Origin of the sequence: Halopseudomonas sp., assembly GCF_047631575.1 — a bacterium.
Lineage (GTDB): Bacteria > Pseudomonadota > Gammaproteobacteria > Pseudomonadales > Pseudomonadaceae > Halopseudomonas.
On record NZ_JBLIAB010000010.1, the window covers coordinates 1 to 56268 of the forward strand.

At 55.0% G+C, this 56268-nt stretch carries 53 protein-coding genes, 5 tRNA genes and 2 pseudogenes (1 of these 60 only partly in view); 43 read left to right on the top strand and 17 right to left on the bottom strand.

Annotated features, from left to right (window positions below):
• Positions 1–248: pseudogene (locus ACJAXR_RS14155) on the top strand (hypothetical protein); the annotation flags it as partial.
• Between the two features lie 53 nt (positions 249–301).
• Here ACJAXR_RS14155 and ACJAXR_RS14160 read toward each other — a convergent pair.
• Positions 302–1777: an alpha/beta hydrolase gene (locus tag ACJAXR_RS14160; RefSeq protein ID WP_415058915.1), complete on the bottom strand. Its 1476-nt coding sequence runs from the start codon at positions 1775–1777 to the stop codon at positions 302–304.
• A 430-nt stretch (positions 1778–2207) separates the two neighbouring features.
• Here ACJAXR_RS14160 and ACJAXR_RS14165 point away from each other — a divergent pair, with 430 nt between their 5' ends.
• The 13 genes from ACJAXR_RS14165 to bamD are packed head-to-tail and all read left to right on the top strand — an operon-like array spanning position 2208 to position 13851.
• On the top strand, positions 2208–3071 hold the full coding sequence (locus tag ACJAXR_RS14165; protein WP_415058916.1) for a type II secretion system protein N: 864 nt from the start codon (positions 2208–2210) through the stop codon (positions 3069–3071).
• A gap of 6 nt (positions 3072–3077) precedes the next feature.
• The gene (gene gspD / locus ACJAXR_RS14170; RefSeq protein WP_415058917.1) at positions 3078–5135 is read left to right on the top strand and encodes a type II secretion system secretin GspD; all 2058 of its coding nucleotides are present in this window, start codon (positions 3078–3080) and stop codon (positions 5133–5135) included.
• Positions 5136–5145: 10 nt separating this feature from the next.
• Positions 5146–6657 (top strand): type II secretion system ATPase GspE, encoded by a 1512-nt coding sequence (gene gspE / locus ACJAXR_RS14175; protein ID WP_415058918.1) that lies wholly within the window; start codon positions 5146–5148, stop codon positions 6655–6657.
• A 2-nt stretch (positions 6658–6659) separates the two neighbouring features.
• Positions 6660–7871, top strand: coding sequence for a type II secretion system inner membrane protein GspF (gene gspF, locus ACJAXR_RS14180; protein ID WP_415058919.1), 1212 nt, complete (start codon positions 6660–6662; stop codon positions 7869–7871).
• Between the two features lie 2 nt (positions 7872–7873).
• Positions 7874–8341 (top strand): type II secretion system major pseudopilin GspG, encoded by a 468-nt coding sequence (gspG, locus tag ACJAXR_RS14185; RefSeq protein ID WP_415058920.1) that lies wholly within the window; start codon positions 7874–7876, stop codon positions 8339–8341.
• Between the two features lie 2 nt (positions 8342–8343).
• On the top strand, positions 8344–8886 hold the full coding sequence (locus ACJAXR_RS14190; protein ID WP_415058921.1) for a prepilin-type N-terminal cleavage/methylation domain-containing protein: 543 nt from the start codon (positions 8344–8346) through the stop codon (positions 8884–8886).
• On the top strand, positions 8870–9256 hold the full coding sequence (gspI, locus tag ACJAXR_RS14195) for a type II secretion system minor pseudopilin GspI (protein WP_415058922.1): 387 nt from the start codon (positions 8870–8872) through the stop codon (positions 9254–9256). Before ACJAXR_RS14190 ends, gspI begins: the two co-directional genes overlap by 17 nt.
• Positions 9253–9885: a type II secretion system minor pseudopilin GspJ gene (gene gspJ / locus ACJAXR_RS14200; protein WP_415058923.1), complete on the top strand. Its 633-nt coding sequence runs from the start codon at positions 9253–9255 to the stop codon at positions 9883–9885. Before gspI ends, gspJ begins: the two co-directional genes overlap by 4 nt.
• Entirely contained in the window at positions 9882–10703 is an 822-nt protein-coding gene (gene gspK / locus ACJAXR_RS14205) for a type II secretion system minor pseudopilin GspK (protein WP_415058924.1), read from the top strand. The genes gspJ and gspK overlap by 4 nt, the downstream gene beginning before the upstream one ends.
• 17 nt (positions 10704–10720) lie before the next feature.
• Positions 10721–11959 (top strand): type II secretion system protein GspL, encoded by a 1239-nt coding sequence (gspL, locus tag ACJAXR_RS14210; RefSeq protein ID WP_415058925.1) that lies wholly within the window; start codon positions 10721–10723, stop codon positions 11957–11959.
• Positions 11956–12444: a type II secretion system protein GspM gene (gspM, locus tag ACJAXR_RS14215; protein WP_415058926.1), complete on the top strand. Its 489-nt coding sequence runs from the start codon at positions 11956–11958 to the stop codon at positions 12442–12444. Before gspL ends, gspM begins: the two co-directional genes overlap by 4 nt.
• A complete protein-coding gene (gspN, locus tag ACJAXR_RS14220) occupies positions 12444–13199 on the top strand; it encodes a type II secretion system protein N (RefSeq protein WP_415058927.1) in 756 nt (251 codons plus the stop codon). Before gspM ends, gspN begins: the two co-directional genes overlap by 1 nt.
• Positions 13200–13233: 34 nt before the next feature.
• Positions 13234–13851 carry an outer membrane protein assembly factor BamD gene (gene bamD, locus ACJAXR_RS14225; RefSeq protein ID WP_415058928.1) on the top strand — a complete coding sequence of 206 codons (618 nt, stop codon included), beginning with the start codon at positions 13234–13236 and terminating at the stop codon, positions 13849–13851.
• A 273-nt stretch (positions 13852–14124) separates the two neighbouring features.
• Here the strand turns inward: bamD and rdgC are convergent, their stop codons facing one another.
• Positions 14125–15042 (bottom strand): recombination-associated protein RdgC, encoded by a 918-nt coding sequence (gene rdgC / locus ACJAXR_RS14230; protein ID WP_415058929.1) that lies wholly within the window; start codon positions 15040–15042, stop codon positions 14125–14127.
• Between the two features lie 176 nt (positions 15043–15218).
• Between rdgC and ACJAXR_RS14235 the strand changes: the two genes are divergently transcribed.
• Together ACJAXR_RS14235 and ACJAXR_RS14240 are read left to right on the top strand one after the other, a co-directional pair.
• A tRNA-Val gene (locus ACJAXR_RS14235) sits at positions 15219–15294 on the top strand.
• A 13-nt stretch (positions 15295–15307) separates the two neighbouring features.
• A tRNA-Asp gene (locus ACJAXR_RS14240) sits at positions 15308–15384 on the top strand.
• 79 nt (positions 15385–15463) lie between these two features.
• On the opposite strand, the gene ACJAXR_RS14245 is transcribed toward ACJAXR_RS14240, so the two are convergent.
• The 6 genes from ACJAXR_RS14245 to ACJAXR_RS14270 form a co-directional block, all read right to left on the bottom strand.
• Positions 15464–15679 (bottom strand): DUF4142 domain-containing protein, encoded by a 216-nt coding sequence (locus ACJAXR_RS14245; RefSeq protein ID WP_415058930.1) that lies wholly within the window; start codon positions 15677–15679, stop codon positions 15464–15466.
• Positions 15642–15893, bottom strand: a complete 252-nt coding sequence (locus ACJAXR_RS14250; protein WP_415058985.1) for a DUF4142 domain-containing protein — start codon at positions 15891–15893, stop codon at positions 15642–15644. Before ACJAXR_RS14250 ends, ACJAXR_RS14245 begins: the two co-directional genes overlap by 38 nt.
• 332 nt (positions 15894–16225) lie before the next feature.
• Positions 16226–16531, bottom strand: a complete 306-nt coding sequence (locus ACJAXR_RS14255) for a hypothetical protein (protein WP_415058931.1) — start codon at positions 16529–16531, stop codon at positions 16226–16228.
• Between the two features lie 207 nt (positions 16532–16738).
• Positions 16739–17038 (bottom strand): hypothetical protein, encoded by a 300-nt coding sequence (locus ACJAXR_RS14260; RefSeq protein ID WP_415058932.1) that lies wholly within the window; start codon positions 17036–17038, stop codon positions 16739–16741.
• Positions 17039–17592: 554 nt separating this feature from the next.
• Positions 17593–17835, bottom strand: coding sequence for a hypothetical protein (locus ACJAXR_RS14265; RefSeq protein ID WP_415058933.1), 243 nt, complete (start codon positions 17833–17835; stop codon positions 17593–17595).
• Between the two features lie 126 nt (positions 17836–17961).
• A complete protein-coding gene (locus tag ACJAXR_RS14270; protein ID WP_415058934.1) occupies positions 17962–18351 on the bottom strand; it encodes a hypothetical protein in 390 nt (129 codons plus the stop codon).
• A 187-nt stretch (positions 18352–18538) separates the two neighbouring features.
• On the opposite strand from ACJAXR_RS14270, the gene ACJAXR_RS14275 reads away from it, so the two are divergent.
• Positions 18539–19234 carry an FKBP-type peptidyl-prolyl cis-trans isomerase gene (locus ACJAXR_RS14275; RefSeq protein ID WP_415058935.1) on the top strand — a complete coding sequence of 232 codons (696 nt, stop codon included), beginning with the start codon at positions 18539–18541 and terminating at the stop codon, positions 19232–19234.
• A 352-nt stretch (positions 19235–19586) separates the two neighbouring features.
• Here the strand turns inward: ACJAXR_RS14275 and ACJAXR_RS14280 are convergent, their stop codons facing one another.
• Together ACJAXR_RS14280 and ACJAXR_RS14285 are read right to left on the bottom strand one after the other, a co-directional pair.
• A complete protein-coding gene (locus tag ACJAXR_RS14280) occupies positions 19587–21362 on the bottom strand; it encodes an EAL domain-containing protein (RefSeq protein WP_415058936.1) in 1776 nt (591 codons plus the stop codon).
• 184 nt (positions 21363–21546) lie between these two features.
• A complete protein-coding gene (locus ACJAXR_RS14285; RefSeq protein WP_415058937.1) occupies positions 21547–23649 on the bottom strand; it encodes a carboxy terminal-processing peptidase in 2103 nt (700 codons plus the stop codon).
• 112 nt (positions 23650–23761) lie between these two features.
• Between ACJAXR_RS14285 and ACJAXR_RS14290 the strand changes: the two genes are divergently transcribed.
• Positions 23762–24712: an NAD(P)H-quinone oxidoreductase gene (locus ACJAXR_RS14290; RefSeq protein ID WP_415058938.1), complete on the top strand. Its 951-nt coding sequence runs from the start codon at positions 23762–23764 to the stop codon at positions 24710–24712.
• A gap of 66 nt (positions 24713–24778) precedes the next feature.
• Here the strand turns inward: ACJAXR_RS14290 and ACJAXR_RS14295 are convergent, their stop codons facing one another.
• The 5 genes from ACJAXR_RS14295 to minC all read right to left on the bottom strand — a co-directional run bounded on the left by ACJAXR_RS14295 (position 24779) and on the right by minC (position 28738).
• Positions 24779–26065, bottom strand: a complete 1287-nt coding sequence (locus tag ACJAXR_RS14295) for a M18 family aminopeptidase (RefSeq protein WP_415058939.1) — start codon at positions 26063–26065, stop codon at positions 24779–24781.
• 27 nt (positions 26066–26092) lie between these two features.
• Entirely contained in the window at positions 26093–26728 is a 636-nt protein-coding gene (locus ACJAXR_RS14300; protein ID WP_415058940.1) for an RluA family pseudouridine synthase, read from the bottom strand.
• Positions 26729–26778: 50 nt separating this feature from the next.
• Positions 26779–27039: a cell division topological specificity factor MinE gene (gene minE / locus ACJAXR_RS14305; protein WP_415058941.1), complete on the bottom strand. Its 261-nt coding sequence runs from the start codon at positions 27037–27039 to the stop codon at positions 26779–26781.
• Entirely contained in the window at positions 27036–27848 is an 813-nt protein-coding gene (minD, locus tag ACJAXR_RS14310; protein ID WP_415058942.1) for a septum site-determining protein MinD, read from the bottom strand. Before minD ends, minE begins: the two co-directional genes overlap by 4 nt.
• A gap of 122 nt (positions 27849–27970) precedes the next feature.
• On the bottom strand, positions 27971–28738 hold the full coding sequence (gene minC, locus ACJAXR_RS14315) for a septum site-determining protein MinC (RefSeq protein ID WP_415058943.1): 768 nt from the start codon (positions 28736–28738) through the stop codon (positions 27971–27973).
• Between the two features lie 111 nt (positions 28739–28849).
• On the opposite strand from minC, the gene ACJAXR_RS14320 reads away from it, so the two are divergent.
• Positions 28850–29812 carry a lipid A biosynthesis lauroyl acyltransferase gene (locus tag ACJAXR_RS14320; RefSeq protein ID WP_415058944.1) on the top strand — a complete coding sequence of 321 codons (963 nt, stop codon included), beginning with the start codon at positions 28850–28852 and terminating at the stop codon, positions 29810–29812.
• Positions 29809–30996 (top strand): patatin-like phospholipase family protein, encoded by a 1188-nt coding sequence (locus tag ACJAXR_RS14325; protein WP_415058945.1) that lies wholly within the window; start codon positions 29809–29811, stop codon positions 30994–30996. Before ACJAXR_RS14320 ends, ACJAXR_RS14325 begins: the two co-directional genes overlap by 4 nt.
• Positions 30997–30999: 3 nt before the next feature.
• Here ACJAXR_RS14325 and rapA read toward each other — a convergent pair whose 3' ends face one another.
• Positions 31000–33840 (bottom strand): RNA polymerase-associated protein RapA, encoded by a 2841-nt coding sequence (rapA, locus tag ACJAXR_RS14330; RefSeq protein ID WP_415058946.1) that lies wholly within the window; start codon positions 33838–33840, stop codon positions 31000–31002.
• 308 nt (positions 33841–34148) lie between these two features.
• Here rapA and ACJAXR_RS14335 point away from each other — a divergent pair, with 308 nt between their 5' ends.
• From ACJAXR_RS14335 to ACJAXR_RS14430, 20 genes and pseudogenes are all read left to right on the top strand, one after another.
• Positions 34149–34397 carry a hypothetical protein gene (locus tag ACJAXR_RS14335; protein WP_415058947.1) on the top strand — a complete coding sequence of 83 codons (249 nt, stop codon included), beginning with the start codon at positions 34149–34151 and terminating at the stop codon, positions 34395–34397.
• A gap of 39 nt (positions 34398–34436) precedes the next feature.
• Positions 34437–34628, top strand: coding sequence for a hypothetical protein (locus ACJAXR_RS14340; protein ID WP_415058948.1), 192 nt, complete (start codon positions 34437–34439; stop codon positions 34626–34628).
• A 139-nt stretch (positions 34629–34767) separates the two neighbouring features.
• Positions 34768–34896 carry a cytochrome c oxidase subunit CcoM gene (gene ccoM / locus ACJAXR_RS14345; protein ID WP_415058949.1) on the top strand — a complete coding sequence of 43 codons (129 nt, stop codon included), beginning with the start codon at positions 34768–34770 and terminating at the stop codon, positions 34894–34896.
• A 191-nt stretch (positions 34897–35087) separates the two neighbouring features.
• Positions 35088–35741, top strand: a complete 654-nt coding sequence (locus ACJAXR_RS14350) for a tRNA-uridine aminocarboxypropyltransferase (protein WP_415058950.1) — start codon at positions 35088–35090, stop codon at positions 35739–35741.
• A 185-nt stretch (positions 35742–35926) separates the two neighbouring features.
• Positions 35927–36757, top strand: a complete 831-nt coding sequence (locus tag ACJAXR_RS14355; protein ID WP_415058951.1) for an SDR family oxidoreductase — start codon at positions 35927–35929, stop codon at positions 36755–36757.
• Between the two features lie 163 nt (positions 36758–36920).
• Positions 36921–38105, top strand: coding sequence for a thiolase family protein (locus ACJAXR_RS14360; RefSeq protein WP_415058986.1), 1185 nt, complete (start codon positions 36921–36923; stop codon positions 38103–38105).
• A 179-nt stretch (positions 38106–38284) separates the two neighbouring features.
• Positions 38285–39274, top strand: a complete 990-nt coding sequence (locus tag ACJAXR_RS14365; protein WP_415058987.1) for a GlxA family transcriptional regulator — start codon at positions 38285–38287, stop codon at positions 39272–39274.
• 65 nt (positions 39275–39339) lie between these two features.
• Positions 39340–40554, top strand: coding sequence for an aspartate aminotransferase family protein (locus ACJAXR_RS14370; protein WP_415058952.1), 1215 nt, complete (start codon positions 39340–39342; stop codon positions 40552–40554).
• Between the two features lie 14 nt (positions 40555–40568).
• Positions 40569–41588 carry an arginine N-succinyltransferase gene (locus tag ACJAXR_RS14375; protein ID WP_415058953.1) on the top strand — a complete coding sequence of 340 codons (1020 nt, stop codon included), beginning with the start codon at positions 40569–40571 and terminating at the stop codon, positions 41586–41588.
• A 1-nt stretch (position 41589) separates the two neighbouring features.
• Positions 41590–42633, top strand: coding sequence for an arginine N-succinyltransferase (gene astA / locus ACJAXR_RS14380; protein ID WP_415058954.1), 1044 nt, complete (start codon positions 41590–41592; stop codon positions 42631–42633).
• Positions 42634–42722: 89 nt separating this feature from the next.
• Positions 42723–43265 carry a glutathione peroxidase gene (locus tag ACJAXR_RS14385; RefSeq protein WP_415058955.1) on the top strand — a complete coding sequence of 181 codons (543 nt, stop codon included), beginning with the start codon at positions 42723–42725 and terminating at the stop codon, positions 43263–43265.
• Positions 43266–43390: 125 nt separating this feature from the next.
• Positions 43391–46024 (top strand): alanine--tRNA ligase, encoded by a 2634-nt coding sequence (gene alaS / locus ACJAXR_RS14390; protein WP_415058956.1) that lies wholly within the window; start codon positions 43391–43393, stop codon positions 46022–46024.
• 78 nt (positions 46025–46102) lie between these two features.
• Positions 46103–47344 carry an aspartate kinase gene (locus ACJAXR_RS14395; RefSeq protein ID WP_415058957.1) on the top strand — a complete coding sequence of 414 codons (1242 nt, stop codon included), beginning with the start codon at positions 46103–46105 and terminating at the stop codon, positions 47342–47344.
• Positions 47345–47557: 213 nt separating this feature from the next.
• Positions 47558–47743, top strand: a complete 186-nt coding sequence (csrA, locus tag ACJAXR_RS14400) for a carbon storage regulator CsrA (protein ID WP_092386879.1) — start codon at positions 47558–47560, stop codon at positions 47741–47743.
• 60 nt (positions 47744–47803) lie between these two features.
• Positions 47804–47895, top strand: a tRNA-Ser gene (locus ACJAXR_RS14405).
• Positions 47896–47991: 96 nt separating this feature from the next.
• A tRNA-Arg gene (locus ACJAXR_RS14410) sits at positions 47992–48068 on the top strand.
• 326 nt (positions 48069–48394) lie between these two features.
• Positions 48395–49684: pseudogene (mgtE, locus tag ACJAXR_RS14415) on the top strand (magnesium transporter); the annotation flags it as partial.
• 177 nt (positions 49685–49861) lie between these two features.
• Positions 49862–50116 carry an OadG family protein gene (locus ACJAXR_RS14420; RefSeq protein ID WP_415058958.1) on the top strand — a complete coding sequence of 85 codons (255 nt, stop codon included), beginning with the start codon at positions 49862–49864 and terminating at the stop codon, positions 50114–50116.
• A gap of 49 nt (positions 50117–50165) precedes the next feature.
• Positions 50166–51944 (top strand): sodium-extruding oxaloacetate decarboxylase subunit alpha, encoded by a 1779-nt coding sequence (gene oadA / locus ACJAXR_RS14425; protein ID WP_415058959.1) that lies wholly within the window; start codon positions 50166–50168, stop codon positions 51942–51944.
• Positions 51945–51954: 10 nt separating this feature from the next.
• Entirely contained in the window at positions 51955–53091 is a 1137-nt protein-coding gene (locus tag ACJAXR_RS14430; protein WP_415058960.1) for a sodium ion-translocating decarboxylase subunit beta, read from the top strand.
• A gap of 82 nt (positions 53092–53173) precedes the next feature.
• On the opposite strand, the gene ACJAXR_RS14435 is transcribed toward ACJAXR_RS14430, so the two are convergent.
• Entirely contained in the window at positions 53174–53497 is a 324-nt protein-coding gene (locus ACJAXR_RS14435; protein ID WP_415058961.1) for an Arc family DNA-binding protein, read from the bottom strand.
• A gap of 353 nt (positions 53498–53850) precedes the next feature.
• Here ACJAXR_RS14435 and ACJAXR_RS14440 point away from each other — a divergent pair.
• The 3 genes from ACJAXR_RS14440 to ACJAXR_RS14450 form a co-directional block, all read left to right on the top strand.
• Positions 53851–53927: transfer RNA gene (locus ACJAXR_RS14440), tRNA-Arg, on the top strand.
• A 636-nt stretch (positions 53928–54563) separates the two neighbouring features.
• Positions 54564–55592 carry an amino acid ABC transporter substrate-binding protein gene (locus ACJAXR_RS14445; protein ID WP_415058962.1) on the top strand — a complete coding sequence of 343 codons (1029 nt, stop codon included), beginning with the start codon at positions 54564–54566 and terminating at the stop codon, positions 55590–55592.
• Positions 55593–55686: 94 nt separating this feature from the next.
• Positions 55687–56268, top strand: the 5' end (the start) of a protein-coding gene (locus ACJAXR_RS14450; protein ID WP_415058963.1) for an amino acid ABC transporter permease. The gene runs 603 nt beyond the window's last position; the window shows 582 of its 1185 coding nt (coding positions 1–582); it begins with the start codon at positions 55687–55689; the stop codon falls past the right edge of the window.

The window sequence follows — 56268 nt, forward strand, 5'->3', positions numbered from 1 at the left end:
AATGGGTATTGGTGCTTGTGGTGGCTTTGCTGGTTCTGGGTCCCCAGCGCGCGCTGGTGATCATCAATATGGTCGGTCTGATGATGGGCAAGGCGAAAGTTGCTATGGCTCAGGTGCAGGAGCAGGTGCGCAGGGAGTTGCCTGGTGAAGAGTTTGAAGTCTTGCAACAGCAGGTCCAGGAATTGCGACGCAGTAATGTGAAGCGCAAGGTCAGCAAAGTGTTGGAGTTGGAGGAAAAAAAGGGCTGACAGATTATGTGTCAGCCCTTTCGGTTACCGCAACAACGTTAAGACCCTTCTGTTCAAGGTGCGCAAGGAGGCATGAATCCGCGAGGGGTTTGTCCCTGAGCGACTGGTCCGTTCACTGTGAACTGGCAACCGAATTGGGGGCTCGCAACAGTTGTGGGAGTGAGGAAATCATCGCCAGCTGGCTTCATACCGGTTTGTTCCCACGTGATCATTGCATCCAGTGTATTTGCAAACTCGGCTGCTGTGAAATCGCAATGCCCTGGAGCTCGAACTGCACGTTGTACAACTTGATCACCGAAACCGTTATCTATCATTCGACGCTTGTAGATCTGTTCCATGCTAATGGGCACGAACAAATCGCCCAGCGTATGCACTGTGACCACGGGTATGGCTTTGTAGAGATTACCATTCACTTTCGGGATGAAGCGCAGGCCATCATCGCGAAGCCCGTTGGCGCTAGCGTTGGGGGTGATCTGGAATATTGTATTGTTAAACGTCACTTCTGCCTGGGTCAGCGGCTGATCTGGCAGACTAGCGAAACGATAAACAGTATTCCGGGTGTCAACAACATTTCTATTAAGGATGCCTGTGACAGTGCCGTCGGTTGCCGCAAAGCTCTGAAGCAAGCCCTGGAATCCACCGAAGGAAATTTCATAAATTGGACGTTCGCCACCACTTAGATTCTGTAGCGAGTTATAGAAGTCAATACCAGTCTCTGTGAGGCCGCTCCGGCCTCTTCTAGCTGGATCTGAATAATCAACCCACAGCGCTTGCTGTGCTGCGGTCAGTTTGGCTGGTACATCTGTGATTGGGTAGCTGTTGGCCGGCACACCACCGAACTCAAACAGGGACAAGTTGTACGCGCCAAAGTAGTCAAACAATGCTGTATCGCCCAATACTCCGCACATCGGCGCGGCGCCATCGTAGGGAACGAAATTGTTTGCGGTTTGCTGTGTCTCTAGCTCGATTGCTGCGGCTGTTACGTGTCCGCCCATGGAAACGCCGGTGATATAGCGTTTGGTGGGTGTGGGCAGTGAGCGGCCGTTTTGGGTTGCAATATCGTTAAATGCTAGAGCCAGTGCGTTGGTATCTTCCACTCCAGCTCTAACATCGTAGAAGGTGGTGCTGTAGGACGAGGCAGCCCAAGCATAACCCTCATCCAAAAGGTATTGTCGCATCGGGGCGCTGTCTACGGTCAGTGCGCTGCCCTCACCGCGGAAACCATGGGCGTACATGACCAGCATGCCGTTCCAGTTGGCTGGTACTTCTATGCGATATCTCGCACCATCCAATACACCAAACCAACGGCTACTATCTTCAAAACCGGCCAGACCAGTAGTGCTGAAAGCTTGATCTGAGCTGATGGCTTGTGGATCCATCGAGTTAAAAAAACCAGCTGCGACTCGTTTCTGCTGGGGAGTCTGAGGTTCGATATCACTGCTACCACCACCACCGCCGCCCAAACACCCGGACAATGCAAGGGTACTGATGACCATGCCCAGATAGGCGGTTTTTTTCAACGTGTTCATTTTTTTATTCTCCTGACGAGCAAGGCCAAAAATTATTGTTGTGGAGTCGTGCTTTAGAACTGGCTTCGCTCGCTAGAGTAAAGCCTCAAACGGCGATGAGAGCAAGCCGTTTGCAGAAACGTGTCGGCTCGTTTGTTATTGTAGATGCCTAGGCATTACCCTCATTGATTAGCGTTTCAGAGGCCTCACCCGTATGGGTGTGCAGGCAGATAAGGCAAATTGCAATTCTGCATGTATTTATTTGGGGTTACGGTGAAAAATGGGGCATTAACCCGTTCAGGGGGTTGTCGCCGGATGGCAATTTCGTGACAATCGGGCTGCCTGTTTTGCTCGTTACAGACTAATAACAATAAATTTGCAAAGAAAGGTCGGTATATTAAGTGTCGGCCTTGGCTATTGATCAAGCCTACTGTCTTTGCCTGGAGACCGCATGCCCCTGTACGCCCGATTCCCCCTGGATGCTGCTTTTCGATTGGTCGTGATCGCACTGTTAGCCGTCACTGCAGTCTTGCTTGGGCGATTGACCTGGACTGTGGTCGAGCCGAACAGTATTTTGCCCGCCCCTGCGAGCGTCACCCTTTCTCTTGTTGACGGCTCTGATGTGGGGGCCGCCCGCGGATTTTCAGAGTTGGCAGCACTTTCGGTATTCGGCAGCGCCGCAGTGCAGCCCCGCAATGCGGCGATTAACGCACCTGACACTTCTTTGAAATGGGTGCTAAAAGGGGTGCTCACCGACCCTGATTCATCTCGCAGCTCTGCCATTTTGGCACCCCAGGGCCAGCCAGAAAAAGCGTATCGCGTAGGCGCGAGTTTGCCTGGCAACGTGAAGCTGGAACAGGTGCTAGCCGACCGGGTGATCCTGGCACGCGACGGCAAACTGGAAACGCTCAGATTGATCCGCTCCAGTCTCGGGTCTGTCGCTCCCCCTGCCAGGCGTATAGCGGCACTGCCGCAGGTCGACTCGAATCTATCGATAGCTGCCGACGGTGGCGTTGCGCGCATTGATCGCGAGGCATGGATGAGTGACCCGCAGCGTTTCATGGAAGTCGTCAGCGCGACCCCGGTCCTTATAGACGGTGCGATGTACGGACTGGAAGTCAGTCCCGCGCGCAATGCCAGAGAATTCGAAGCTGCAGGCCTGATGCCGGGGGACGTGGTGACCGCTGTAGAAGGCACCCCCGTCGCCGAGATCAACGATTACCGTGACATTCTTCAGGAGTTGACTGGCAGCACCGTCAGCCTGTCGCTTGATCGCAACGGTGAACCCATGACCATAACAATTACGATGGATTGAAACACGATGCCGATGTTGTCCCGTATTGCCCGTTTTGCTGTGCCTCTGGCACTGGGTTTGAGTCTGCTAAGTGCTGCAGTTCATGCGCAGACCGTCAATTTCTCCGGTGATCCCGATGAAGAGTTGGTGCTCAATCTGCGTGATGCAGAGATCAATGGCCTGATCGAAATCGTTAGCCAGGAGACCGGCATCAATTTTATCGTCGACCCGCGGGTGAGAGGGCAAGTTAATGTGGTTTCAGGTCAGCCGATCAAGCGCGGTGAGCTGTACAACCTGTTTCTTGGGGTGTTGAAGACCTACGGGTTTGCTGCAGTTACCGGCGCGGATGGCGTGGTGCGGATCCTGCCTGAAGTTCAGGCCAAGGAAAACGAAGTGTCCAACCTGCAGCCTGGGAGTAGAGGCGACGAGATCATTACCCACGTCATCAGTGTAAAGCACATCAATGCCGGCCAGCTGGTACGTATTTTGCGCCCGTTGGTACCCAAGGGTGGACATCTGGCAGCGGCTGCCGAGTCAAACAGTCTGGTTATTGCCGATACCGCAGCGAATGTGCGGCGGATTCAAGGGCTGATCGAACGGATCGACCTGGAGTCGATGGAAGATTTCGAGATAGTTGCGCTGGAACACGCTTCGGCTAGCGATGTTGTTCGCGTGCTGCAGACGCTGGATACGCCGACGCCGGGTGAAGACTTTACCAAGCGCCCCGGCATCATCGCCGATCAGCGTACCAATACGGTTATCCTGCGTGGCGATCCGGAAAGTCGCTCCTCGCTCCGCGATATCATCAAACGCCTGGATATGCCCGCCGAAGATGGCGCCACTCAGGTCCATTATCTGCGGTATGCCAAGGCCGAAGAGGTGGCCGAGGTGTTACGCGGTATCGTCGAGGGGCGGCTTGACTCAGGCGCGGGCTCAGCAGGCATACAGTCAAGCGCTGGCGCAGCCGGGGGTAGTTCGAGCAGTCAGCAATCGAGCATTCAAGTGCAAGCCCATGAGAGCACCAACTCGGTGGTGATTTACGGGCCTGCCGAGCTTTCGCGTGAAATGGCCTCTATTATTCGCCAACTTGATATACGACGTGCTCAGGTGTTGGTTGAGGCGGTTATTGCAGAGGTGTCCTACGATCGTGCCAAGGAACTTGGGGTGCAATGGGGCATCGGCAGTGAGAACGGTGGAATCGGGATCGTCAACTTCAATCGAGGGGCCAGCGGCGGCATTGTTAACGTGGCTAGCGCGGCCAGTGCCTTTGCTGACGGCAGCGTTACCGCGCCACCATCGTTGGGTAATGGTCTCAGTCTGGGTGGTTTCGGTAATATCGGCAGTGCGCAGATTGCATTGTTGGTCAGTGCGCTGCAGGGCGATAGCTCAAGCAATATACTCTCTACGCCTAGCTTGATGACGCTAGACAATGAAGAAGCTGAGATTGTCGTAGGCCAGAACGTTCCTTTCCTTGTTGGTCGCTCGATCGAGGAGTCCGGGCAGGCCTTTGACACTATCGAAAGACAGGATGTGGGTATAAAGCTGCGGATCACTCCGCAGATAAACGAAGGCAGCGCAGTGCGTCTTGAGATCGAGCAAGAAGTGTCGCAGATCGCCGAAGGCGCTACGAATGCGGCGGATATCATTACCAACAAGCGCAGTCTGAAAACCACTGTCATGGTCGATGACAACCAGTTGATTGTGCTGGGCGGTCTGATCGACGATCAGTTGGTCGAGACCCGGGACAAGGTACCAGGCCTCGGTGATATCCCTTTCCTCGGCGCGCTATTTCGTTACGATACGGCGCGTACGGAAAAACGCAATCTGATGGTTTTTCTGCGCCCGGTCATCATTCGTGACGCGGCAACGGCGGCCGATATGACCCAATCGAAATACACCTACATCCGCGACCGCCAGTTAGAGGCGCAAAATCGAGGTGACGGTTTGCTACCCGGGGGACGTCCGATTCTTCCCGATTGGAATTATCTGCTCAGCCTGCCGCCGCCGTTCGAGAACGCGATTAACGGCGCTGCGCCACCCCCGGTAAGCATGAGTATTCCCCAGCCACCTACAACCAGCCAATAGGGATGCAGCGATGAGCGATACTGACATTGCCGCGCTGGTTCCTGAGCCTGGCGTTCAAGCCGAGACCGGTTATCGATTCGCCCGGCGTTTTGGCGTGCTATCAGGTCAGGTGCAGGATGGTCAACTCGATGTGTTCGTGCGCGCCGATTGCGACCCCCAGGCGCTGCTGGAACTGCGCCGGCGAGTGGGTCATCCGCTCAAGCCTCAAGTGCTGGACGATGATGCCTTTGCCGCCCGTTTGCGTGATCGCTATGAGCGTTCGGCAAATGACGCCATGCAGTTCGTCGAAGGGCTGAGCGAGGACGCCGACCTTATGTCGGTTGCCCAGTCGTTGTCCGAGCCGGAAGATCTGCTTGAATCTCAGGATGAGGCGCCGATCATTCGGCTGATCAACGCGCTGCTTTCGGAGGCGGTAAAGGAAAACGCATCGGACATCCACATCGAACCCTTTGAAAACAGGCTTTCCATCCGCTTGCGCGTGGACGGCGTATTGCGTGAAATTCTCGAGCCGCCACGGGCATTAGCCCCGGTCATTGTTTCGCGAATCAAGGTCATGGCCAAGCTCGATATAGCTGAAAAACGTCTACCGCAGGACGGTCGTATTGGCTTGCGTCTGGTTGGACGTGCGGTGGACGTGCGTGTTTCAACGCTGCCTTCTGGGCATGGCGAGCGGGTTGTGTTGCGTCTTCTGGACAAGCAGGCTGGTCGTCTGGAGCTCCGGCAATTGGGTATGGGGGCCGATCACTACGATGCGATGGCGCGGATTATCGCCCGGCCGCACGGTATTGTTCTGGTGACTGGCCCTACCGGCTCGGGCAAGACCACTACTCTGTATTCGGCGCTGATGCAGCTCAATGACCGAAGTCGCAATATTTTGACCGTCGAGGACCCTATCGAGTACTACCTGGATGGCATCGGCCAGACCCAGATCAATACCAAGGTCGACATGACTTTTGCACGTGGTTTGCGCGCTATTTTGCGTCAGGATCCTGATGTAGTGATGGTGGGTGAAATCCGCGATGTGGAAACAGTGCAGATTGCCATTCAGGCCAGTCTTACAGGCCATCTGGTCTTTTCAACCTTGCACACTAATACCGCGGCGGGTGCGATAACGCGTCTGCGCGACATGGGTGTCGAACCTTTTTTGCTTTCTTCGACTCTCAACGGTGTGCTGGCACAGCGTCTGGTGCGCACGCTCTGTACTGGTTGCCGTAAGCCCCATCAGGCTAATGCCAGTGAGTGCCGACTGATGGGGATTGATGAAAGTGAGGCGCCCCTGCTTTACAGCGCAGTGGGCTGCGATGAATGTAATAACAACGGTTACCGTGGCCGAACCGGCATCTATGAGTTGATTGAGGTGGACGAGACGCTGCGCGGCTTGATCCACGATGGGGCGAGTGAGCAGGCGATGATTCGTCATGCGCGCCTGGCGCAATCGGGTATCCGTCACGACGGTCTGCGCCGCGTGCTCGCCGGGCAGACCACGCTCGAAGAAGTGCTTCGCGTCACCCGGGAGGATTGACCGTGCCTGCCTTCGAATATGCAGCGGTAGACCCGGCCGGGCGCACGCGCAAGGGCGTAGAGGAAGGTGATTCCGCACGCCAGGTACGCAGCAGGCTGCGTGAGCAGGGCTTGATGCCGCTATCGGTTGATCAGGTGGCTGAACGCAAGTCGGTCATGCGCACACCGATGTTTCAGCGCGGTATCAAGCCGCTGGAGCTGGCCCTGGCCACGCGTCAGATGGCAACACTGGCAAGGGCGGGTATGCCAATCGAGGAAGTTCTGGGGACGGTTGCCCGTCAAAGCGAGACCCAACGGGTCAAGTCGACGCTGGCGGCGGTGCGCACCCGGGTGATGGAGGGCCTGCCGCTGGCACATGCATTAGGTGAGTTTCCGTCAGTTTTTCCAGCGATTTATCGCACTACGTTGTCCGCCGGTGAACAGGCCGGGCGCCTGGATCTTGTCCTTGAGCGTCTGGCTGATAATGTTGAAGCGCAAAATGCGATGCGCCAGAAGATCCAGCTTGCGATGTTCTATCCGGCCATCCTGACCGTTATTGCCCTTTTGGTCACCATTGCGCTACTCACCTACGTGGTGCCGGAGGTCGTTCAGGTATTTGCCGGCATGAATCAAGAGCTGCCGTGGCTTACCCGCGCACTGATTGCCACCAGCGATACCCTGCGAAACTGGGGCTTGTTGATGCTGGTCGTGATGGTCGGCGCGACTGTTGGGTTTAAACAGTTACTCAAGCGACCGTTGGCACGCTACCGCTGGGACGCGTGGCTCCTGCGCGTGCCGCTTCTCGGACGTCTGATTCGTGGTCTGAATACGGCTCGCTTCGCCCGAACCTTGAACATTCTCGCGTCAAGCGGCGTGCCTTTGCTTGACGCACTCAATATGAGTGCAAGCGTAGTAACCAACGTTCCCATGCGTGATGCCGTCAGCGATGCTGCCAAGCGAGTCCGCGAAGGCTCTGGCGTGGGTCATGCGCTGGAGCGCAGTGGCTACTTTCCGCCGATGACCCTGAGCCTGATCAAAAGCGGGGAGAGCAGCGGTACCCTCGACCAGATGCTAGACCGGGCGGCTGAAACCCAGGAGCGTGAACTCGAGGCGCGTATCGCTATCGTGATGGGTGTATTTGAGCCGCTACTGATTCTGGCGATGGGGGCTGTGGTGTTGATTATCGTACTCGCGATCCTGTTACCGATATTTGAACTCAACCAACTGGTGAATTGATTATGACCATGAGAAAACAACAGGCTGTTGATAACCAACGGGGTTTTACTCTGATCGAAGTAATGGTGGTGGTGGTGATTCTCGGAATTCTCGCTGCGGTCGTCGTGCCAAGAGTCATGGATCGTCCGGACCAGGCGCGTATTACCAAAGTGGAGAGCGACGTTCGGGCGCTGGAGAGTGCGTTGAACTTGTACCGGCTGGATAACTTCAATTATCCCACTACCGAGCAGGGCTTGATCGCTCTGGTGATACAGCCTACGGGTACCGATGCACCGCGTAACTACCGCTCGGGTGGCTACATCGATCGCTTGCAGAAAGATCCTTGGGATACTGATTACCAGTACTTGCGGCCCGGTCGTGACGGGCGCGATTACGACCTGTATAGCCTAGGCTCTGACGGACGTCCTGGTGGCGAAGGCTCCGCTGCGGATATCGGTAACTGGAATGTGGTACAGGATGGGCAACGCTGAAGATGTCATTGCTCGGCAACACTCCCCGTCATCGAGCACTATCAGGTTTTACCCTGATCGAGCTGCTGGTCGTGTTGGTGTTAGTGGGTATTGTGGCCAGTCTTGCCACCCTGTCGATTGGTGATGGTGCCGAGAGGCAGTTGCGTACCGATGCTCAACGTTTGGCCGGTGTCCTGCGTCTGGCCCGTGACGAGCTGTTGATCACGGGTTCAGCTGAGCGCGCTTTGGGCCTGCGCTCGGATAGCTACAGCTTTCTTGAATTGGTCATTCTTGACGATGCTACCCGTGAATGGCAGCCGTTGGTCGACCACCAATTAGGTGTCTGGCAGTTCGAGCCTGGATCGATCGAGCTTGCATTGGAGCAGGATGGCGAGCGCAAGCCGTTGCCGCAGACCGGCGGATGGGCGCCTCAGGTTCGTCTTGGCAATACCGGTGAAATGACGCCGGGCATCATTACCTTGAAAGTCCCCGGTAAGCCGTTACAACGGCATATCCGTATTGGCTTGGAAGGCAGTATCGAGGTGCTCGATGCATTCCCGGAATAAAGGTTTCACGTTATTGGAAGTGTTAGTTGCGATGACTATTCTCGCGGTAGCACTGGCCGCGTTGGTCAAGGGCGGATCAGACCATTCGCGCAATACGCTGTATCTTCAGGAGCGCACCTTGGCGCACTGGGCCGGCCAGAACTTACTGACTGAATATGAAGCCGGCATGCGACCGGTGGCAGAGGGCAATCGCAGTGGTGACACTCAGATGGGTCCGTTTCGTTACGGTTACCGAGTGGAGATAAGTAATTACACGCCACAGTCACCCATCCCGTTGCCGTCAGTCAAACGTGTAGACATTCGGCTCTGGTTGCTGGAGCAGGGCGAACAGGATCAACGTGCCTTTGTCAGCGGATTTATGTTGCCATGATTTATCAGGGCGGCGTCCGCGAGCGGGGCTTTACATTACTGGAAATGCTGATCGCAATGGCTGTGTTCGCGATTATGAGCGTGGTGGCCTACGGCGGTTTGCGTGCGGTACTGACGGCCGACCAGGTCACTCAGGTACACGCGCAACGACTGGCCGATCTACAAGTGACGCTCAGCGTTCTGGAGCGCGACTTGGCTCAGGTCGTCTCCGTTGCGGTGCGCGACGAATATGCTGACCGCCTGCCGTCTTTGCGGTTGCGCGCCGGCGGTGATGCAAAATTGTTGGAACTGGTTCGCGCCGGCGCCGGGGGCGATCAGCGACTGCGTCGCACCGCATGGTTGATCACCGATCGCGGGCTGGAGCGTCAGCTGTGGCCAGGAGTCGATATCGTTGATGCGGACAGTGCAAGAGTCCAGCCGTTCGGTGAACTGGTGGCCGAGGATGAGTTGCTGGGAACCGAAAGTGGTTTCGCTCTGGTTGTGCGGACCCAGGCTGGACTTGAGCGAATTGATACCTGGCCGGCGGCTGATGCTGATCCCACGACAGCACAACTGCCCCTTGCTGTTGAGATTGTGTTAGATCTACCGGGATATGGAATTATCCGCCGGATGATGACGGTGGGCTTGTGATAAATAAATATCGCAAGGCTCCAGCCAGACGGCAGAAGGGCGTCGCACTGCTCACTGCGCTTCTCGTAGTGGCGTTGGCGGTGACGGCTGCAGTGGCAATGGCGCTTCGCAGCCAAGTGGACATTCGCCGCACCAGTGCCGTGTTTGAACGAGACCAGTCTCGGCATATCGCCATTGGCGGCGAGAAGATGGTGCTGCAATTTCTTGAGCGTATAGATGGTCCGGATGATCTGCTCTGGGATACCTGTCGCTCACCGCCGCTGTCATTCTCGGTGGATGGCGTGAAGCTACAAGCAACCGTGGACAGTATGCAATGCCGCTATAACCTCAATGCCCTTGCCAGTGCCGAGGAGGCCGAGCAGGGTTATTTTGCGCGTCTGGTAGACCAAGTAGGGGCCGAGACTGGAGCAGCAATGCCTTCAGGTGCCCAGCTGGCTCTGGCGGTAACGGACTGGATGGATCCTGAGACTGATGACCCGGCCTATCGCGGAGCGGAACCCGCCCGAGTATCAGGTAATCGCGACATGCTGGTCGCCTCCGAGCTTAATTCCGTGCTGGGAATGACCAGTGAAGCCTGGCAAGCCTTGGCTCCCTATGTCGTTGCGTACCCGGGACGGAGCAGTCCGATTGACCTGAAGCGCAGTTCAGATTTGATCAAAGATATCTTTGCTGATCGCCCAGCGGGCGAGCAGTCACCCTGGTACATGCGACTGGAATTGGTTGCCGAATTTGGCCCGCGACGCTTTTATCAATGCTCGTTGATTGATGCAGCAAACGGCAAAGTGGTCCTCAGAGAACAAACGGCCTGCGAGCCCTGACGAGAACGGATCGAATCATGTTGATAGTGTTACTACCCGATGACCTTCAGGACGACAGCCTAGAGAGAGCCTCGCTGCATTGGTGGCGGCTTGAGCGCGACGGCAGCCCCCCTGAGCACGGACAGGATAATTTGCATGCGCTGAAACTGCGCTTTGCGGGTCAACGGTTGCGCGCCTTGGCGCCTGCCACAGCAGTCAGTCTGTATCGTCTGACGATGCCGGTGCGCGGTACGGCTTCAATACGTGCGGCGCTACCATTCGCCCTTGAAGACCAATTGAGTCAGGATCTCGAGTTATTGCATTGTGTGCCCGGTCCGCGTCGAAGTGATGGTCGTCTAGCCGCTGCTGTGGTGGAAACGGCCAGCATGGAGCGCTGGCAGGCGCTTTTTGCAGGGTGTCAGTGGCGTCTCGAGGCTCTTATTCCGTTGCCGGCGTTGCACGCTGGTGAGACGCCGGATCAGGGCTTGATGATTAGGCGCTCGCCGTGGCCCTGCGTCATTCCCCAGGCGCTCGTTACTGCCCGTGATGAAGAGCCGGTACTCATCGAGACCGGGATGCTCGGTCTCTGGCTCAAGCGGCGCCTAGGTACCTTGCCCGAGGATGATCGAATCATTCAGGCCAGCGGTTTCTCGCGTGATGAGCTGGATCTGGAGGCTGATTCTGCGGTGGATTTCACCCACGTCCCTACCACGGTCGATCTGCAGGGTGCTCTTGGCTATTGTTTGCAGCCCAGCCCACCGCTGAATCTGCTGGCGGGCGTTTTTGCTACCAGCTTAGTTGCACCGCCCTGGCGAAAAATGCGTCCGCCACTGATAGCGGCAAGTGTGCTTGTGGCGGTGCTGCTCGCCCAGTTCAGTTTTGAATGGCTGATACTGGCGCGTGAGCGGGACCAGCTAGTGGCGAGCATCGAGACGACATTTAACAACAGTCTGCCCAACAGTCGCATGGTGCAGCCAGTCACGCAGTTTCGTCAGGTGCTGGAGGGCAGTGCGCCGGGCAGTTCGGGGCAAGGCGGTGGCGAGCTGCTTTATGAAGCGCTGGGGGTCATCGCGCAAACCGATAGCGCTAGTATAAAACAGTTCAGGTCGACGCCCGCTGAAGTTGAAATCGAGCTCCAGCTCGCCTCCTTTGCCGAGCTGGAGACCCTGCGCGCCGGCTTGGCCGCGAAGCCGCAGCTGCAGGAGATTTTACAGGGCGCTGACTCTGGGGCTGAAGGTGTCACAGCGCGCTTGAAGATATCCAGGAGGGGATCATGAATCATTGGTGGGCCGGCCTGGCTCCGCGCGAACGTATCATTTTGATCATCGGACTCGCTGTCCTCGGGTTACTTGCGTTCTGGTTGCTGGTTGTCGAGCCAGTCGTCAATCAACGGACGGAACTGCGTCGGGAGGTGATGCAGTTGACGGCTGATCACACCTGGATGCAGCAAACTGCAGTCGAAGTGCGGCGCCGGGCCGGCATGCAACGGGACAATCAGCCTGGCGTAGCCAGTGCCGGTGGTTCTGTGCTGACGCTGATTGAGGTGTCCGCTAACGCCGCCGGCATAAAGGCGGCAATGGAGCGTGTGCAACCGGAGGGTAAGGGCGCGCGTCTTTGGTTTGACGCCATCGCATTCGACACTCTGGTTCGCTGGCTCGCAGAGCTGGAGCAGCGCCAGGGTCTCGTCGTCAGCCAGCTGGCTGTGGATGCGAGCGCTGAGCCGGGTATGGTGTCGGCTCGTGTCCTTGTGGAGCCGCGCTGATGTTGAAAAAAATGAACTGGAAGCGACTGGCGGTACTGGCTCTGGCGCTCTATCTGTTCAGTTTGGTTTGGAATCTGCCTGCCAGTTTTGTATGGAGCCGAGTGCAGGATCAATTACCAGCACAGGTCGAGCTGGTTGGGCTCACGGGTACACTCTGGTCGGGCCGGGTAAACCGAATGGCGGTCGAGGGTATTGATCAGGGCGCATTAACCTGGTCGTGGCGTCCTGCGGGACTATTGAGCGCCGCGATTGAACTCGACCTCGCCTGGATGCCGCGTAACGGTGATGTGCGCGCCACCCTGCAGGCGGGTGCGGGAATATTGACTCTTGAAAATGTGAGGGGCCATCTGGATGCGGCAGCCATGGCCTCGGTAAACAAGGCGCCATTCTTGCTCGAGGGTACCTGGCTGCTTGACGTCCCAGTGCTTGAGCTGCAAGACATGGAGCATGTAGTGCGGGCCGATGGTCGTTTAGTATGGGAGCGCGCTGCAGGTGGGCTGCCAACGGCGCTGGCACTAGGGGATTTGACTGCAGATCTGGATGAAAACGACGGATGGCTGCAGTTCACGTTTTCCGACCAAGGCGGTCCTCTGGGGCTGCAAGGCGGTGCTCGATGGCGGCCAGGTCAGGCCATGGTGCTTGACACGAGGTTGCAAGCGAGAGCAACCGCTGAGCCTGGTCTGGTCGGCGGCCTGACGTTGCTTGGCCAGCCTGCAAGCGATGGATGGATAACCTGGCAGGCGCGTTTGCAATGACGTACTCGGGTCCGCTTTCTCAGGAGAACCATTGATGCGTACTACCTTGTTGTTAATTCTATTCGCCGGCCTGGTGGGCTGCGCTGGCACTTCAACCAGAAGCCCCGGTGAAGATCCAGAATCAGTAGAAGTACGGGCCAGACTTAGTCTTAGCGGCTGTGAACCACAGTTGGCTGAGCAGATCTTGCGTCTTGATGACCCGGGACTTGAGCAGGAAGCGGCATTCCAGTGCCTGCAGCAAGGCCAATTGGCAACGGTTGAACGTCTGTTGTCAGGCTATCAGGAACGACACGATGCAGCGCCGAACGTAGACTACTCCGTGTATCTGCTGGCATTGACTGATTTCGTTCGCTTCGAGCTAGCCGAAGGTGATGCAGCCGAACAACTGAGAGCGGGTCGTCGGGCTCACGACGGATTGGTTGTTTTTGTTCGTTCGTACCCCGAGTCTGTCTACCGAACTGAAGTCGCGCCCCGCTTGAAAACGCTGCACGAGGGCATGGCGCGGGCAGAGTATCGTCTGGCGCTCGGAGATATTGAAAAAGGTCGGCGAGAAACAGGTGCGTCAAGATTGCGCTACGTTGCTCGGGAATATCCGCGCAGTGCGGCAGCTACTGATGCCAGGCGCTGGCTGGAACAGCGCTTGATGCCATAAGCGTTGATACGAGAAAAGAGATTATCACGCGCCCTCGGGTTGACATTGTGCACAATCGTTGGGCGCTGCGATTATTGAATCATCAGCGTGTCACGTAACCTACTGAATTAACGGGCTCAATCCTAAGCCCTTGATTTAATTGATTAAATAATTGGTCATTTTTTAACCATTCCGACTCTTGTCCGCATATTTCATGGCTCTTGCTACGTTTCAAACAACCTATCCACATAGTTGTCCACAGATATTGTGGATAGTTTTGTTTGCGATAGTCGCCTAGATTCCTTGGGGGACTTCTTCTCCACCCAGAGCTGATGTCAGGGCGGGGATGAACTCCGAAAGGCTCTTGGCCATGATCGTGAGAGTGGCATCCAGCTGACTAGCCATGTCATCGTTGCCCTGATCATCCGCCTCATCGGTAAGTAGGTCTTCGAAGCGAAGCCGTTTGACTGACAGCTTGTCGTCCAGACTGAATGCCAGCTTTTCCTGCCACTGCAGAGCCAGTTGGCTGACCTGTTTGCCAGCAGTGAGATGTTGCTGGATTTCATCACTGGCGAGATCCTGTCGTTTGCAGCGAATCACTCCGCCATCTTCACTGGTATCGCGGAGTTCGCATTCGTCGCCGACCACAAGGCCCTCAGGCGCCTGTCCAGTCTTCACCCATTCGGTCATGCAGGCACCCGGGGCGATCTTAACCGTCATTGGGCGCACAGGAAGGCTGCCGGCGCATTCGCGCAACAGGCTCAGCAGGTCTTCTGCGCGCTTCGCGCTGGAGGTGTCGATCGCAATCCAGCCCTCCAGCGGTGCTATGCAAGCAAGGGTCGTCTGAGTGCGCGTGAAAGCCCTTGGCAGGAGTGACATCACAATTTCATCTTTGAGGGTATCGCGTTCTTTTTTGTAGACCTTGCGTGAATCGCGCGCTTCGATCTCGTCCACTTTTTCGGAGAGGTTTTCGCGGATTACGCTGCCTGGCAGAATGCGCTCTTCCTTGCGCAAGGCAATAAGCCAATAACCTTCTGCAACTTGAACGATGTTTTCCGAGTGCTTGCCAAAAGGAGTGGTCCAGCCCAGCGTATGGGTTTCCTGACTGCCACAGGAGCGGGCGAGGCGCTGCTCAAGTGCGCTGATCAGTTCAGTTTCGTTGAAGGGAACGGTTTGGCTGAAACGGTAAAGCAATAGATTACGAAACCACATGATGTTGTCCTCGCACGTCTGGCGCAAAAGGGAGCAATAGTGCCTGAGCCAGGCGCCGTCGACCAGCAGATGGACGGTGATAAATAACATATTGAAAAAGGGGATAATTTTTTTTGAGAAAGGGGTTGCCAGCAGACAAAAAGCTGCCTAGAATGCGGCCCACTTCGAGAGCAAATGGGTGATTAGCTCAGCTGGGAGAGCATCTGCCTTACAAGCAGAGGGTCGGCGGTTCGATCCCGTCATCACCCACCACTCGAGGTAACGCGCAGTGGTAGTTCAGTTGGTTAGAATACCGGCCTGTCACGCCGGGGGTCGCGGGTTCGAGTCCCGTCCACTGCGCCATATTGTAGGTTGGAAGTCTAGGCTTCCACAGATAAAAAAAGCGACTTAGGTCGCTTTTTTTATGTCCACGATTTATCAATCATCCTTCTATGCTTTGTGCTTCGCTGTGCAGAACACGGGCCATTACAAGGTGCTTTTCAAGTCTGGGTAATGACTGCTCGGCGAAAAGACGGGCTTCTCCCAGGTTGCTATTGGCAGCACGGCAGAATGGGCCAAGCAGCGTTTGATGATCAGCGCTCTGATTGCTCGTGTAGGCATTACTGAAGGAGTCGCCGCCGAGTATTCGTAATAGCATTTGCTGCGCGGTCTATCAAATCGGCCGAGTCCGACACATTGAATTGACCGCTCTTCGTGAACTGGTTCAATTGGCGATTTAGGCTGTTGTGATCATCAATCATCCTTTCTGCGAATTCACGCACAGTTACTTCTACTGCGGCGCCTTCTGCGTTTATCAGCACTAATTCAGCCGTACCAATAATCGCGAGGTTCTTTTTCCTGGCTAGCTCCATGAACGCTGCAGCGATTATCCCGCTTGGGTTGTTGGGTTCCGTCAGTAGCCCCTCGCTGCTGGCTCTGCCACCCCCTTCAGTGGCCCCAGGAGTGCCTGTAGGGCCGGAAGTGCGTGTGGAGTCAGTCACCCATGCCGGGTCCGCTTAGTTCATCATCGGCCATCGCAGGGGATGCGCTGACACAAAGCTCCATGGCTAGCATGCTGGCCAGATTACGAGTCTTGTGCATGAGTCCTCACTTAAGGTCGTTGAGGTCAATGCCTTGAGTTAGTAAATGTCACGCAAAAAAAACGGGCAGCCATTGGATGCCCGTCTTAGTGAAACTGGCTGTATCAGTAGCCGGCTTCATTTTCCGAGTCAAGACCTACGTCCGGCTCGCCGGGCACGTCGCGATCGGTTCCGTCCGAGCCTGGGCGTGCTTCGATGCCAGTGCTGGTTTCGGTGCGGGCGCCCAGTTCGCTTGCATCCGGCGACTGATTGCGTGCGTCATGGTGCATCTGTTCTTCGTTCATGTCGTTCATGTGAGTCTTATCGCCCATGTCGTCCATGTCGCCGTGCATGTCTGCGATAACTAGTGGTGCAGTCAGACCCATTGCAAGAGATATAGCTGCTGTACCAATAATGTTGGAATATTTCATAGTATTTCCTTTTGTTGAATCTGTTGAATATGGATTCGACTGATAATTGTAAATCTAACAGGATATTCGTAAACTTTAAGCTACCGCTCAAGAATTTCTGAGCTGATCCTGTTCGACTATTACTGATCACATTTTCCTAAGCGTAGTTGCCATGATCTTTCTTTCAAGGCGCATTGTTAACAAGATATGTACCGGGCATGAATGGATTTACTCTACGAAGCTTTCATTATCTACTTCGGGGTCGATATCCGGGTTCTTGCCTTTGTCGGGCGCGCCGGGGACGGCACGATTGCCCATATTGGGCATCTCTTCGTCGGTGGCTTCATTACGCATGGACTGAACGTTGTTGTTGTTCATGCTGACGTCATGCTCACCGTCTGTTGTCATTTCGGACCCGCTCTCGGGCGAAGCGGTGTGGTCAGCGTGGCTTTCAGCAAAAGCCATGGACGAGCTCGCGGCCAAAGCGAATGACAATGCGGTGGTGTAAAAGATCTGTTGTAATTTCATATTAGTCACCTCGTTCTTACGGCTAGTAAGGATGCATTTTGTAGATTGCAGTAATGCCCTTATTATGAGTATAGCCAATCAAATTTGTATTAAACTCAAATTATATGAACTGCACTTTTTAAATTAGTTCCCATTTACTTTATAGGTGTGAAAATTGAATTTATAAACGATCCTTCAGTGGGTCGCGTATTAACCCAGTGTGCAGGAGGGAATAGCATTCTTGTGCGCAGCGAGCAAAATGTCGGTCCGCGGCAACTCACTATGCTGGATCATCAGGTCAAGTTGGACTCTGCTCACAAGCGCAGCCGAGTCCTTCAAATCCTTCGGAACCGGTTTCGGCAGATATGCTGTCGAGGCTAGATGTTGGGTCAGTCATGGGATGACTCCATGCGTAACATGAAGTAAATGACCCCGACCGCTACCGAATAATTCCCCGGGTCCGACGAACGGCTGCAGGCTGAAAAGGCTAAAACAGAGGGATAAACATAATCGAGCGCGTGATGGCCTTGGCGTGAAACGTATGTGCCGGTTTATCAAATAGGTAGTCAGGGGACTTAAGCGTTAGCTTGAACATGGTTTTTCAGCATGCCGCGGATATTCATGCCGGCCAAAGCCAGTTGTAAAAAGATCAGTGCATAGGCATCAGCGTACAAACCCCATACGATCCAGAGAATATTGCTGGTCATAAATACCCAGAAGCCTACTTCACGCCGACTTTTCAGTGTGGAGCCAACCAGCCATGCCGCTGCGACTGTGACAATCATGGCAGGCCACTGCACCCAATCAAGATATTCCATTCAATACATCCTCTGAAAGCCAACCTCTGACGTTTTCCGGCTCGCCGTACTGAATGGGTGAGTGCGGTAATGCGATTCCTTGGCATGTGCTTACCAGAATCCAGGTGGGTGACGCTTACCGGTGAGCTAGGCGAGATGCAGGCCGAACGCCTTGGTGAAAAAGGCCTTGAGTTGAGTATTGATTACCATGTTGTTGAGTGCTTCGGGCTGGGTTTCCTGCCGGTCCGTGGATTCGTCACGGCTGAACGTCATCTCATGGATGACAACCTGGTTTGCTGTGTCGGCAATGAGCTTGTAACTGCTAGGGGCTTCGTCTTGCGGATATTGTGCACTCAGAACCAATTCAGCATTCGCAAATTCGGTGACACTTGAACTGAGGGAAACCCACAGCCCATTCGCATGCGCACAGCGCGCCGCCTCCTCAAAAAGAGGTCTGGCCTTTTCGCTGAGTTTGAGTTCCAGGCTCATCACGGGTGAGTTGTTCCCCGCTGATATTTCTTCGTCGTGTGCGCTCATATGTTGGCTCCTGTGATCACACTGTAGACAGTGTGAAATTAAACGGCGCAAGTCAACGTTATCGGTCGGATTGGCGCCTTGGGCGCGGCTACTGAACTTTGCCCCTGTGCGGCTGGTTTGGTTACTTAAGCCCTGTTAAGCTCGGTTTTTACATTCAGCCCTGAAAGGGCGCATAAATGAGGTGAGCATGAAGCGAAATCTGCTGGCAGCCGGTGTTGCATTGAGTATCCTTGCTCTGGTCGGTTGCGATAAAGAACCAGAATTGTCCGATCCGATTCAACAGGCATCCTATGGCATTGGCTTCAACATGGGTGAAAGCCTGTTGAACGATGGCCTGAACGATATTGATCCCGATGCACTGGCCCTGGGCCTGAAAGATGCTCTGGCGGGGGAAGAGGGTCGACTGGGCGATGAGGAATTGACTGCCGCGTTCGAAGTATTGCAAACCCGAGCCCAAGAGCGCACTGCGAGTCTTGGCGCAGAAGCGCTTCAAGCAAACGAGAGTTTTCTTGAAGAAAATGGCCAGGTAGAAGGTGTTATCACTACTGACTCTGGTCTGCAGTATCAGGTGCTCGAAACGGGCGCTGGGGAAGTCACCCCGGGCCCTGATGATGTCGTGACTGTGCATTATGAGGGTAAGTTGTTGGATGGTACCGTATTTGACAGTTCCGTCAGTCGTGGCGAGCCAGTCGATCTACCGGTAAGCGGTGTGATCCCTGGTTGGGTTGAAATCCTGCAACTGATGCACGTGGGCGACAAGCTCAAGGTTACCATCCCAAGCGAATTGGCTTATGGCGAAGCCAGCCCGAGCCCAGTGATTCCGCCGAACTCCATTCTGGTATTTGAAATGGAGTTGCTGGGTATCCAGTCCGACGACGAATAAAAGCTCTGTAACGCTTGGCGGTTGTAACACGTGTACAAGGCCCGCGCGGTGCTCTTGGAGCCCGCGTGGAATTGCAGTGTTACTGTTATGCACATTATAGGGTAACACTCAAGACTTCCTGCCAGTCTTGCACTGTTTTTGGGCAAATAACTTAAGTCATTGATTTTATTGGCTTTATTTATTGGTCAAAAAACATTCACTTTCATGTCAGCCCCATTTTTACAGGGGCGGACGCTGTTTCCCAGTTGTTGTGCACAGAGTTATCCACAGATGCTGTGGGTAACTTTAAACCCCCATTCGTTGACTGGCAGCGTGATAACAGATCCTTCACGAGGGATGTGCTGTTTGGAGGTCAATGAGCGAGTGAGGGAGCAAGGATTGCGTCTTCAGAGCAGACAGTTTCACAGAATAGACTGAAGCCCCGGTATTTCTTGGCCTCATGTTTGGCGTGTGAGGCTTTTTCCGCGAGCTGGTCTGGATCAATGATGCCATGGCCGGTTGCGGGAAGGTGCAAGACCCCAATCGAGATGCTCATGAGGTCATGCTTACGCCAGAGGCCGTCACGGTCTGGTGCGCTGAAACCACCATCAGTTAGATGTTCTGGCCGGTAAAAGTGGCGTGACAAGCTCATAAAGCGCTGGTTTAGGCGGTAAAGGCGTTCTCGCCAGTCCGCGCTGCGAAGCACCAACATGAAATCATCCCCACCGATATGTCCGACGAAATCGCAGCGCGGATCGCAGATGTCACGTAGCACCTGCGCGAGCCCCAGCAAGACTGAGTCGCCCTTACCGTAGCCGAAGATGTCATTGAAGGGTTTAAAGCCATCCAGATCGACATAACACAAATGCGCGCTTTGTTGGTTATGCAACAGGCGCTCCAGACATTCATGAATTGGAACATTGCCAGGCAGCAGGGTCAGCGGATTAGCATGCCGGGCCTGACGAATCTTGAGTTCGGTGATCTGACGTAGTACGTCGATCACTCGTCCCAGGCCTAGATAGCGTCCGTTACTGACGATAATGAAATCCTCTTCCAGTCGCTGGCGCGCGCGGCTGGTCAGCAGGCGGCTGATGCGTTGCAGGCTCTGCTGGATGTCGACAACCAGGCACTCGTTATCCATTATCTGACTGATCGCCTTGCGACTCTGCAACTCTTTGGCAAAGGGTCGGAGCATTGTCTGGCTTAACCGGTGAAAGTGCACAGTCCCGATTGGACGGTCCTGGTCGTCGACTACCGCTAGGCTATTGAGGCTGGCCTGCTGATCGAAGCGGGCTAGCACGTTGCTGACTGTTTCATTATGGTGCACGCTTCCAACCTTGATCAGTAGGCTCTGCAAGCCGGGTTCGCTGGCAATGCGCTGATCACAGGGTTCAAGCTTCTCCAGAAGTGCTTTGTGGCAAGACGGGGGATGGGCTTCAGGTCGGCCAAGCAGGTAGCCTTGAATCCAATCTATGCCCATCTCCTGCAGTACCTCCAGCTCTTCGGGCAATTCGATTCCCTCAGCGATAATGTGAGCACTGGATGCTTTGGCCATATCTAGAATGGATCCGACGAACTCTCGTTTGACGCGGTCTAGATGGATTCCGTCAATGAAATGTCGATCTATCTTGACGAATTCAGGGTGCAGTTCAGACCATAAGCGCAGGCTCGAGTAGCCTGCTCCCAGATCATCTAGGGCAATAGAAAATCCCATGTCGCGATAGTGATGAAGTGCGCTGTAAAGCAATTCGAAGTTATCGATCGGGGCCTGTTCGGTTAATTCGATGACCACCTGCTGGGGAGACATGCCCACCGCTTCGAGCATGGCCAGCGTGCGGCCTGGATAGTGCTGGTTTTCGAGCAGACTTTCAGGCGATACGTTGAGAAACAGCCGGCCTGGGAGTTCCTGTTGACTGAAGCCTTCTACCGCCTTGTGCCGACAGAGCATTTCCAGCTCGGTCAGCATGCCGAATTGTCGCGCTGCGGCGAATAAAACCAGTGGTGAGTGCAGTGGACTATTGGAGGGGCCGCGACTAAGAGCCTCGTAACCGACAACGCGTCGTTCTACCATCGATACAATAGGTTGAAACAGTACCGTGACAAGGCCGCCGTGAATAATATCCGTGAGTTTTTCCAGCGTTTTCATCATGCACTCCGCGCAGCAATGTTCGGCTTTCTTGCGTCGGGCACGCACGCCTCATTGGGGCTTTACTGTGTGCGGGGGGTGTTACAGGGACGTTACGGCGCATGCGTTTGGAGCATGGATAGTCAAAAAAAATACGCTTCTGCCATTGAAGGCAGCAGCGTATTGGTCGGATCTTGAGGGCTTAGCCTTAGCTCGCGCGGGCCAGTTGATGCTGAAGTTGCAGCAGATCGATCAGAATCTTGCCAGTCTCCGACAGGAAAGGGTCTTCCTGCATGGAGTCTTCATCGACCCCAGCCATCGCAGGACTTATCTCGGTCAGGGGATCGTCTTTGTCCAGCTTGTCTAGGGGCTCTTCACCGCGCGCAGTGCGTCGCGTGTTCTCGAGTAGAAGCAGACTGGCATCGAAGGCATCCTGCTGGCCCCGGCGTTTTGCCTCGTTAAGGGGTAAGTACTTACGCTCTTCAACTGTGCGGTTCAAATCAAGCCTGGCAAGAGTGTAAGCAAATTCGGGATCCGAGGCTGCACGCACCTTATGACGCTCCGAGAGCTGGTTCATGAAGGGCGCCAGATGACCGTCGGCGTCATACTTGGCTGGAGCAATCGTATCCCAGGGGAGGGCACCGGGTAGATTGCTCTCACCGATATCAGTTGCTTCCAGTAGTGACGGATAGTGAATGTCAGGAACGACGCCGCGGTGCTGGGTGCTTTGTCCCGACACTCGATAGAATTTCGCCAAGGTCAGTTTCAATTCGCCGTGGTTGAGCGGCTGGATTGATTGAACTGTACCCTTGCCAAATGTGGGCTCGCCGATAATGAGCGCTCGACCATAGTCCTGCAGCGCGCCCGCCAGAATCTCTGATGCGGAGGCGGACAGGCGATTGACCAGCACGGCCATTGGCCCGGAGTAGGCTACACCGGTCTGCGGATCGTCTAATACCTGCACATCGCCTTGGGTGTCCCGTACGAGTACGGTAGGGCCCTGATCGATGAACAGGCCAGTGAGCTCGGTTGCTTCCTGTAGCGAACCACCGCCGTTGTTGCGCAGATCCAGAACAATGCCGTCGACTTTCTTCTCTTGCAGTTCGCTCAGCAGGCGGCGCACGTCACGGGTTGTACTGCGATAATCATCGTCGCCCCGACGGTATGCCTTGAAGTCAATATAGAAGCCGGGTACTTGAATAACCCCGATGCGCTGCGCATCATCGCCCACACCGAATTCCAGTACCGTGGATTTGGCGGCCTGGTCCTCCAGTTTGATTTCCTCGCGTACCAGAGAGACCTTGCGGGTTGACAGGTCAGTCGGCGGATTGCTCGCCGGAATAACTTCAAGACGAACGTCCGATCCTTTTGGTCCACGGATCAATTTGACTACTTCGCCTAGACGCCAGCCCACAACATCAACAATTTCGCCATTGCCTTGGCCTACGCCAATAATCCTGTCGGCCGGTGCCAGCTGTTGGCTCTTGGCAGCCGGGCCGGCGGGTACCAGGCGGGTAATCTTGGTGTATTCGTCGTCGCTTTGCAGCACCGCACCAATTCCCTGGAGCGATAAGCTCATATTGATGTCGAAATTCTCCGCGGTTTCCGGTGACATATATTGGGTGTGCGGATCGTAGACCTGAGCAAAGGCGTTGATATAGCTCTGGAAGACGTCTTCACTGCGGGTTTGCGACAGGCGAAGCTGTTGACCCTTATAGCGCTTGCCGAGCATTTCCTGAATGGTCTTCATGTCACGTCCGGCTATTTTCATCCGCAACACTTCATCTTTGATTTGCTTGCGCCAGAGTTGAACAAGATCGGCCTCGTCGGTTGACCAGGCCGCTTCTTCCCGATCAATCAGTATGTCCTGATCACTGGAAAAATCGAGGGTGGCTAGATCGCCTTCGATCAACCCCTGGGCATATTCGAGTCGTTCCTCAAGTCGTTCCATCTGACGCTTGTACATGGCAAAACCGACACTGAGATCGCCAGCCAGCAGCAAGTTATCCATGCTGTAGCGATATTCTTCAAATGCCTGTACGTCAGCGGCAGTGAACAAGCTACGTTGCGGGTCGAGGTTCTTCATGTAGGTATTAAAAATTGTCTCGGACAACGCATCGTCCAGGCGGACTTTGTTGTAATGATGTCGGCGCAGCAGTTCGACCGTGTTGAGACTGGCTAACATTTGCTCGCGAGTAGGTTGCAGACTGTCGAAGTCGATGGGGGTAGGTTGATCTGCCGCCAGAGCACCGAAGCCGATGGCAAACAGCGCAACGAAACAGGTTGAGCGCAGGAGATTGGATAATTTCATCAAGAGTTGTCGCTTCCGGGAGGAGAAAGAATTGAGCAATTGCAAGTTTAGTCTCGATAGGCGAGTCTTGGTTCCCATCTTTATTTAGTTGATATTTCACTATGGAGGCACTGTGAGAGGATTGCAAGCTGAGGGCGGCGCGCTTCAATGGCGCGAGCAGCCCGCTGTAGAGCTGACGACAGGACAAGTGCGGGTGGCTATCAAGGCTGCTGGGCTTAATCGAGCGGATTTGTTACAAAAAGGCGGCATGTACCCTCCTCCGGCTGGTGTGACGCCGGTATTGGGTCTGGAGTGTGCTGGTGAAGTCATTGAGGTCAGTGGATCCAGCCGTTGGCAAAAGGGTGATCGTGTCTGCGCGCTGCTTGCCGGCGGCGGAATGGCTGACGAGGTGGTGGTCGACGGGCGGCACCTGCTACCTGTTCCGGCTGGCTTGAGTTGGGCTGATGCTGCGGCGATTCCTGAAGTATTCAGTACCGCATGGCTCAATGTATTTGAGCTGGGTGCTGCCAAGCCAGGTGAAAAGGTACTGATTCATGCTGGTGCCAGCGGAGTCGGGACTGCCGCCGTCCAGCTGTGCAAAGCGTTTGGAAACCCGTGCTGGGTGACGCTGGGTAGTGAGGAAAAGCTGGAAGCGTGCAAGGCACTGGGTGCGACGGGGGGTGTTATTCGTCAAAACGGTATTGTTTCTCTGCAGTCCGAGGGGCCTTTTCAGGTTGCGCTTGATCCGGTGGGTGCCAACTACGCCAGCGATCATCTCGATTTGTTGGGTCTAGATGCACGTTGGGTGCTCATCGGTCTGATGGGCGGCCGTGAAGCCAAGCTGGATTTGGCGAAAATGTTGATGAAACGTATTACGTTGATCGGCTCAACACTGCGCACGCGAGATGCCGACTTTAAGGCGGGTCTGCTCGCGCGGATGGAAGAGCGCCTTTGGCCGCTGTTTGCCGAGGGCAAACTCAAGCCCATGGTTGCAAAGACCTTTGAATTTGATCAGGCAGAGAAGGCATTTGCCGAGCTTGCCGCCGATCAGATCGTCGGCAAAGTGATACTCGTCAGGGAGTAAAGCCTGGATTTGCACGGTACTCACACTGTCTGAAAAGCAATGGGTACCGTGCGCATGATGATGATTTCATATCAGTTGGGTGGCGTTAAAGAACTGCGTCAATACCCGTATCAGGTAATCGGTATCCCGGCTCCCGGCCATTTCCCGGATCGAATGCATGGCAAACGTTGGTACACCAATATCCACGGTACGCACGCCCAGCCTGCTTGCCGTAATTGGGCCGATTGTACTGCCACAGCCCATATCACTTCGCACCACGAAACTCTGAACGGGTACCTGAACCTGTGCGCACAGCTCGCGAAAGAACGAGGATGTCTCGCTGTTGGTCGCATAACGTTGGTTGCTGTTGATTTTGATGACCGGCCCCGCGTTCAGTTTTGGGCCGTGATTGCCATCATGTCGATCTGCAAAGTTGGGGTGTACGGCATGGGCGTTGTCTGCCGAAATCAGAATGGAACGCTGGATGCTACGTATGCGCTCGCGTTCATCAGGCAGGATGCGTTTGAGTACATCCTCTAGAAAGGGGCCGTCGGCGCCGCAGGCCGAACTCGAGCCTACTTCCTCATGGTCGGTACACACCAGTATGCAGGGTTGCCCGGCGTCACTGGCGAGCAAGGCGGTCAGGCCGGCATGGCAGGAAAGCAGGTTGTCCAGACGCGCCGAGCTGAAAAAATCATCTTCGAGCCCTAGGGTGCTGGGTGGCTGGGTGTCGTAGAAACTCAGCTCGTAGTCCAGTACTTGCTCCACCGAACAGTCGGCATGCTCGTGAATCAGTTGCGTGCGGAGGATATCGCGCAGATCGCGCTCAGGCTCCAGGCAGTGTGCCACGATCGGTGGTAGATCGGTCTGAGCATTGATGGACAGAGCATCATTGACACCCCGGTTCAGGTGGATCGCCAGGCTGGGGATCGTGGCTATTGGCCGGCGGAAATCGATCAGCCGGCTTTGCATGTCGCCATGGCTAGTACGAAAGGTGACGCGTCCTGCCAAGGACAGGTCTCGATCAAACCAGGGCGCAAACAGCGCTCCGCCGTAGACCTCTACACCGAGTTGCCAGAGCCCCTGTTGGTTTATTTCAGGTTGCGGCTTGACGCGAAGGCAGGGGCTGTCGGTATGTGCGCCGACCAGTCGCAGACCCTGTTCCAGGTTGCCCAGAGTGAAGGCGATCATTGATGATCCGTTGCGGGTTACCAGATAGCGTCCGCCCGGTTGCAGCTGCCAATCCGCCCGTTCATCAAGCTGTTCGAAGCCTGCTGCCACGAGTCTGTTAGCCATATTCAGGGTGGCATGAAAGGGTGTCGGAGACGTTTGGATGAACTTGGCGAGTTGGTGGTTGGTAGCGCTATGATTCATGCGTGTGCTCCTAAATGATATTTCCGCTCAAAAAGGAGCTGGACTGTCGAATGTCATTCGCTCACCCGTCACCGGGTGGCTGATCACTAACCGGGCAGAATGTAGGGCCAGACGGGGGCATGCTGCGAGCGCCTCTGGATGGGCGTACAGCTGGTCACCGAGGAGCGGGTGGCCGATAGACAGCATGTGAACGCGCAACTGATGCGAGCGGCCGGTAATGGGCGTCAGTTCGACCCGGCAATATGCCGGCTGCCGATCCACTACGCGCCATAAGGTTTGCGCGTGTTTACCCAGATCATGATCCACTACGTGCCGTGGTTTGGTTGGCGGATCATAACGCAGCGGGAGGTCGATGTGACCGTCGTCCGCGTCGGGCTGACCCCAGCAAAGAGCGACATACATCTTCTCGGTCTCGCGGTCGTGAAACTGACGCGACAGTTCGCGATGACTTTCGGCGTTACGGCCTAGTACCAGCAGGCCGGATGTCTCCCAGTCGAGGCGATGCACGATACGCGCCTCTGAATAGCCGTTGTCCTGCAGGCGGGTAATTAGACAGTCTTTATTGTCCTCGGCACGACCGGGCACCGAGAGCAACATAGAGGGTTTGCAGACAATCAGGAAGGCGGGGTCCGCATGCAGGATCGCGATATCGGTTAATGGCATCGGTTTACCGAAGTGTTTCCAGGCACCCGCCGAGGGTGCCTGGTGATGACTCAGAGGCGCTCGGGCAGCGTGATGTTTAGTTCCAGGATCGAACAGTCGTCCTGATTCTCCAGAGCAACGTGCACTTGATCACGGTCTATCTTCACGTATTTGCTGATCACGTCGATCAGTTCCTGCTGCAATTGCGGTAGGTAATCGGGCTGGGACCGTTGCCCCCGCTCGTGGGCAACAATTATTTGTAGTCGCTCCTTGGCCGTGGCCGCCGTACTAGGCGGCTTTTTGCGGTCGCGGAAATAATCGAAAATACTCATCCGCGACCTCCAAACAGGCGCTGTAGAAGGCTTTTCTTTTCCTCTTCGAGGAACCGGTGAGGGGTCTCTTCACCTAGCAGACGGGAGACTGCATCGCTGTAGGCTTGGCCTGCATCGCTCGTATCATCCATGATTACCGGTACGCCCTGGTTGGATGCTTTCAACACCGCCTGGGACTCGGGAATGACGCCCAGCAACGGGATCGAGAGGATGTCCTCGACGTCGGTTACTGAGAGCATTTCACCATTGGCCACTCGGGTCGGGTTGTAGCGGGTGAGCAACAGATGTTCGCGGATCTTTTCGCCGTTCTCGGCGCGGCGCGATTTACTTGCGAGCAGCCCGAGCATGCGGTCTGAATCGCGTACCGACGAGACCTCAGGATTGGTCACAACCACCGCTTCGTCGGCAAAATACATTGCCAGGTGGGCGCCTTTCTCGATACCTGCGGGTGAGTCGCAGACGATGTAGTCGAAGGTCTCTTTCAGCTCGTTAAGTACGCGCTCGACGCCTTCTTCAGTTAGCGCGTCCTTGTCGCGTGTCTGCGAGGCAGGCAGGATGAACAGCTTGTCGCACCGTTTGTCCTTGATCAGGGTCTGGTTGAGATTGGAGTCGCCGTTGATCAGGTTGACGAAATCATAAACCACGCGGCGCTCGCAACCCATTATCAGATCAAGGTTGCGCAAGCCGACGTCAAAATCGACGATAACGGTCTTGAATCCGCGAAGGGCAAGCCCGGTACCAATGGCGGCGCTGGTAGTTGTTTTGCCAACGCCGCCCTTACCTGAGGTGACGACAATTATCTTAGCCAAAATGACCTTCCTGTCCATTAGTTTGAGTGATCTGGATGCGCCGCGATGATGTTTCGCGAGAAGCCTTGTAGTGGCCCTAGGCTACGGTTTTCGGGCGTCCACCAATTGTTGCACAGTATCAATCATAGGGCTGTTATCTTCAAGCTGTCACCCTCCAGATAGACATGCACTGCGGTCTTCCAGAGCGCTTCCTTGCGAAGGTCTTCGGCCACCTTGTATTGGCCGGCGATGGATACCATTTCGGCTTCCAGCGACTGACAGAAAATCCGCGCATCAGTGTCGCCTCGCACGCCCGCCAGTGCGCGGCCTCGCAGAGGGCCGTAGACGTGAATATTGCCGTCGGCGAGCAATTCGGAGCCAGCGCTGACAGGCGCCATCACTATGAGATCGCCGCCCGGCGCATAGACCTGCTGTCCTGAGCGAATGGGTTGGGTAACAATCTTGTTCTGGCTCGGCGGCGACTGAGAGTCAGGCGCTGGCGCTGCTGAGCCTTGCTGCGCGGCGGGGGATATTTCGGCGCTCTTCGGTATGTCCACCGCCCGCTCTCTGCCACGGTTTGGTGGCATCAGTACCAGGCCGCTCTGCTGCGCCAACGGGCGAAAGTTCTCGCTGCCACGAAGTGCGACGGGTAGCAGCCCATGGTTCCGGCATATCTGCAGTAGCCCGGCCAGGGTGCTGACGTTCATGTGCGCGTCAAGCTTCTCCAGACTAAGTACTACGGGCGTATCACGGAACAGATTGGGTGCCTGGGCTGCTTTATCCCCAAGTTGTCGGGCAAAACGGCCGGTGTCCAAACGGACAACTTCGATTACCGTAACGGTCAGCATTCCCCCCTTCAAATTGAATACGGGTTCGTTATCCAGCAGGTCGAGATTGGTATCAGCAGTCATTTCAGATCCACGCAGCACAGTTTGTGGGCACACTTATATAGATTGACCGCGTTGATCGCAAGCTGCGCGCGGCTTGGGTAGAATGCATCTTTTAGCTAAATGGCGTTGCTTATGAGTGCTCCGGTTTTTCGTCCGGCCCTGTTGCATCCTCGATATTGGCCCCTCTGGTTCGGGTTGGGTGTGCTTTGGTTGGTGGTGCGTCTCCCGTACGCTGTCCTCATGGCTATGGGACGACTCCTCGGTAGGGGGATGTTTATATTCATGCCGGGTCGCCGTCGCGTTGCTGAGATTAATCTCGCGCTGTGTTTCCCACAATGGTCCGATGAGCGACGCGCGCAATTGCTGCGTGACAACTTCGAATCCAACGGTATTGCGCTGTTCGAAACAGCTATGGCGTGGTGGTGGCCTTCTGATCGATTGAGGCGGTTGGCACGAGTTGATGGTCTGGAGCACCTGCAACAAGCCGCTTCGGCGGGGCAGGGGGTGGTGTTGATATCATTGCATTTCACCACTCTGGAGCTGGGTGCAGCCTTGCTTGGGCAGCGAGTCACGATCGATGGCATGTATAGAGAGCATCGTAATCCGGTGTTTGATCTGGTGCAGCGTCGCGGTCGTGAGCGGCATAATGCTGATGCCAGGGCCATCGAACGTGAAGACGTCCGCGCGATGTTTAATTCCCTGCGTGCAGGCCGTGCAATCTGGTACGCGCCAGACCAGGATTACGGTCGTAAGGCGAGTGTTTTTGTACCGTTTTTTGGCGTAATGGCGGCCACAGTAACGGCGACCAGTACCTTTGCTCGCCTTGGTAAGGCTCAGGTCATTCCGTTTATCCAAACGCGGCTGCCGGATGGGCAAGGTTATCAGCTCACCGTGCATCCACCGCTTACAGATTTCCCCGTCGGCGATGAAGTGGCCGATGCGTTGCGGATCAATCAATGGATTGAGCAGGTGATTTTTGAACAGCCTGAGCAGTACATGTGGGTGCATAGACGCTTCAAGACGCGGCCCGAGGGGGAAGAGCGATACTATGCCCGGCGGCCCAAGCGCAAGCGCACGCCCAGGATACGTCCGTGAGCGATACGATTGAACCGGCGGAATGTGTGCCAGGCACCACCGGGCTGGTGCTTGCCGGCGGTGGTGCCCGCGCCGCTTATCAGGTTGGCGTCTTGCAGGCGATTGCAGAATTGCTGCCAGATAGCGCAGTCAATCCGTTCCCGGTGATCTGTGGAACGTCAGCCGGGGCTATCAATGCACTGGCCTTGGCGACCAATGCCAGCGACTTCAGTAACGGTATAGCGCGTCTGAGCTATGTCTGGTCGAATTTTCGTTGCAATCAGGTTTATCGTTCCGATTGGCCGGGGGTGGTAGCCCAAGCGCTTCGCTGGACTGGGGCCAACCTGTTCGGGATTGGTCGCAGTGTGCCAACTTCGCTATTGGATAATCGGCCCTTGCGGCATCTGTTGGAGAAGCATCTGCAGTTTGGCCGGATCGAGGGGGCCTTGAGTAAAGGCCATTTGCGAGCCGTCTCGTTGAGCGCTTTCGGTTACCAGTCAGCCCAATCCGTTAGCTTTTATCAGAGCCATGAGCGTATCAAGCCCTGGAGTCGCCATCGTCGGGTAGGCGTGCAGACGCAGCTGGGTATTGATCACATGATGGCTTCGGCTGCCATCCCACTGCTGTTCATGCCAGTCAAGTTGGGGCGCGAATGGTTCGGCGACGGTGCAGTTCGCCAGCGGGCGCCGATCAGTCCGGCACTGCATTTGGGCGCTGATCGGGTGTTGGTGATTGGCCTGTCGGATAATTTATACGATACGGTTAACATCGGACGAAGTGTCAGAAAAACGACCAGCGCGCTGCCGCCAACGCTGGCGCAAATGGGCGGTCATTTACTCAACAGCACCTTTGTCGACAACCTCGAGAGTGATCTGGAGCTGCTTGAGCGAATGAATCGATTGGCGCACCATATGCCTGAAGGCGCGCGTCAGCATGGCAAGGGCCTGTTGCCCGTGGATATCATGATCATTGCGCCAAGCGAGCCACTGGATCTGATTGCCGCGCGCCATCGCCGTTTGTTGCCTGCATCTCTGCGCACGTTTCTGCGTGGTAGCGGTGCAACCCGGGCGTCCGGGGGTAGTGTGCTGAGCTACCTGCTGTTCGAGGCGCAATACTGCCAAGAGCTGATTGCGCTTGGTTATCGTGATGCAACAGCCAAGCGAGAAGAGCTTCAACATTTTCTGGGATTGGTCTGTCCGCTCTAGCGATCAGCCAACCACCAGAACTCGGATCGCATCTAAGCGGATTTTGGCCTGATTCAGCAGCGACAGACCTTCAGCCTTGTGCCTTTCCAGCGTTAGGATTTCCTCGGGCCGCACCGTCGGATTGATGTCGCGGAGTGCTTTCAGTCGATTCACTTCTTCATCCAGGTCCATCGTGAAGCGGCGACCCGCTTCCTCAACCAACCGGTCATGTTGCACGTCGGCGAGAACTTCAGCCTTGTTCAGCATGGTCTGGATGAGGTCGCGCTGACTTTTCGCGATTTTGGTTGCCAGATGACGTGGCACGCTGTCCAGTTGGGCGTCCAGCGTATCGAACGCGACCTTGGCGGCAAGATCATTGCCATTGATATCCAGCAGGCAGCGGACAGGCGTCGGGGGCAAATAACGCTGCAGCTGCAAAGCTCTAGGCGCGATCGCCTCACTCACAAACAAGCATTCGAGCAGCAGCGTCCCGGGCTTGAGCGCCTTGTTCTTGAGCACGGCTACGGCGCTATTACCCATGCTGCCAGCCAGTACCAGATCCATTCCGCCTTGAAGCATCGGATGCTCCCAGGTGATGAACTGCATGTCTTCGCGGGTGAGTGCCGTATCACGATCGTAGGTGATCGTCACGCCTTCTTCATCGCCCAGCGGGAAGCTGGCGTCCAGCATCCGCTCGCCGGGCCTGAGGATGAGTGCATTGTCGGAATGGTCTTCGCTGTCGATACCAAAGACATCGAATAAGCGTTCCATATAAATAGCTAGTTGGAAATCATTATCCTGCTTCTCGATGGTCTCAATCATCTTTTGCGCGTCGCCATGACCACGTGAATGAATCTCCAGCAATCGGTCGCGACCAGCGTGCAGTTCGTCTTCGAGCTCCAGTCGACGGTTACGGGCCTCAGCGAGTAATGCGGTCCAGTCTTCGGGATGGGGGCTGTCCAGCTGCTGTTGCAGTTGGCCGCCGAATTCATGTTGCAATGCATTGCCAGTCGGACAGGTTGCCTCGAACGCATTAAGCGCCTGTTGATACCAGACAAACAGGCGTTCCTGAGCAGTATCTTGCAGATAGGGCACATGCAGCTCGATGGTGTGCTGCTGACCAATTCGGTCTAGACGTCCTATACGCTGCTCGAGTAGGTCGGGATGGGCCGGCAAGTCGAACATGACCAAGTGATGGGCAAACTGAAAATTGCGCCCTTCACTGCCAATCTCCGAGCAGATCAATACCTGAGCGCCAAATTCCTCGTCGGCGAAAAACGCCGCTGCGCGGTCACGCTCGATAATTGTCATACCTTGGTGGAATACGGCGACGGGAATGCCGCTGCGCACGCGCAAAGCGTCGTCTAGGTCCATTGCAGTGCCTGCGTTAGCGCAGATAACCAGCACCTTGCTGCGTTTGAGCGTCTTCAGGGTGTGAATCAGCCAGGCAACCCGCGGGTCTTCCTGCCACCAGGGTGCTGAGGTGGTTTCTGTGCTGCTTTGAAAATCCGTTTCGGGGTGAAGCGCGCTACGGCCCTGCAAGTCCAAATAGAGCTCAGGGCATGGCAGGGGGTGTGCATGCAGTTGTCTCTCGGGGAAGCCAGAGATCGCAGCACGTGTATTGCGGTATAGCACCCGGCCCGTACCATGACGATCCAGTAGCTGACGTATCAAGCTATCGCGTGCCTCAGTCGCATGGCTATCGGTTTTCTCAAGTTTGTCGAGCAGCTCATCAGCTGCACCACCGAGCCAGCGACTGATGGCTTCACGCTCAGAGGGGGTCAAGAGTTTAGTGTCCAGCAGTGTTTGTACTGCTTCCGCCACGGGCTGGTAACTGGCGGTTTCGTCGCGGAATGTCTCCAAGTCATGGAACCGATCCGGGTCCAGTAGACGCAGGCGGGCAAAGTGGCTGGCCTGGCCAAGTTGTTCAGGCGTAGCGGTGAGCAGCAATACACTGGGAATGCGCTCGGCAAGCTGTTCGACCAGTTCATACTCCGGGCTGGGTTCGTCTTCATCCCAGACCAGGTGATGGGCTTCATCGACCACCAGCATATCCCAGTCGCTAGCCTGCAGACATTGCCGCGCAAATGGGTTGTCGAGGAGGAATTCCAATGCGACAAGCGCCAGTTGCTCCTCTTCGAACGGATTGTCTTCAGCGCCCTGGCAGCGTTCGATGTTGAACAGCGCGAATCTCAGATTGAAACGCCGCTGCATCTCAACCAGCCACTGATGCTGTAGGTTCTCCGGCACCACGATCAGTACGCGTCTGACTCGGCCGGTCTGTAACTGGCGGTGAATGACCAGACCCGCTTCGATAGTCTTGCCCAGTCCGACTTCGTCGGCGAGCAGTACCCGCGGCGCAATTCGATCGGCTACATCACGGGCGATATGCAGCTGGTGCTCTATCGGCTGGGTGCGTACTCCGGCTAGGCCAAGCAGCGGCGAGTGTTGAATACGGCAATGGTGGCGCAGGCTCTCGTAGCGCAAGCTGAACCAGGGCAAAGGATCTATCTGACTGGCAAATAGCCGATCGCTGGCAAGTCGAAACTGGATGAAGTTGTCGAGCATGGTTTCGGCGAATTCTGCGGACTCGTTGTTTTCCTTTAACCCGCTATAGACCAGCAGTCCATCTTCCTCGCGGACGTTGGATACGGTCAGTCCCCAGCCTTCATGGTGACTGATGGTGTCGCCAGGGCTGAACCGAACGCGGGTCAGAGGCGCATTACGCAACGCGTAATGGCGGGTCTCTCCGCTGGCAGGAAAGAGAATAACCAGTAACCGCTCGTCGGATGACAGCAGCGTGCCGAGTCCCAGTTCTGATTCGCTGTCACTGACCCAGCGTTGCCCCGGGGTAAATACCGTCATGCCGCTCTCCTGCCGATCCGGAAAAGGCGAGTATGTTAACCGAACATGCTCGGCGCAGAAACCGCTTATCCCGTAGGCTCGATGGCAACCGTACAGAGACTAATGCTGATTCTTGTGAACTAGGTCACACATCCTGCGGATAAAGAAAGTGTTTGTATGGTCGATAACATAAGATGAGAATTATTGAATCAAGGAAATGGGTCCTGACTTGGGACACATTATTTACTTAAAGGCATCGGGACGGATACTGTCGTCAACGCTGCTCATCAGTGCATCGGCCAGCATTATCGAGGCCAAGCGAGGCGGCAATGCTCATACCCAATCTTCCTGTGCTCGGAGCTCAGCAGGATACGATAAAGACCAAGCGTAACGTGCAACCTACGGCTGAGGCCGAGCCGGTGCATGAACATATTCGGCAAGCAGGTGAGCGCCGGCAGCGCGACGAGGGATACCTGCCTGATCGTCGGCGCAATCGGGCGAGGCGCAAGCGGGTCAATGAGCGGCATGATCTGGCTGATCTGCCCAGCAAGGGCTTGCTGGTTGACATACAAGTCTGAAGCGATGCTAACCTTGGCAAAAGTGCTTGGACTAATGCTGTGACTGAAGATACTGAAATCCCCCCTGTAATTGACTTTAAAACTAAGCGTCGTGAGCGGCTGCATGTGGTTCACGATGCGCGCCTTGAGCAAATGCGCAGCGAGTTTGAAAAAGCTTTCCCTTTGCCGAGCAAAGCCAATTCCAAAGTCGGCAAATCCCTTAAGAAGAAAAAGAAACCTCGAAAGTCCTGATTGCTGGCCAAGAATTTCAGCAGCCGGAGGCGTTATTGCTTCGATCAGTTTATTTCCCCTCCTAATATTGATCCTCGTCAATAACCCTGATTAATTGCAGGGGTATTCTCTGATCATGGGCAACGAGAGGAGAACACTCATGTATATCGACGAAGTGGTAATTGCCGGAATAGCGACAGTAGGTCTTATGGTGGCATTCATGGGTGGCGTAGGTCTGTTCATTTGGCGCGACAGCCACAAGAAGGACAGTCGCAACAAAAAAGCCTGACCATTTCCGGGTTTGTCTATTGGCCGGGCTCGACACAACGCATGGCTCGCAAGGCCTTTAGCGGATGCTCCAAGGAGGTCCGCTTTTTTTATCTTGAAAGGAGGGCGCGCTGGATCTCCGAAAACCCACGCCCTTTCGGTTGGCGGCGCGAATGAGGTAGCATTCAACCAGTCTTGATTCCGCGAGTAGCCGTGAACGCCCCCAAACGCCCCCGCTGCAGCATTTGCCTGCGCCCAGCGCTCCTTTGTCTTTGTCCGCTGGTTCCTTCGCTGGATTCGACGGTCAGTGTGCTAGTGATCCAGCACCCCCAGGAACAGCGCCATGCGCTAAATACCGGGCGATTACTGGTAGCTGGCTTGATTCAGGCTGAACTGTTGGTGACCGAGCGTATCATGCCGGGGTCTGCATGGAGCACGCTGCTCAGTGATCCGTCCTGGCGTACTGAATTACTCTTTCCCGGGCTTCAAACATCTCTATTGATGCCTTCGTCTCTCGAAGACCAACGGCCACGCCGGCTGGTACTGCTCGATGGTACATGGCGCAAAGCGCGTAAGATTTTGGCACTCAATCCGCTGTTACAGCAGCTACCTCGTGTGTGTCTGCCTGATGGGTTGGTCAGTCGCTACCGTCTGCGTAAAACGGACGTCCCCAACGCACTTTCAACTATCGAGGCCGGGGTGCAGGCATTGCAGCAGATAGATCCGGATTCTGATTATTCGCTAATACTGCGGCCGTTCGAGGCGCTCATTGAAGGACAGATTCAGGCGATGGGCTCGGAATGCTTCGCCCGCAACCACACTCGCTCGGGTTCAAAGCCAGGCAGCTCAGAGCCGCAGGCGCGCTAGTTCTTGGGTCGGCGATTCACTCGACTAAGTGAGAAGCCCAGCCGGTTATTCGCAAGGTTTATAATGCTCGGTTTTTGCTAGCCGCTGATCTGCTTGTGTTTAGACTGATTCACGAAGTTCGAATCGAGACAAAAATAAAAAGTGCATCCCAGATTTTTGGTCTGGCGCAAGCAGAGGTAGAAAACATGCAGTCAAACATGCAGACCGGTGGGCGGCGCGTAATAGTCACGGGAGCGGGCAGCGGCCTGGGTCGCGAACTTGCGCTGCGCTATGCCAAAGAGGGTGCGCGCCTGGTGTTGGCGGATATTCAGGAAGCGGGGCTCAAAGATACTCTGGCAATGGTGGGGGCCTTGGGTGGTAAGGGTTTCTGGCAACGCTGTGATGTGCGTGATTTCAGCCAACTGGCCGCCCTGGCGCAAAGCTGCGAAGAGCGCATGGGTGGCTTGGATGTACTGATCAATAACGCCGGCGTGGCATCGGGAGGCTTCTTCTGGGATCTCAGTCTAGAGGATTGGGAATGGCAGATCAGCATCAACCTGATGGGGGTAGTCAAGGGTTGCAAGGCATTTATGCCGATGCTGATGAAACAGCGTCAGGGTCGGATTATCAATATTGGCTCCATGGCAGCCTTGATGCAGGCGCCCGGGATGAGTAATTACAATGTGGCGAAGGCCGGCGTTGTGGCGTTGTCAGAAAGTCTGCTGGTAGAGCTTCAGCCATTAGGCATCAAGGTCAATGTGGTCTGCCCTTCGTTTTTTCAGACCAACTTGCTCGACTCGTTTCGCGGTCCCGATCAGGCTTCCAAACAGCAAATAGCCAAATTGCTGGAGAGCTCGCCGATTACTGCAGCTGAGATTGCTGATATTGTTTTTACCCAGAGCGAAGCAGACACTTTCATGATCTTGCCTCATGAGAGTGGGCGCGCAGCCTGGGCTGTCAAGCAGGGTAATCCTCAGGTGATCTATGACGAGATGATCCGCCTGGCTGTGAAGAAAATGGCGCTGGCGGAGAGTTGAAGTTCGTTCCCCTGCCGATTGCATGTTTTAATATCACGCAGAATGATCATGCTACCCGCGCTGCGGTGGGGGTTTTACTCTCCGTGGCCTGCAAAAGTCCCCAGCCGAAGGGACTGCCATGATTGTTCCCCATTTACTGCCCAACCTGAACAGAGGTATCAAGATGCGTGAAGTGGTTATCGTAGACAGCGTTCGCACCGGCCTGGCCAAGTCTTTCCGTGGCAAATTCAATATTACGCGGCCTGATGATATGGCGGCTCATTGTGTCAATGCTCTGCTTGAGCGCACGGGTGTCGACCCGATGCTGATCGATGACTGCATTGTCGGTGCTGGCTCCAACGAAGGCGCCCAGGGTTACAACATCGGTCGCAATGTGGCCGTGCTCTCGGGTCTGGGTATCAATGCGGCCGGGATGACGCTGAATCGCTTTTGCTCCTCGGGTCTCCAGTCGATCGCAATCGCTGCAAATCAGATCGCTTCCGGTTGCTCCGATGCGATCGTTGCCGGTGGTGTCGAATCCATTACCATGACGGCGAAGAGCCGCAATACTGACCATCTTTACAATCCACGGTTGCAGGAAGAGCTGCCAGGCATCTATTACCCCATGGGTGATACCGCTGAGGTTGTGGCGCGTCGTTACAACGTCAGTCGTGAAAGCCAGGATGCCTACGCGCTGCAAAGTCAGCAACGTACTGCACGCGCTCAGTCAGAAGGGCTTTTCAACGACGAAATCGTACCGATGGCAGTTAAATATCAGGTGCAGGACAAAGCGACGGGCGAAATCAGTATTGTCGACGGCGTAGTGGATGTCGATGAGTGCAACCGCCCAGAAACGACACTTGAAGGTCTTTCCAGTCTGAAGCCTGTATTTGCCGAAGACGGCTCGGTCACTGCCGGTAACGCCTCCCAGTTGTCAGATGGTGCTTCGATGACATTGGTTATGAGTCTGGAAAAAGCCTTGGAGCTTGGTCTCAAGCCCATCGCTTATTTCCGCGGCTTTACTGTAGCCGGCTGTCAGCCCGACGAGATGGGTATCGGACCCGTCTACTCGGTACCCAAGCTGCTCGAAGCTCGCGGTCTAAAGGTTGAAGATATCGATTTATGGGAGCTGAACGAGGCGTTTGCGTCCCAATGTCTGTATGCGCGCGATTTTCTGGGTATTGATAACGAGAAGTACAACGTCAATGGCGGCTCGATTTCGATCGGTCACCCGTTCGGTATGACGGGCTCCCGTCAGGTTGGTCATATCGTTCGTGAGCTGCAGCGCCGTAACTTGCGCTACGGCATCGTGACCATGTGCGTTGGTGGTGGCATGGGCGCGACAGGTTTGTTTGAAGCCTATCGTTAAGTTCTACTGAATCAGCTGTACACCAGGGACGCATTGCATTTGCACTGCGTCCCTTTTTTGTGCCCGAGATTCGAGTGGGTCGCTGCCAGACATCGAATGCTTGTGGCACAATAGGTTTTTGTTGATGGCAGGTCTAATAAGGGGCATGTTCAGTTGGCGTGGCAAGCGCGGGTCAATGCATAGTGGGTGAGCTGCGGCAGGTAGCCTTTTTGTTGTGGCCGGGAACACACCCCGCTACCGTTATGCCGGCTCTGGCAGTCTTGCATGCGGCTAACCGAATGGCGCAAGCTGAGCTGTATCAGGTTCATTGCTTCACGCTGGATGATCAGCCACTGATCAGCGCCGAAGGCTGGCAACTTCCTGCCCGACCATGGAGCGGTGAGTGGGTCCGCCATGCCCAGCTTTGGTTAGTGGCTGACAGTATGCTACTGCCGTCTTCAATTCCTGCAGGGGTCGCTAAGCAGTGCCGCATACTGGTCCGCGACGGTGTGCCTGTCGGCGCGCTCGAAGGTGGGATTTATCCGCTGGCCATGAGTGGCCTGCTGGACGGACACAGATGTGCCGTGCACTGGCGAATGCTCGACGATTTTCGCGAACGGTTCCCGGCGGTGATTGCCGGAAACGAGCTTTTTCAGGTGGATCGTGGTCGTCTGAGCAGTAGCGGAGGCCAGGCGACACTGGATTTTTTTCTCAGCTTGCTGGCTGAAGAGCGTGACCCCGATCTGGCAGCAATGGTGGCAGAAGAGCTGGTGGTCGAGCGCCTGCGTGACGGTAGTGAGCGGCAGCGTGTGCCATTGCGCAATCGCCTCGGAAGCACGCATCCCAAGCTGACTCAGGCGGTTATCCTGATGGAGTCAAACATCGAGGAGCCGTTAACTACGGATGAGATTGCCCGGCATGTCTGTGTCTCGCGTCGGCAGTTGGAACGTATATTCAAGCAGTATCTCAATAGCGTACCGTCACAGTACTATCTGGAACTGCGCCTCAGTCGCGCTCGGCAGATGTTGCTGCAAACCAGCAAGTCAATTATCCAGATTGGCTTGTCCTGTGGCTTCTCGTCGGGGCCACATTTTTCCAGCGCGTACCGCAATTGCTTCGGTATTACGCCGCGTGAAGACCGCAATCAGCGCCGCGCGCAACAGGCGATGGATGTGATCGTGCGCGTCTGACCCGTTAATGGCAGGCAGATAGAGTTAAAAAGTACAGGGCCCACGGGGCGAAGGAGAGTAGGCGGATGTCAGATGCAATGCAGGTAGGTCGGGCTGATTTTGACCGTGTCATGGTGCCCAATTACGCGCCGATAGATATGATTCCGGTTCGTGGCGAGGGCTCGCGTCTGTGGGATCAGCAGGGCCGGGAATATGTCGATCTTGCCGGTGGTATCGCTGTTAATGTACTGGGACATGCGCACCCTGAGCTGGTCGAGGCACTAACCGACCAAGCGGGTAAGCTCTGGCATGTATCCAATGTGTTGACCAATGAACCGGCGTTGCGGTTAGCGAGTAAATTGGTTGCTGCCACTTTTGCAGACAAAGTGTTTTTTGCCAATTCCGGTGCCGAGGCTAACGAAGCGGCTTTCAAGCTCGCTCGCCGCTGGGCGCATGAAACAGTCGGCCCGGATAAACATGAAATAATTGCCTGCACCAATAGTTTTCATGGGCGCACTCTATTCACCGTCAGCGTGGGCGGCCAGCCCAAGTACTCTCAGGGTTTTGGCCCCGCTCTGGAGGGAATCGGTCATGTTCCCTACAACGATCTGGCTGCCCTGGAACAGCGGATATCCGGCCGCACCTGCGCAGTGGTGATCGAACCTGTTCAGGGCGAGGGTGGAGTGATTCCCGCTGCGCCCGGTTATCTGCAAGCGGCGCGGGAGTTGTGTGACCGGCATGGCGCTTTGCTGATCTTTGACGAAGTTCAAAGCGGCATGGGGCGGACTGGAAAACTGTATGCCTACATGCACAGCGGTGTAACGCCGGATATCCTCACCAGCGCCAAGAGCCTGGGTGGTGGTTTTCCCATTGCGGCGATGCTCACAAGCAACTCCATTGCAGCGCATTTTGCCGTGGGCACGCACGGCAGTACCTATGGGGGTAATCCGCTGGGTTGCGCAGTTGCCGAGCGGGTGCTGGACATCGTTAACAGTGAGAAGGTCCTCGCCGGTGTGCAGGTCCGCAGCACCTTGCTGGTTGAGGGCATCATGACGATTGCTCAGGAGTTCCCGGTGTTTTCCCAGGTCCGTGGCAGCGGGCTTTTGCTGGGCGCCGTGCTGGCTGAGGCCTGGCGTGGACAAGCACGACAAGTTCAGGAAGCAGCCCAGCAGGCGGGACTCCTGGTTCTGCAGGCGGGGCCTGATGTCATGCGTATCGCCCCAAGCCTGGTGATCAGCGAAGCTGATATTGCCGAGGCCATGCAGCGCCTGCGTCAGGCGCTTGCCAAGCTGATCGGATAATCGCGGAGAACGCCATGCTGGTACAACGCCTGAGCAGAGTATCGGATCTGGCCGAAATACAGCGTCTGGCTGTCTCCAGCCCTGCGGTCATCAGTGCATGGCCGGACGACTCAGCCCTGCTGGTCGAAATCCTCGAGTTATCCGAGGCGTCAATGACTGGCGAAATCGGTTTCAGCGGTGAGGAGCGCTATTTTTTCGTCATCGAAGATGTGACCAGCGGCAGGCTCGTGGGGTGCAGTAGCGTGATCGCTTGCGCCGGATTCAGCGAGCCGTTCTATACTTTTCGTAATGAAATGTTCGTCCATGCTTCTCGACAGTTGGGCCTGCATAACCGTATGCATGTACTGTCTTTGTGCCACGATCTGACTGGGCACAGTCTGCTCTCCGGGTTTTATCTTGAATCGGATTGTCAGCACGCGGAGGCTGTTGCGTTGAATGCTCGCGGCCGGTTGCTGTTCATGGCCAGTCATCCCCAGCGCTTCGCCGAATCAACGTCGGTTGAGTTAGTCGGGGTTAGCGACGATGAAGGGAATGCGCCGTTCTGGGACGCTGTCGGTAGGCATTTCTTTGCTGTCAGTTACAGCGAGGCGGAAAAGATCGGGAATAGCCGCGGCCGTAGCTGTCTGGCTGAGCTGATGCCTGGTTATCCAATCTATGTGCCCATGCTCTCGGATGCCGCGCAAGAAGTTATCGGTCAAGTGCATCCGTCCGCTCAAACCGTTTTTGATCTGTTGATGGAAGAAGGTTTCGAAGCGGACAATTACGTCGATATATTCGACGGAGGCCCTGTTGTGCACGGCCGTACTCGGGAATTACAGACCATACGCAGTAGCCTGATAGCCACGGTTGAAATAGGCCCGATGCAGGAAGGAGGTCTGAAATGGTTGGTTGCGAACCAATGCACGATCGATTTTCGTGCCTGTGTGTTGAGCCTGACGTTGACCTCCGGTGCTCCGTTAGTGCTTGATCAAGCCACGGCAGACCTGCTTTGCGTGGAAGCTGGCGATACTCTGCGTCTGACGAGGGAGATCTGAGATGTTGGTGCGTGCGGCACGGGTTACGGATCTTGAAGCTCTGTTGGAGCTGGCGAGGACTGCCGGAGCGGGTCTGACTACCCTGCCAGCAAGCGCGGAGCGATTGTTGCGGCGGTTACAGAATGTAGAGCAGAGTTTTCTTGGCGGGGTGGACCGGGCGGACAGTGATTATTTGTTTGTGCTGGAAAACGAGGATGCGAAAGTAGTGGGGACCAGCGGCATGCTGGGGTCGGCCGGCATGCGCGAGCCTTGGTATAGCTATCGAATGGGGCTGACCGTCGCGGCAAGCCGCGAACTCGATGTCTATCGCCAGCAGCCAACGCTTTTTCTGGTTAACGACCTGACCGGTTCGACCGCATTATGCTCACTGTATCTGTCAGCAGAATACCGACAGAGCAACACCGCGCGGCTCATCTCCAAAACACGATTTCTGTTCATGGCCGAGTTCGCCGCATCGTTCTCGTCGAAAGTGATCGTGGAAATGCGTGGCCGATCTGATCGTGACGGGCGTTCGCCTTTTTGGGACAGTCTCGGACAGCATTTTTTTCGTATGGACTTTGCCCGTGCCGACTATCTTACGGGTATGGGTAACAAGGCATTTATTGCCGAAATGATGCCGAAATTCCCCTTGTACGCCTGCTTTCTCAGTGAGGCCGCGCGTGACGCCATCGGCAAGGTGCATCCTGATTCGGAGGCGGGGCTGGTGATTGTGCAAGAAGAAGGGCTGAGCTATCAGGGCTATATCGATATATTCGACGGTGGGGCAACCCTTGAAGCGCCGCTGACTCAGATCCGTTCGGTCAGTGAGAGTCGAGTCCTGGTGTTGGCTATCGGTACGCCAGGTGAAGACGCTGAGCCGTTTTTGATTCATAACAGGGGACGGCAAAATTGCCGCATTATTAGCGCTCCTGCGCGCATGGCAGCAGGCACCCTGGTGGTCGCGCGTGACTGCGCCGAACGGTTGGGAATGCGCTCAGGAACACCGGTCAGAGCCGTTAGGCTATCAAGCGGCCAGCCGGCTGATGTTCAGCCATACCAAAGGTGACACACCGGCTTACACGAACAGGCTTGGCCCACTTTCACGGCGTTCCTATACTGCTTCCTTCACAAGACTTTTTCACTGGAGCCGTGCGCATGCGCCGTTTTATCGCGATATCCCTATTCTTTGTCAGCATTCTCGGGAGTCAGTCGGTTATGGCGGACTGCGCCACTATCCTGAAGCACGAAATGCCGGCGCTGCGTTCCAAGGAAACAGTCGATCTCTGCGAACGCTTCGCTGGCAAGCCGTTGCTCATCGTCAATACCGCCAGTTTTTGTGGCTTTACACCTCAGTTCAAGGGACTTGAGGCGGTATATCAGCGCTACCGATCCCAAGGTCTGGAAATCCTCGGTGTGCCATCGAATGATTTTCGACAGGAAGCTACGGATGCCGAAACCGTTGCTGACGTCTGTTATGTCAATTATGGCGTGACTTTCGCGATGACCGATCCCCAAGTAATAACCGGTCCCGGTGCTCACCCGTTGTATCGTGCTCTCACTGCGGCCGCCGGCGAAGCCCCGGCGTGGAATTTTCACAAGTACCTGATTGATCGCAATGGTCAGGTCACCGGCAGCTTTGCCAGTCAGGTGGCGCCTGATGATCCCGCTTTGCTCAAGGCCATAGAATTGGCCCTGTGAGGGGCGATCTCTTTACCACAATCGGCGTGCGGTATGATGCATGTGGATGCCTGATGCTTATATAATGCGCGCCTGATCTGGTCTGCGCGCTCAGCGCAGACACACCCGATTTTGGTAGGGGACCTATGAAAAGCGCTGAGATTCGAGAAGCCTTCCTTCAGTTCTTCGAGCAAAAGGGGCACACACGTGTTGCCTCGAGCTCGTTGATTCCGGAGAACGATCCGACCCTGCTGTTTACTAATGCGGGCATGAACCAGTTCAAGGACTGTTTCCTGGGGCTGGAAAAGCGCGCCTATACCCGTGCTACCAGTAGTCAGAAGTGTGTCCGTGCCGGCGGCAAGCACAATGATCTTGAAAACGTGGGTTATACCGCGCGTCATCACACCTTTTTCGAAATGCTCGGCAACTTCAGCTTTGGTGATTATTTCAAACGTGAGGCGATTCTTTTCGCATGGGAATTCCTCACTTCCGAGCAGTGGCTAAATTTGCCCAAGGACAAGCTTTGGGTGACCGTTTACGCAACAGATGATGAGGCCTATGCCATATGGACTCAGGAAGTGGGTGTTCCTGAGAAGCACATGGTGCGTATCGGCGATAACAAGGGCGCACCCTATGCTTCGGATAACTTCTGGGCCATGGGTGATACCGGACCTTGCGGCCCCTGCAGTGAAATATTCTATGATCACGGCCCGGCAATCTGGGGCGGCCCCCCTGGCAGTCCGGAGGAAGACGGTGATCGTTATATCGAAATCTGGAACAACGTCTTCATGCAGTTCAATCGCACTGCCGACGGCGAGATGCACCCCCTGCCTGCACCCAGTGTTGATACCGGCATGGGCCTGGAGCGCATCAGTGCGGTCATGCAACATGTGCATTCGAATTATGAGATAGACCTGTTCCAGAATCTGCTTAAAGCCTCCGCCGAAGCAATCGGTTGCGAGCAGGATGATGCAGCATCACTCAAGGTAGTTGCAGATCATATACGTTCATGCAGCTTTCTGATCGCCGACGGTGTAGTGCCCTCCAATGAAGGAAGGGGCTATGTTTTGCGGCGCATCATTCGTCGGGCTTGTCGCCATGGCAACAAGCTTGGCGCCCGCGGTGTGTTCTTCCATCGTATTACCGCAGGTCTGGCTGTCGAGATGGGCGAAGCCTTTCCGGAGCTCAAAACGCGGCAAGCACAGATTGAAAGAGTCCTCAAAACCGAAGAGGAGCAGTTCGCTAAAACCCTGGAGCAGGGTCTCAAGATCCTCGAGCAGGACCTGGCTGAACTGCAGGGTACTGAGATTCCAGGTGAGGTGATCTTCAAGCTGTATGACACCTTCGGATTTCCAATGGATCTGACTGGCGATATCGCCCGCGAGCGTGGACTGACGCTGGATGAAGCGGGTTTTGAGAGTGCGATGCAGGCCCAGCGCGAGCGTGCGCGCTCGGCCAGTCAGTTTGGCCTGGACTACAACAACTTCGCAAAGATTGATCTGGAGACCGAATTCCAGGGCTACGAGGATGCGGTAGGCAGCGGGCAGGTTGTGGCGCTTTTCCGTGAAGGTCAGGAAGTGGACTGGCTGAAAGATGGCGAATCAGGTGTTGTGATACTTGATAAAACGCCATTTTATGCAGAATCGGGTGGTCAGGTCGGCGATACCGGGTACCTGGAAAAGGGTGATATGCGCTTTGACGTTCGTGATACGACCAAAAGCGGTTTGGCCCACCTGCATCGAGGTGTCATCGCCCTAGGTGAACTGCGCAAGGGCGATATCGTGCACGCGGTGGTCGACGATCACATTCGCCAAGCGACCAAGCTCAATCACTCGGCGACGCATTTGCTGCATGCAGCGCTGCGCAAAGTACTTGGCGAGCATGTGCAGCAGAAGGGTTCACTGGTTGATAGCCAGCGTCTGCGTTTTGACTTCAGTCATTTTGAAGCCATCAGTGCGCAACAACTGCGTGAGATCGAGGACATGGTCAACGAACAGCTCCGTCTGAACACGCTAGTAGCGATAGAAGTGACAGACATAGAAACGGCCAAGAGCAGGGGCGCCATGGCGCTGTTTGGCGAGAAGTATGGAGATCAAGTGCGGGTTCTGACCATGGGTGATGGTTTCTCGGTTGAGCTTTGTGGTGGCACGCATGTCAGCCGCACGGGTGATATCGGTTTGCTGAGAATGACCAATGAGAGCGGTATCGCTGCGGGTGTGCGTCGTATTGAAGCGGTCACAGGGTCCGCGGCCCTTGGCTTGATCCATGAAGGTGATGACCAATTGCGTCAGATTGGCCAGATAGTGAAAGGCACGCGTGAAACGGTGCTGGAAAAGGTCAGTATGCTGGTAGAGCGTACCCGTCAGATGGAAAAGGACATTGAGCAGCTTCAGGCAAAGCTGGCCAGCGCGGCGGGCAGCGATATGGCGGCCGAGGTGCAACTGCTCGGTGGCATGCAGGTTCTCGTCAAGCGAGTGGACAAGCATGACGGCAAGGCGCTTCTTGCTTTGGTCGACCAGCTCAAGAACAAGCTCGGCTCGGCTGTGGTACTTCTTGCCGGCGAACAGGACGGCAAGGTTGTTTTGGTAGCCGGCGTGACCAAGGATCTCACTGCTCAGGTCAAAGCGGGTGACTTGATCCGTAATGCGGCCGCGGTTGTGGCTGGCAAGGGCGGTGGTCGTCCTGATATGGCGCAGGGCGGCGGTACGGATGTGGACGCTATCGACAGAGCGCTTTCCGAGGCGGTTACCTGGCTGGCTCAGCAATCTAATGCACAGTAATAAAATGATGCAGCTTCCTATGGAGGCTTGCAGAACCGTCGGGCAACCGATTTTTTTCAGGGGTGTGGCGCAAGCATAATGGCACTTATCGTCCAAAAATTTGGTGGTACATCCGTTGGCACTGTCGAGCGCATTTGCCAGGTTGCCGAGAAAATCAAGGGCTTCAGAGCCCGAGGTGACGACCTAGTCATCGTTGTATCGGCGATGAGTGGCGAAACAAACAGGCTGATCGAATTGGCCCGTCAAGTTCAGCTTGATCCTGACGCCCGCGAGCTGGATGTGATTTTGTCGACGGGTGAGCAAGTGACTATCGGCTTGTTGGCCATGGCGCTTAAAGCGATTGATGTCCCGGCGGTATCCTATACTGGATCGCAGGTGCGCATTGTGACCGACAGCGCGCACAATAAAGCGCGCATACTGCATATTGATGACGTCAACATCCGCGGTGAGCTAGCGTCTGGCAAGGTCGTCGTAGTCGCTGGCTTTCAGGGGGTGGATGAGCAAGGCAATATCACTACCCTGGGTCGGGGCGGCTCAGACACTACCGGCGTTGCGCTCGCCGCAGCACTCAAAGCCGATGAGTGTCAGATCTATACCGATGTGGATGGTGTCTACACCACTGACCCGCGTGTTGTTAAAAGCGCGCGCAGGCTTGAGCGGATCACGTTTGAAGAAATGCTGGAAATGGCCAGTCTGGGCTCCAAGGTGCTGCAGATAAGGGCGGTGGAATTTGCCGGTAAGTACAATGTGCCACTCCGGGTTTTGCATAGTTTCAAGGAGGGTCCAGGGACCCTGATCACGATCGAGGATGATGCTTCAATGGAAAAACCCGTCATTTCCGGAATAGCTTTTAACCGCGATGAGGCCAAGTTGACGATTCGAGGCGTACCGGATGTTCCCGGTGTGGCCTTCAAAATACTCGGTCCTGTCAGTGCGGCGAATATCGAAGTCGACATGATTGTGCAGAACGTGTCGCGCGACAACACTACCGACTTTACCTTTACCGTACATCGGAATGATTTTCGTAAGGCCGAAGAAATACTGCGTCATGTGGCAGACACCTTGGGCGCGCGGGAAGTGGCAAGCGATAACCGAATTGCCAAGGTTTCTATTGTTGGTGTAGGTATGCGCTCCCACGCTGGTGTTGCGAGTCAGATGTTCGAAGCGCTATCGGATGACGGTATCAATATCCAAATGATTTCTACCTCCGAAATCAAGATTTCGGTGGTGATAGACGAGAAATATCTCGAACTGGCCGTGCGCAGCTTGCATACGGCTTTCGGTCTCGATACCGATTCAGTTACCGAAGATTTTCTTTGAGAGTTTGCGGTTACGCAGCGAGCGTGATCGCGGGGGTGTGGTTTCTGGCTGTCGCACCCATCTGTCTTCAGTCACTGTGTAATACGTCGCAACGACGGGGCGAACGACTTTGCCTCTAGTGTTGTCATACGAATACCGCAGCGGCGGGCTGACAGGCAACATGCCGGTTTTTTGCAGACTGCTGTGTCCTGATCATGAGCAAGGAGAAATGGAATGCTTATTTTGACTCGAAGGGTTGGTGAGACCCTGATGGTAGGTGATGAAGTCACTGTGACCGTGCTGGGTGTTAAAGGTAATCAGGTGCGGATTGGGGTCAACGCACCCAAGGAAGTGGCTGTTCACCGGGAAGAAATCTATCAGCGCATCCAGAAAGAAAAGGATGACGAACCAAATAGTTAATTTCATTGAGTTTTTGTTTGCATTAGTGGCTGCGCGCAGTTACTATTTTGCGCGTGTTACGGAGAGGTGGCCGAGTGGCTGAAGGCGCTCCCCTGCTAAGGGAGTATACCTGTTAAAGGGTATCGAGGGTTCGAATCCCTCCCTCTCCGCCACTTTTGTGGTATAGGATTTTCGAACGTTAGTTTCTGAATCAAAAGGAAAAAAGCGTTTGACAGCTAAGATTCAACCCCTATAATACGCCCCATAATGCACTCGTAGCTCAGCTGGATAGAGTACTCGGCTACGAACCGAGCGGTCGGAGGTTCGAATCCTCCCGAGTGCACCATTTAATAGACCCACTGGTTATCCGGTGGGTTTTTTTTTGCCTGGCGATGCTGCACCCCAGTCTGGACAGGTTAAATCCCTGCTAGGCTTTTGGGAGTTGGCCGTCGTAGACGGCGCCAGACAAGGCACTCCCATGGTTTTTGTCCGCTCACTGCGTTTTTCCAGGGAAGCTTGACCATGCCAGTCCCGAATAGAAAATCACCCGAAAGCCTTCAGGATCGCCTCGATCAAGTGATGGGGCTGTTGCGCCTGCACGAGCTCGCTAGTGATGCGAGCTCACAGTCAACGCAGCGCAGCGAAAAGCCGGACGGATTGTCGGATGACGTCCAAACCCTGAACGAATTGCAGCAGAAGCTCGAGGAGCTTCACCCGGCCGACGTCGCTTTTATTCTGGAGTCACTGCCGCTTGATGAGCGTCTGGCGGTCTGGCAGATGGTTCAGACCGAGCGTGACGGTGAAGTTTTGCTTGAAGTGTCCGTTGCTGTGCGCGAGACGCTCCTTGCCGACATGGACAGTCAGGAGATCATTGCTGCTGCCAATAGTATGGATGCAGATGAGTTGGCTGACCTGGCACCTGATCTCCCGCGTGATGTTGTCCGTGAGCTGATGGACGCGCTCGACGCACAGCAGCGCGAGCGTCTGAAGTCGGCGCTATCATTTGATGAGGATCAAGTTGGCGCGCTGATGGACTTTGATATGGTGACCATTCGGGATGATGTCACTCTCGAAGTCGTCAGCCGTTATCTGCGACGCTTCGATACACTACCTGATCATACTGATAAATTGTTTGTGGTTGACCTTCAGGGTGTTCTCCAGGGTGTGTTATCGGTAAAAAAACTGTTGGTAACCCCGGATGATCAGCTTGTAGCCGATGTCATGGCAAGCGACCCTGTTATTTTTGACCCTTGCGATGACGCGGGTGAGGCCGTTCAGGCTTTTGAGCGCTATAACCTCGTTTCAGCCCCGGTGGTCGATAGCAAAGGCCGGTTGCAAGGCCGTCTGACCATCGAGCAGATGCTTGATTATATCCGCGAAAAAAGCGAGACCGAGGCGTTAAACGCCGCCGGCCTGTTAGAAGAAGAGGATATCTTTGCATCGGTCTGGAAATCGGTTCGTAACCGCTGGGCCTGGCTGGCCATCAATCTATGTACCGCCCTGGTGGCCTCCCGTGTGATCGGGCTTTTCGAGCATTCGATCGAACAACTGGTTGCCTTGGCTGCGCTGATGCCGATTGTCGCCGGCGTGGGCGGCAACTCCGGAAATCAGACTATTACCCTTATTGTCAGAGGTATTGCCACAGGGCAGGTGCAGCTGGCACATGGTGAACGTCTGTTGCGCAAAGAGGCGGGCGTTGCTTTGATCAATGGATTGGTATGGGGTGCGGTACTGGGTGTTGTTGCTTGGTTGTTGTACTTCAACTTGCCTTTATCAATAGTGCTGATGTCGTCGATGGTGCTCAATATGATGTTGGCAGCGTTGATGGGTGTGGCCATTCCGTTATTGCGTGTACGCATGGGGGGGGACCCTGCGCTGGGTTCCAGTGTGTTGATAACGGCGATTACCGATAGCGGTGGTTTCTTCATTTTTCTGGGTCTGGCGACGGTGTTCTTGCTGTAATTTGATGTCGCTTTGTTTGCCAAAAATGTCACATCAGGATACATTGGCTCGGTTTTGTGACCAGGCTGACTATCTGCTGATGGTCAGATTTCTGGCTCTGAAGGCTTGCGGGATGACAGCGCGGCCGATCATGCCGTAAGGCATCCGCGATGCATCGTACTTATTGCAGGAGAGACAATGAATTCGTCTGAACTGATAATGATTGGCTTGGAATTGATGTTACTGGGCATGGGCTCGGTATTCGTATTCCTTATACTGCTCGTGGCGGTCACCACCGCCATGTCATCGATTTTAACCCGCTTTTTCCCGGAGACGCTAGCTGTTGCCAAGCCGTCTAAACGGGCCAGGCCAGCGGCTGGAGCGGCCATCGATCCCGAGATGGTTGCGGTAATCGGGGCGGCTATTAAACAGCATCGCAGCCGCCACGGCTGATCCCTTTTTTGCGCGTTTATTAATTTAAAACTAGAAAGGCCATAACAATATGACCGATACCAAGCAGCAGCCCTTGGGCATTACGGATGTCATTCTGCGAGACGCCCACCAATCCATTCTTGCGACCCGTATGCGTCTGGACGACATGTTGCCTATTGCCGGCAAATTAGATCAGGTTGGCTTCTGGTCAGTGGAGTCGTGGGGTGGTGCTACCTTCGATGCTTGTATACGCTACCTGGGTGAAGATCCTTGGGAACGCATTCGTGAGCTGAAGAAAGCGATGCCCAACACGCGCCAGCAGATGCTCCTGCGTGGTCAGAATCTTCTCGGCTACCGCCACTATGCCGATGATGTGGTAGAGAAATTCGTCGAGCGTGCTGCGGTAAATGGCGTTGACGTGTTTCGGGTGTTTGACGCAATGAATGACCCACGAAACATGGAAACCGCCCTCAAGGCTGTGAAGGCCCAGGGTAAACATGCTCAAGGCACTATTGCCTATACGACCAGCCCGGTGCACACCATCGAGATGTGGGTAGATCTGGCCAAGAAAATCGAGGACATGGGTGCCGAATCCATTGCGATCAAGGATATGGCCGGCATCCTCAACCCGTACATTGCCTTCGATCTTGTTACGCGACTGAAAAAGACGTTAAGCATTCCGGTGCACATGCAATGCCATGCGACGGCTGGATTGTCTACTGCGGCTATCCTCAAGGCTGCTGAAGCCGGCATTGATAATGTCGATACCGCTATTTCGTCCCTGTCGATGACCTATGGCCACTCGCCAACCGAATCTGTTGTAGCCATATTCCAGAACACGCCGCGGGACACCGGCCTGGATCTTCTCCTGCTTGAAGAATGTGCGGCTTACTTCCGCGAAGTGCGCAAGAAATATGCGAAGTTCGAAGGCACCCTCAAGGGTGTCGATTCGCGCATTCTGGTCGCTCAAGTTCCAGGCGGTATGCTTACTAATATGGAAAACCAGCTTAAGGAGCAGGGCGCGAGCGACAAGTTTGATGAGGTGCTGGCAGAGATACCCCGTGTTCGTGAAGATCTCGGCTTTATTCCACTGGTCACCCCGACTTCTCAGATTGTCGGCACACAGGCCGTTATTAATGTTCTGACCGGTGAACGTTTCAAGTCGATCACCAAGGAAACTGCGGGCATCCTCAAGGGTGAGTACGGCGCAGCGCCTGCACCGTTCAATAAGGAATTACAGGCCCGCGTGCTTGATGGCGCAGAGCCGGTTACCTGCCGTCCTGCCGATTTGCTCGAGCCAGAGATGGAGAGGTTGACCGCCGAACTCAAGGGCATAGCCAAGGAAAAAGGCATCAAGCTTGCGGTCGACGAGATTGACGACGTCCTGACGTATGCGCTGTTCCCGCAGATAGGCTTGAAGTTTCTTGAAAATCGCGGTAATCCGGATGCCTTCGAGCCCGTTCCGACGGGTAATGAAGTTGCCTCGACAGGCAAGCCGGCTGAGCCCGAAGTCTATACGGTTACCGTCAATGGCAAAGACTTTGTTGTCCAGGTGAGCGAGGGTGGCGATATCACTGGCATCAAGCCCATTGGTGATGCCTCTGCGACTGCCCCGTCGGCCCCTGCAGCTGGAGGTGGTGACCCACAGCTAGCGCCTTTGGCGGGCAATATCTTTAAAGTGCTGGCCGAGGTCGGTGATCATGTAGAGGAGGGTGATGTAGTCATTATTCTTGAAGCCATGAAGATGGAAACCGAAGTGCAGGCGTTCAAGACAGGCACTATAGGTAGTTTCAACGTCAAGGTCGGAGACGCGGTCAGCGTTGGCGATACCTTGCTGACAATCGGCTGAGGGGAATTGAATGGATAGTCTTCTTCAGCTTTGGCAGAGCACGGGTTTCTTTCAGATGAAGCCGGGCCAAATGGTCATGATCCTAGTGTGCTTGGGTATGATTTATCTGGCAATTCGCAAGGGGTTTGAACCTCTATTGTTGATTCCGATTGGTTTCGGCGGGATCCTGGTGAACTTACCTGTAGCGGCGATGGGAGACCCAGGTGGTCTGCTGTACCTTATTTATCAGGTGGGTCTGCCGACCACGGTATTCCCGTTGTTGATTTTTATGGGCGTGGGTGCAATGACCGATTTCGGCCCCATGCTGGCGAATCCGCGTACCCTGCTGTTGGGTGCGGCTGCGCAGTTCGGGATTTTCGGCACGTTGCTTGGAGCCTTGGCACTGACTGCCTGGGGCATCCCGGGATTTGAGTTTTCGCTCAAGGAAGCTGCTTCGATTGCGATCATTGGGGGTGCAGATGGTCCGACCTCCATTTACGTTACATCCCAGCTCGCGCCTCAATTGCTTGGTCCGATCGCCGTCGCAGCTTATGCCTATATGGCTTTGGTGCCGATGATCCAGCCACCCATCATGCGTGCGCTGACCAGCGAGAAAGAGCGGGCTATCGTGATGACGCAGCTGCGTGTAGTGAGCAAGGCTGAGAAAATCATCTTCCCGATCTTGTTGCTCCTGCTGGTTGCCTTGCTGCTGCCTTCGGCAGCGCCGCTGGTGGGCATGTTGTGTTTCGGTAATTTGATGCGTGAGAGCGGTGTGGTTGAGCGCTTGGCCGATACCTCGCGCAACGCATTGATCAACATCGTTACCCTGGGGCTGGGGCTGGCGGTAGGCTCCAAGCTGTCTTCGGAGTCGTTCCTGCAGCTCACCACGCTGGGTATTCTAGTGTTGGGTATGGCGGCATTCTGTGTTGGTACGGCCTCAGGGGTACTGATGGCCAAGTTGATGAATGCGGTCAGCAAACAGGCTATCAACCCCCTGATCGGTTCTGCTGGCGTCTCGGCGGTGCCTATGGCGGCTCGTGTGTCCAATAAGGTAGGCCTGGAGGCGAATCCGCAGAACTTTCTGCTGATGCATGCCATGGGGCCGAACGTGGCGGGCGTCATTGGTTCTGCTGTTGCGGCTGGTATCCTGCTTACCTTTGTGGGTTGAGTCAGGGTTCTGGCATTGATTCCGCCAATAAAAAAACCGCTCATCTGAGCGGTTTTTTTATGCCGGTTGAGCTGGCCTTGGATCAGGAGACGGACTCTTCTCCGGGCAACAGGGCTAGTAAAGCGTTCTGCTGGCGCCGGCTCATTTCTCTGAAGCGAAGTAGCATATCCCGTTCCGGGTGACTTAGCCCGTCAAGCTGCTTGTCATTGAGTATTTGCCTGGAGGGCTGTTCAGGAAGTGTGGGCAGATCAAGCAGGCTGTGTTCGAGCCTGGCGATAATTTCTGAGTTCATGCTTCGATGATGTTGCCGGGCTACTTCTGCGATATGTTCGCGCATGCCATCGGGAAGTCGAACAACAAACTTGTCGGCGGTTCGGCTGGTGAAATTTTGAGCTGCTGTTTTCATAATGGGCAACATTAATCGTCTGGGAGAATGAGCGCTACTGGCGTTTGCATCACGCCAGATTGCCTTTTACAAGTATAGCTTGAATGCACCGTGTAGCAGATAGCTAACAAGCCCACCGTTAAATATTTTGATACTTTATACCTGTTTTAATAAGTACTTGTCAGTATACGCCAAAAAAATGCCCTATTTTTGTGACGTATTTCCGACATTGAACTGCTCTCGTCTATCCATAGACCAATCAGTCATCATAAGGCTGGAGGGGGACTAAGCTGGCCAAGTCGCTGATTGATCGGGTAATATGCGCCGCTCAAGCTGCTTGTTTAAAAGCTTGGTCTCGCAGAAGTATTCCCTGTGCGCCTGTAGCTCAGCTGGATAGAGCGACCGCCTCCTAAGCGGTAGGTCCCCGGTTCGAATCCGGGCTCGCGCACCACTTAAAAAGAGGCTTGTCAGGTTTGAATCTGGCGAATCTTACTTACATTCCCGAAGATAGACGGGCAGCGCCTCAATCCTGTTCCACTCCGGTATCCCGAAGGTGGAATTTTGTATCGGATTTGACGTCATGGGTGCGCCCAATTCAGCGGCTGAAGCTAACCGGCTCTGTCGTTTGTTCTAATCGCGTACAAAGCTAATGCGCGCATCAAAAGCCAGAGCACAATCACCGCACCGATCCATCCGCAGCACAAACAAGCTACCCAATACGATTCGGTAACGCAGCTGGTGAAAAGCTGTCCGCTGTAACGGTGATCTGGATTGGTGCGTAGCAGGCAACCCTGTGTCCGTTCAGGGAGCACAGGTAAACGTCAATTCGACAATGGAGAAACATAAATGTCGCAATTGTGTACATATTCTTTGGAAAAAACTCTCCTGATGCACTTAACTGTACTGGTACAGCCCTTGCAGTGTCACAAAGGACTGTGGACTGGCGGTTCGTCAGCTGTCTCGCGCGTGCCGCGGGATGTTCTCCTTTCCAGCACGACAGTTTGACTGTCATGGTGTTCAAGGTCCGTTTGGGGCCAGACTCGGAGAGTGAGACTCCATAATAATTATTCTAATCTGGAGATTTTCAATGAAGACGGTGAAAACGACCCTTGCAGTATTTGCTACCGCCGCTGCACTAGGGGCCAGCAGCTTCGTTCAAGCAGGCGCTACCCTTGATGCGGTTCAGAAAAAAGGATTCGTCCAATGCGGCATCAGCGACGGTTTGCCAGGTTTCTCCTACGCCGATGAGAAAGGCAACTATCTGGGCCTGGACGTAGATGTTTGCCGTGCGGTTGCCGCAGCGCTGTTTGGTGATGCAACCAAGGTACGCTTCAGCCCGTTGACGGCAAAGGAGCGCTTTACCGCCCTGCAGTCGGGTGAAGTCGATGTTTTATCGCGCAACACCACTTGGACCAGTTCACGTGATGCGAGCCTGGGTCTGAACTTCGCTGGCGTTAATTACTATGACGGTCAGGGTTTTCTGGTTAACAAGAAGTTGGGCGTCACCAGCGCCAAGCAACTTGATGGAGCGACGGTCTGTATCCAGGCGGGAACAACCACCGAATTGAATGCTTCAGACTATTTCCGTTCCAATGGCATGAATTTCACCCCCATCACGTATGACACCTCTGACGAAAGCGCCAAGTCGCTTGAATCGGGCCGGTGCGATGTGCTGACATCCGATCAGTCGCAGTTGTATGCGCAACGTATCAAACTGGCTTCTCCGGACGACTATGTGGTGCTTCCGGAAGTGATATCCAAAGAGCCTTTGGGGCCGGTTGTCCGCCACGGCGACGACGAGTGGTTTGATATCGTTAAATGGTCCCTGTATGCCATGCTCAACGCCGAGGAGTTGGGTATTACCTCTGCGAATGTTGAAGAGATGGCTAAAACGACAGGCAATCCGGACGTAGCACGCTTGCTTGGCTCCGAAGGCGAATACGGCAAAGAACTTAATTTGCGTAAGGACTGGGCTGTCCAGATCGTTAAGCAAGTGGGTAACTACGGTGAGAGTTTCACCCGTAATGTTGGCGCGCAAAGCGAGCTGAAAATTGAGCGCGGCCTGAACGCGTTGTGGAACAATGGTGGAATTCAGTACGCGCCTCCAGTGCGCTGATACCTGCTTGCAATCGACCTTGAACGGTTGATTGCATTGTTTCGCTGATGTGAATCGCCCGCAGGCGTTGCGGGTGATTTGCGAGAGGATTTTCATGCAAACTGCTGCAAAAGCGCCACGTCGTAAAGGCTCCGTCTGGACCGATCCCAAGGCGCGGGCCTGGATTTTTCAGCTTATAGCCATTGTTGTGGTCGTGGCACTGGGCTGGTTTTTGTATAGCAACACCATGATCAATCTGGAAAAGCGAGGCATCACCACCGGCTTCGCTTTTCTGAATAACACTGCTGGATTCGGCATTGCGCAACACTTGATCGATTACACCGAAACGGACAGTTACGGGCGCGTCTTTGTCATTGGCCTGCTCAATACGTTGCTGGTATCAGTCATCGGTATCGTTATTGCAACCCTGCTGGGTTTTCTGCTGGGGGTAGCGCGGCTTTCGCCGAACTGGCTCATCAGCAAGATGGCAACCGTTTATATAGAAACATTTCGGAATATTCCCCCGCTGTTGCAGATTCTGTTCTGGTATTTTGCGGTGATGTTGTCGTTGCCGGGACCTAGACAAAGTCTAGGTCTGTTCGAGAAATTCTATCTCAACAGTCGCGGCCTCTACATGCCTTCCCCCAGCTTTTCGGAAACCTTTGGGCTATTTCTGGGAGCCTTGGGTTTGTCGGTT

Excerpts from the sequence above, each read along its gene's own strand:
- ACJAXR_RS14300 (WP_415058940.1), bottom strand. The coding sequence starts at position 26,728 with ATGCCATTAACCGATATCGCGATCCTGCATGCGGACCCCGCCTTCCTG.
- gspN (WP_415058927.1), top strand. The coding sequence starts at position 12,444 with ATGTTGAAAAAAATGAACTGGAAGCGACTGGCGGTACTGGCTCTGGCG.
- ACJAXR_RS14355 (WP_415058951.1), top strand. The coding sequence starts at position 35,927 with ATGCAGTCAAACATGCAGACCGGTGGGCGGCGCGTAATAGTCACGGGA.
- gspL (WP_415058925.1), top strand. The coding sequence starts at position 10,721 with ATGTTGATAGTGTTACTACCCGATGACCTTCAGGACGACAGCCTAGAG.
- ACJAXR_RS14430 (WP_415058960.1), top strand. The coding sequence starts at position 51,955 with ATGGATAGTCTTCTTCAGCTTTGGCAGAGCACGGGTTTCTTTCAGATG.
- ACJAXR_RS14435 (WP_415058961.1), bottom strand. The coding sequence starts at position 53,497 with ATGAAAACAGCAGCTCAAAATTTCACCAGCCGAACCGCCGACAAGTTT.
- ACJAXR_RS14320 (WP_415058944.1), top strand. The coding sequence starts at position 28,850 with ATGAGTGCTCCGGTTTTTCGTCCGGCCCTGTTGCATCCTCGATATTGG.
- bamD (WP_415058928.1), top strand. The coding sequence starts at position 13,234 with ATGCGTACTACCTTGTTGTTAATTCTATTCGCCGGCCTGGTGGGCTGC.
- astA (WP_415058954.1), top strand. The coding sequence starts at position 41,590 with ATGTTGGTGCGTGCGGCACGGGTTACGGATCTTGAAGCTCTGTTGGAG.
- csrA (WP_092386879.1), top strand. The coding sequence starts at position 47,558 with ATGCTTATTTTGACTCGAAGGGTTGGTGAGACCCTGATGGTAGGTGAT.
- gspM (WP_415058926.1), top strand. The coding sequence starts at position 11,956 with ATGAATCATTGGTGGGCCGGCCTGGCTCCGCGCGAACGTATCATTTTG.
- ACJAXR_RS14160 (WP_415058915.1), bottom strand. The coding sequence starts at position 1,777 with ATGAACACGTTGAAAAAAACCGCCTATCTGGGCATGGTCATCAGTACC.
- oadA (WP_415058959.1), top strand. The coding sequence starts at position 50,166 with ATGACCGATACCAAGCAGCAGCCCTTGGGCATTACGGATGTCATTCTG.
- ACJAXR_RS14275 (WP_415058935.1), top strand. The coding sequence starts at position 18,539 with ATGAAGCGAAATCTGCTGGCAGCCGGTGTTGCATTGAGTATCCTTGCT.
- ACJAXR_RS14270 (WP_415058934.1), bottom strand. The coding sequence starts at position 18,351 with ATGAGCGCACACGACGAAGAAATATCAGCGGGGAACAACTCACCCGTG.
- ACJAXR_RS14295 (WP_415058939.1), bottom strand. The coding sequence starts at position 26,065 with ATGAATCATAGCGCTACCAACCACCAACTCGCCAAGTTCATCCAAACG.
- ACJAXR_RS14445 (WP_415058962.1), top strand. The coding sequence starts at position 54,564 with ATGAAGACGGTGAAAACGACCCTTGCAGTATTTGCTACCGCCGCTGCA.
- gspJ (WP_415058923.1), top strand. The coding sequence starts at position 9,253 with ATGATTTATCAGGGCGGCGTCCGCGAGCGGGGCTTTACATTACTGGAA.
- ACJAXR_RS14360 (WP_415058986.1), top strand. The coding sequence starts at position 36,921 with ATGCGTGAAGTGGTTATCGTAGACAGCGTTCGCACCGGCCTGGCCAAG.
- ACJAXR_RS14335 (WP_415058947.1), top strand. The coding sequence starts at position 34,149 with ATGCTCATACCCAATCTTCCTGTGCTCGGAGCTCAGCAGGATACGATA.
- minE (WP_415058941.1), bottom strand. The coding sequence starts at position 27,039 with ATGAGTATTTTCGATTATTTCCGCGACCGCAAAAAGCCGCCTAGTACG.
- ACJAXR_RS14395 (WP_415058957.1), top strand. The coding sequence starts at position 46,103 with ATGGCACTTATCGTCCAAAAATTTGGTGGTACATCCGTTGGCACTGTC.
- ACJAXR_RS14260 (WP_415058932.1), bottom strand. The coding sequence starts at position 17,038 with ATGAAATTACAACAGATCTTTTACACCACCGCATTGTCATTCGCTTTG.
- ACJAXR_RS14280 (WP_415058936.1), bottom strand. The coding sequence starts at position 21,362 with ATGATGAAAACGCTGGAAAAACTCACGGATATTATTCACGGCGGCCTT.
- ccoM (WP_415058949.1), top strand. The coding sequence starts at position 34,768 with ATGTATATCGACGAAGTGGTAATTGCCGGAATAGCGACAGTAGGTCTT.
- ACJAXR_RS14420 (WP_415058958.1), top strand. The coding sequence starts at position 49,862 with ATGAATTCGTCTGAACTGATAATGATTGGCTTGGAATTGATGTTACTG.
- ACJAXR_RS14285 (WP_415058937.1), bottom strand. The coding sequence starts at position 23,649 with ATGAAATTATCCAATCTCCTGCGCTCAACCTGTTTCGTTGCGCTGTTT.
- ACJAXR_RS14245 (WP_415058930.1), bottom strand. The coding sequence starts at position 15,679 with ATGCTATTACGAATACTCGGCGGCGACTCCTTCAGTAATGCCTACACG.
- gspE (WP_415058918.1), top strand. The coding sequence starts at position 5,146 with ATGAGCGATACTGACATTGCCGCGCTGGTTCCTGAGCCTGGCGTTCAA.
- ACJAXR_RS14165 (WP_415058916.1), top strand. The coding sequence starts at position 2,208 with ATGCCCCTGTACGCCCGATTCCCCCTGGATGCTGCTTTTCGATTGGTC.
- ACJAXR_RS14265 (WP_415058933.1), bottom strand. The coding sequence starts at position 17,835 with ATGGAATATCTTGATTGGGTGCAGTGGCCTGCCATGATTGTCACAGTC.
- ACJAXR_RS14190 (WP_415058921.1), top strand. The coding sequence starts at position 8,344 with ATGTCATTGCTCGGCAACACTCCCCGTCATCGAGCACTATCAGGTTTT.
- ACJAXR_RS14375 (WP_415058953.1), top strand. The coding sequence starts at position 40,569 with ATGCTGGTACAACGCCTGAGCAGAGTATCGGATCTGGCCGAAATACAG.
- ACJAXR_RS14370 (WP_415058952.1), top strand. The coding sequence starts at position 39,340 with ATGTCAGATGCAATGCAGGTAGGTCGGGCTGATTTTGACCGTGTCATG.
- gspD (WP_415058917.1), top strand. The coding sequence starts at position 3,078 with ATGCCGATGTTGTCCCGTATTGCCCGTTTTGCTGTGCCTCTGGCACTG.
- alaS (WP_415058956.1), top strand. The coding sequence starts at position 43,391 with ATGAAAAGCGCTGAGATTCGAGAAGCCTTCCTTCAGTTCTTCGAGCAA.
- rdgC (WP_415058929.1), bottom strand. The coding sequence starts at position 15,042 with ATGTGGTTTCGTAATCTATTGCTTTACCGTTTCAGCCAAACCGTTCCC.
- gspI (WP_415058922.1), top strand. The coding sequence starts at position 8,870 with ATGCATTCCCGGAATAAAGGTTTCACGTTATTGGAAGTGTTAGTTGCG.
- minC (WP_415058943.1), bottom strand. The coding sequence starts at position 28,738 with ATGACTGCTGATACCAATCTCGACCTGCTGGATAACGAACCCGTATTC.
- ACJAXR_RS14250 (WP_415058985.1), bottom strand. The coding sequence starts at position 15,893 with ATGGAGCTAGCCAGGAAAAAGAACCTCGCGATTATTGGTACGGCTGAA.
- ACJAXR_RS14255 (WP_415058931.1), bottom strand. The coding sequence starts at position 16,531 with ATGAAATATTCCAACATTATTGGTACAGCAGCTATATCTCTTGCAATG.
- gspG (WP_415058920.1), top strand. The coding sequence starts at position 7,874 with ATGACCATGAGAAAACAACAGGCTGTTGATAACCAACGGGGTTTTACT.
- rapA (WP_415058946.1), bottom strand. The coding sequence starts at position 33,840 with ATGACGGTATTTACCCCGGGGCAACGCTGGGTCAGTGACAGCGAATCA.
- ACJAXR_RS14385 (WP_415058955.1), top strand. The coding sequence starts at position 42,723 with ATGCGCCGTTTTATCGCGATATCCCTATTCTTTGTCAGCATTCTCGGG.